Here is a 56,057-nt window from a genome sequence, read left to right as displayed (position 1 = left end):
CTACCTGGGTGGCGCACTCTGGACAACCGAAGAGTCGTACAAAAAAGTGTCGATGAAAGATATCGACAAGCAGCCCTTCAAGGAAACCGTCGAAGGCGGCTGGGTAGCCTGGCTGCAGCACTATTTCGTCACGGCCTGGATTCCCGAAAAAGGCAGCACCAATCAGGTACAGACCCGCAAAGACAGCCAAGGCAATTACATTGTCGGCTATACCGGTCCGGCCGTTCAGGTTGCTCCCGGCACACAAGGCGAAGTCAGTGCGATTCTGTACGCCGGCCCGAAGCTCCAGGGTCACCTGAAAACCCTGTCCCCTGGGCTGGAATTGACCGTCGACTACGGCATTCTATGGTTCCTCGCGCAACCGATCTTCTGGTTACTGGAACATATCCACAGCATCCTGGGTAACTGGGGGTGGTCGATCATTGTGCTGACCATCATCATCAAACTGATCTTCTTCCCACTGTCTGCCGCCAGCTACAAGTCGATGGCGCGCATGCGTGCCGTAGCGCCGAAACTTGCCGCGCTGAAAGAGCAGTTGGGTGACGATAAGCAGAAAATGTCCCAGGGCATGATGGAGCTGTACAAAAAAGAGAAGATCAACCCGCTAGGCGGTTGCCTGCCGATCCTGGTACAGATGCCGGTGTTCCTCGCCCTGTATTGGACCCTGCTGGAAAGCGTGGAAATGCGTCAGGCACCCTGGATGTTCTGGATTACCGACCTGGCGATCAAGGATCCGTTCTTCATCCTGCCGATTATCATGGGCGCCACCATGTTCATCCAGCAGCAGCTCAACCCGACACCGCCGGATCCGATGCAGGCCAAGGTCATGAAGATGATGCCAATCATCTTCACCTTCTTCTTCCTCTGGTTCCCGGCCGGCCTGGTGCTGTACTGGGTAGTCAACAACTGCCTGTCTATCGCTCAGCAGTGGTACATTACCCGCAAGATTGAAGCAGCAACCAAGGCGGCGGCTGCCTGATAAGGCGGAGCTTCCAAGCTCGAGCAAGCCGTTAAAAAGACGCCCCCATCGTGGGGCGTCTTGCTATCCAGCGTTTGGAGTCCAGCATGTCAGCAGTCCGTGAAACCATTGCCGCCGTTGCGACAGCCCAGGGCCGTGGTGGTGTCGGCATCGTGCGGGTCTCGGGACCCTTGGCCGGGCAACTGGCCCTGGCGATTTGCCAACGTGAACTGAAACCTCGTTATGCCCATTACGGCCCTTTTTTTGCCGATGCCGAGCAGGTGCTGGATGAGGGCCTGGCCCTGTACTTCCCCGGGCCCAACTCCTTTACCGGCGAGGATGTACTGGAACTGCAAGGCCACGGCGGCCCGGTGGTGCTCGACTTGCTCCTGCGCCGTTGCCTGCAACTCGGCGCACGCCAGGCCCGTCCCGGCGAGTTCAGCGAGCGTGCATTCCTCAACGACAAACTCGACCTGGCCCAGGCCGAAGCGATTGCCGACCTGATCGAAGCCAGCTCGGCACAGGCTGCACGCAATGCCCTGCGTTCGCTGCAAGGCGAGTTCTCGCGGCGCGTGCATGGCCTGACCGAACGCTTGATCAGCCTGCGGATCTACGTCGAGGCTGCCATCGACTTCCCCGAAGAGGAAATCGACTTTCTTGCCGATGGCCATGTGCTCAACCTGCTCGAGGGCGTACGCACAGACCTCGCCGGCGTGCTGCGCGAAGCCGGCCAAGGTGCACTGCTGCGCGATGGCATGACGGTGGTGATCGCCGGTCGGCCAAATGCTGGGAAATCCAGTTTGCTCAATGCCCTGGCCGGGCGCGAAGCGGCCATCGTCACCGAGATCGCCGGCACCACCCGTGACGTACTGCGCGAACATATCCACATCGACGGCATGCCGCTGCATGTGGTGGATACCGCCGGTTTGCGCGACACCGAGGATCAGGTGGAAAAGATAGGCGTCGAGCGCGCACTGAAAGCTATTGGCGAAGCCGACCGTATTCTCCTGGTGGTCGATGCCACTGCTCCAGAAGCCGACGATCCGTTCTCGCTATGGCCGGAATTTCTCGCTCAACGTCCCGATCAGGGCAAAGTCACCCTGATTCGCAACAAGGCGGACTTGTCGGGCGAAGCCATAGCCCTGGAAGTCGGCAACGATGGCCATGTGACCATCAGCCTCTCGGCCAGGTCCAGCGACGGTCTGGATCTGCTGCGTGAGCACCTGAAAGCCTGCATGGGCTACGAACAGACTGCCGAGAGCAGCTTCAGTGCCCGCAGGCGGCATCTGGAGGCGTTGCACCTGGCCGCCACCCACCTCGACCACGGTCACGCTCAGCTGACCCTGGCAGGCGCCGGAGAGCTGCTCGCCGAAGACCTGCGCCTGGCGCAACAGTCTCTGGGCGAAATCACCGGAGCGTTCAGCTCCGACGACCTGCTCGGACGCATATTCTCCAGCTTCTGTATCGGCAAGTAGATACCGTCTTCCCCCGGTGAGCTGGACGGCGATCCGTTCCAGCTCAGCAGCGCCTAGTTCGAAAGATCCGTAGAACGCCGCACATTCGGGCGGACGTTCCCGGATTACGTTGACTCATATGGGCTATGAACAGCTCCTATGAGTCAGCGGGTAAATCGCTGCAAAAAAATCGATCAGCGCCCTGCTGAGTAACTCCTTCAGCTTCTCCGGCTGATGCAAATCTCTCCTCTGCACCTACCCCATCCTGCGACTTGGACGACCTGTCCTGTCCAACGACTTCACGATTGCATCCTTCAGGCAGTCGTTGCCTTAGCCAAACGCCGTTTTAAATTGAATTATTTGCCCGTCTAAGCCCTGTGGAAAACCGGGCCTAAGCCCGGTCCATAACCCGGTGATAAAACTGAGGATAAATCGCCCTGTGGATAACTACCCATTTCATCCACAGGCTGTCTACGGCTATCGAACAGGCTAACGGCAGGATCATCACAGCTTTTTGAAACGCTGCAAGCCACGTGACTAATGGGCTGTAGCTATCTATCCACAGAAAAGTGCTCCCTACTTTATAAACATAAAAACAAAGATCTATATAAATCTATTCTTTTATTCTTTATTAGCCTGAAGCTCTGAGAAAGCCAGGACAGGCTGGCTATTTTTTGTGCAAAAGACTTCTTTCACACCGGCTAAATCCCTATACTCGCCGGCTTTCCAGCTTTTCAAAGCTTCACAACAGGCACGAGGTGCGTGGTGGATTTCCCTTCCCGTTTTCAGGTGATCGTGATCGGCGGTGGTCATGCCGGCACCGAGGCTGCTTTGGCAGCGGCACGCATGGGGGTAAAAACCCTGCTGCTGACCCATAACGTGGAAACCCTTGGCCAGATGAGCTGCAATCCGGCGATCGGCGGGATCGGCAAAAGCCACCTGGTCAAGGAAATCGACGCCCTGGGTGGCGCCATGGCAACGGCCACCGACAAGGCTGGCATCCAGTTCCGCGTGCTCAACAGCCGCAAGGGTCCTGCCGTTCGCGCCACTCGCGCCCAGGCCGACCGGGTGCTGTACAAGGCGGCGATCCGCGAAACCCTGGAAAACCAGGCCAACCTGTGGATATTTCAGCAAGCTGCGGATGACCTGATCGTCGAGAACGATGAAGTCAAAGGCGTGGTCACCCAGATGGGTCTGCGGATATTCGCCGACTCGGTGGTCTTGACCACCGGCACCTTCCTCGGTGGACTTATCCACATAGGCATGCAGAACTATTCCGGCGGTCGCGCCGGCGATCCACCCTCGATTGCTCTGGCTCAGCGCTTGCGTGAATTGCCGCTGCGAGTCGGTCGGCTGAAGACCGGTACCCCGCCGCGCATCGATGGCCGTTCGGTGGATTTTTCCGTGATGACCGAGCAGCCGGGCGATACGCCGACTCCGCTGATGTCGTTCCTAGGTTCACAAGAGCAACATCCGCGTCAGGTCAGTTGCTGGATCACCCATACCAATGCACGGACCCACGAGATCATTGCCGCCAACCTCGATCGTTCGCCGATGTACTCCGGGGTGATCGAAGGCGTCGGGCCGCGTTACTGCCCATCGATCGAAGACAAGATTCACCGCTTTGCCGACAAGGACAGCCATCAGGTATTTATCGAGCCTGAGGGGCTGACCACCCATGAGCTCTATCCCAACGGCATTTCCACCTCATTGCCGTTCGACGTGCAATTGCAGCTGGTGCGCTCGATCCGCGGCCTGGAAAACGCCCATATCGTGCGTCCGGGCTACGCCATCGAGTACGACTACTTCGATCCGCGAGACTTGAAATACAGCCTGGAAACCAAGGTCATCGCCGGTTTGTTCTTCGCCGGCCAGATCAATGGCACCACCGGTTACGAAGAAGCCGGCGCCCAGGGGCTGCTCGCCGGGGCCAATGCCGCATTGCGTGCGCAGGGCCAAGACAGCTGGTGCCCGCGCCGCGACGAGGCCTACCTCGGCGTATTGGTCGACGACCTGATCACCCTGGGCACCCAGGAGCCATACCGCATGTTCACTTCGCGGGCCGAATACCGGCTGATTCTGCGCGAAGACAACGCCGACCTGCGCCTGACCGAAAAAGGCCGCGAGCTGGGCCTGGTTGACGATCAGCGATGGGCCGCGTTCGAGATCAAGCGTGAAGCCATCACGCAGGAAGAACAGCGCCTGAAAAGTACCTGGGTCAGGCCCGGCACGCCCCAGGGCGATGCGATTGCCGCGCACTTCGGCACGCCGCTGACCCACGAGTACAACCTGCTCAACCTGTTGTCGCGCCCGGAGATCGATTACCTGGGCCTGGTCGAACTGACCGGCGCAGGTGCGCAAGACCCGCAAGTCGCCGAGCAGGTCGAGATCAAGACCAAGTACGCCGGCTACATCGACCGTCAGCAGGATGAAATCGCCCGGCTGCGCGCCAGCGAAGACACCAAATTGCCTGTGGATATCGATTACAACGGGATTTCTGGCCTGTCCAAGGAAATCCAGCACAAGCTCGGCAACACTCGTCCCGAAACCCTCGGCCAGGCTTCGCGGATCCCCGGGGTCACCCCGGCGGCGATTTCCCTGCTGCTGATCCACCTGAAAAAACGCGGAGCTGGTCGCCAGCTGGAGCAAAGCGCCTGATGTCTGTGGTCACCAGCAAGCACGCCGAAGAACTGGCGCAAGGCGCCCTCGAGCTGGGCGTCGAGGTCTCGGCCTTGCAGCAGGAACAGCTGCTGGCCTATCTGGCGCTGCTGATCAAGTGGAACAAGGCCTACAACCTCACCGCGGTGCGCGATCCGGACGAAATGGTCTCGCGCCACTTGCTCGATAGCCTGAGTGTGCAGCCCTATGTCTTTGATGCTGGGGATAACTGGCTGGACGTCGGCAGTGGTGGCGGCATGCCGGGCATACCCCTGGCCATCCTGTTCCCGGAGCGGCAGTTCACTCTGCTCGACTCCAACGGCAAAAAAACCCGCTTTCTGACTCAGGTGAAGCTGGAGCTGAAACTGACCAACCTGGAAGTTATCCACAGCCGGGTCGAGGCCTTCAAGCCACAGCAGGCGTTCAGCGGTATCGTCTCCCGCGCCTTCAGCAGCCTGGAGGATTTTGCCAACTGGACCCGCCATCTCGGCGATGGCCAGAGCCAGTGGCTGGCCATGAAGGGCGTGCATCCGGACGACGAATTGCAAGCTCTGCCGGCCGACTTCCGCCTGGCAGCCACCCATGTGCTCAAGGTTCCCGGTTGCCAAGGTCAGCGTCATCTGCTGATACTGCGCCGCTCGGTCTAGGGGGAACGCAACATGGCTAAAGTATTCGCAATCGCCAACCAGAAAGGCGGCGTGGGCAAGACCACCACCTGCATCAATCTGGCGGCCTCGCTGGTTGCGACCAAGCGCCGCGTACTGCTGATCGATCTTGATCCACAGGGCAACGCGACCATGGGCAGCGGTGTGGATAAGCATGCCCTGGAACATTCGATCTACGACGTGCTGATCGGCGAATGCAACCTGGTCGAGGCCATGCAATATTCCGAGCACGGCGGTTACCAGTTGCTGCCGGCCAACCGTGACCTGACGGCTGCGGAAGTCGGCCTGCTGGAAATGAAAATGAAGGAAAGTCGCCTGCGTAACGCCTTGGCGCCGATCCGCGAGAACTACGACTACATCCTCATCGACTGTCCGCCGGCGCTGTCAATGCTCACGGTCAATGCCCTGGTGGCCGCCGATGGGGTGATCATCCCCATGCAATGCGAGTATTTCGCCCTGGAAGGCTTGAGCGACCTGGTCAACAGCATTCAGCGTATTGCGAAAATGCTCAATCCTTCGCTGAAGATCGAAGGCCTGCTGCGTACCATGTACGATCCGCGCATCAGCCTGACCAACGATGTTTCGGCGCAGCTCAAGCAACATTTCCCCGACACGCTGTACCAAACCGTTATCCCGCGCAACATTCGCCTGGCCGAGGCCCCCAGCTATGGCATGCCGGCGCTGGTATACGACAAGCAATCCCGTGGCGCCATTGCCTACCTGGCCTTGGCTGGCGAGCTGGTTCGTCGTCAACGCGCCAGCGCCCGCTCCGCAACCGCATAAGGAACTCCGCATGGCCACCAAGAAACGAGGGCTGGGACGCGGCTTGGACGCCCTGCTGGGTGGCACCACCGTCACTGCTCTGCAGGAAGAAGCCGCTCAGGCCGATAGCCGCGAGCTGCAATACCTGCCCCTGGATCTGATTCAGCGCGGCAAGTACCAACCGCGTCGCGATATGGACGCCACCGCGCTGGAGGAACTGGCGCAGTCGATCAAGGTTCAGGGTGTCCTGCAACCGATCGTGGTGCGACCGATTGGCGAAGGCCGTTTCGAGATCGTCGCCGGTGAGCGACGCTGGCGTGCCTGCCAGCAAGCTGGCCTGGACAAGATCCCGGCGATGGTGCGTGAACTGCCCGACGAGGCGGCGATTGCCATGGCGCTGATCGAGAACATCCAGCGTGAAGACCTCAACCCGATCGACGAGGCCGTTGCCCTGCAACGACTGCAGCAGGAATTCCAGCTGACTCAGCAACAGGTGGCTGAGGCCGTGGGCAAATCCCGCGTGACCATCACCAACCTGCTGCGCCTGATCGGTCTGCCGGAGGAGATCAAGACCCTGCTGTCCCATGGCGATCTGGAGATGGGGCATGCTCGTGCCCTACTTGGTCTGCCAGCGGAACAACAGGTCGAAGGGGCGCGACACGTTGTCGCACGCGGGTTGACCGTGCGGCAAACCGAAGCCCTGGTACGCCAGTGGTTGAGTGGCAAGGAAAAGCCGGTTGTGGAGGCCAAAGCCGACCCGGACATCAGTCGTCTGGAACAGCGCCTAGCCGAGCGCCTGGGCTCTCCAGTGCAGATCAAGCATGGGCAAAAGGGCAAAGGCCAACTGGTGATTCGCTACAACTCGCTGGATGAACTGCAGGGCGTTCTGGCCCACATCCGCTGAAACAATTGAGCATGTAGCGGGTTCACGGAAATCACTACCTGACAGTTGAACCTGGGGGGCTGCGCCCATATACTTTGCGCGCTTTTGTCGGCACGAAATATGCCAAGTCGTTGATTTGAGGCGGCCGACGCCGTAAGGACTGTGACGATGGATGTTCGCAAGCAAAATCGCCTGCCCTTTCATCGTTTAGCGGTGTTTCCGGTCTTGCTGACCCAGCTGGCTGTACTACTGTTAGCGGCTGCGGTGCTGTACGCCACACGCGGAGCAGTAAGTGGTTATTCGGGGTTGTGTGGCGGGCTGATTGCCTGGTTGCCGAATTTGTACTTTGCCCACAAGGCGTTCCGTTTCAGTGGAGCGCGGGCCGCCCAAGCGATAGTCCGGTCTTTTTATGCCGGTGAAGCGGGCAAACTGATTTTGACGGCAGTGCTGTTTGCACTGACGTTTGCAGGCGTGAAGCCATTGGATGCGCTGGCGGTATTCGGCGTATTCCTGTTGACCCAGTTGGTCAACTGGTTCTCACCCTTGCTAATGAAAATAAGATTTTTAAGACCTTAGGGCTCGAGGGATATATGGCAGCAGCAGAAACCGCTTCGGGTTATATCCAGCATCACTTGACCAACCTGACCTACGGTCAGCACCCGGTCAACGGCTGGAGTTTTGCCCACAACCTCAGGGAAGCCCAAGAAATGGGCTTCTGGGCATTCCATGTCGATACCCTGTTGGTGTCGGTGGTGCTCGGCCTGATTTTCATTCTGTTGTTCCGCGCTGCAGCCAAGCGCGCCACTTCCGGGCAACCGGGTGGGCTGCAGAACTTCGTCGAAGTACTGGTCGAGTTCGTCGATGGCAGTGTCAAAGACACTTTCCATGGTCGCAACGCACTGATCGCGCCGCTGGGTCTGACCATCTTCGTCTGGGTCTTCCTGATGAACTTTATGGATCTGATCCCGGTGGACTGGCTGCCGATGCTGGCTGCGACCATCATGGGTGATCCGCATCTGTTCTTCCGCGTCGTGCCGACCACCGACCCGAACGCCACCCTGGGCCTGGCCCTGTCGGTATTTGCCCTGATTATCTATTACAGCATCAAGGTCAAAGGCATCGGCGGTTTCATCGGTGAGTTGACCCTGCACCCGTTCGGCAGCAAGAACGTCTTGATTCAGGCGCTGTTTGTGCCGGTTAACTTGCTACTCGAGTTGGTGACCCTGATTGCCAAGCCGATTTCCCTGGCTCTGCGTCTGTTCGGTAACCTGTATGCCGGCGAGCTGATCTTCATCCTTATCGCAGTCATGTTCAGCGGCGGTTTGCTGCTGGGCGGTCTCGGTATCGTCTTGCAGTGGGCGTGGGCAGTGTTCCACATCCTGATCATCGTGCTGCAAGCGTTCATCTTCATGATGCTGACCATCGTCTATCTGTCGATGGCGCACGAAGACAACCACTAAGAGCGCAACGCGCATCCTTGATGCCCTTCCCCGACGGGAAACGGCAGATTAGGCTGCGCTCTGCTCAAGGTGGACGCCCGCAAGGGCAAAACAGGCAATGATTTAGCTTTACCGCTTTACCTTAGAAAACCTTAAACCAATACGACATAAAAGTCGGGAGGAAAGATGGAAACTGTAGTTGGTCTGACCGCGATCGCTGTAGCACTGCTGATTGGCCTGGGTGCCCTGGGTACCGCCATTGGTTTCGGCCTGCTGGGCGGCAAGTTCCTGGAAGGCGCTGCGCGTCAGCCGGAAATGGTACCGATGCTGCAAGTTAAAATGTTCATCGTCGCCGGTCTGCTCGACGCCGTGACCATGATCGGTGTTGGTATCGCATTGTTCTTCACCTTCGCGAACCCCTTCGTTGGTCAAATTGCAGGCTAATCACTCGAGTATTCGAGTGGATTGGTTTGATGGACAACGAACGAGCGAGGTGTTGGCGTGAACATTAATGCAACCCTGATTGGCCAGTCCGTTGCCTTCTTCATCTTCGTGCTGTTCTGCATGAAGTTCGTGTGGCCTCCGGTCATTACGGCTTTGCAGGATCGTCAGAAGAAGATTGCAGATGGACTGGACGCTGCCAGCCGTGCGGCTCGTGACCTGGAGTTGGCCCACGATAAAGTGGCCCAACAACTGCGCGAAGCCAAAGGCCAAGCAGCCGAAATCATTGAGCAAGCCAAGAAACGTGGAACCCAGATCGTCGACGAAGCCCGTGACCAGGCCCGTGTCGAAGCTGACCGCGTGAAGGCTCAGGCTCAGGCCGAGATCGAACAGGAACTGAACAGCGTCAAAGACGCCTTGCGTGCCCAAGTGGGTAGCCTGGCCGTCAGCGGTGCCGAGAAGATCCTGGGCATATCTATCGACCAAAACGCGCATGCGGAGCTGGTTTCCAAACTGGCAGCCGAAATTTAAGCGAGGGCGCGATCATGGCAGAACTGACCACGCTGGCCCGACCTTACGCTAAGGCTGCCTTTGAGTATGCCCAGGCCCACCAGCAACTGGCCTCTTGGTCAGCCATGCTCGGCCTGGCTGCTGCGGTGTCGCAAGACGACACCATCCAGCGCATGCTCGGGGCTCCGCGTCTGACGAGTACAGATAAGTCCACCACCTTCAACGAGGTGTGTGGTGACAAGTTCGACGCCCAGGTACGCAATTTCATCCATATCGTCGCCGAAAACGATCGCCTGGCCTTGCTGCCGGAGATCGCCGATCTGTTCGAGCTGTACAAAGCCGAACAGGAAAAATCGGTCGACGTGGATGTCACCAGTGCCTTCGCATTGAGCGATGAACAGCAAGACAAACTCGCCAAGGTTCTCAGTGCACGGCTCAACCGGGAAGTGCGCCTGCATGCTACGGAGGATGCCAGCCTGATCGGTGGTGTCGTAATCCGCGCCGGCGACCTGGTTATCGATGGCTCAGTTCGCGGCAAAATCGCGAAGCTGGCCGAAGCATTGAAATCTTGAGTTTGAAGGGGCAGCAGAGCTATGCAGCAACTCAATCCTTCCGAAATAAGTGAAATCATCAAGGGCCGCATCGACAAGCTCGATGTTGCCTCGCAAGCCCGTAACGAAGGCACAGTCGTCAGCGTATCCGACGGTATCGTGCGTATTCACGGTCTCGCCGACGTTATGTACGGCGAAATGATCGAGTTCCCGGGTGCCGTCTACGGCATGGCGATGAACCTTGAGCGCGACTCTGTCGGCGCCGTGGTTCTCGGTTCCTATCAGTCGTTGGCTGAAGGCATGAGCGCCAAGTGCACCGGCCGCATCCTCGAAGTGCCGGTAGGTCCGGAACTGCTGGGTCGCGTAGTCGATGCTCTGGGTAACCCGGTTGACGGTAAAGGCCCGCTGAACAACGTCGCTACCGACGCGGTTGAGAAGGTTGCGCCGGGCGTGATCTGGCGTAAGTCGGTCGACCAGCCGGTGCAAACCGGTTACAAGGCCGTCGACGCCATGATTCCGGTTGGTCGTGGCCAGCGCGAGCTGATCATCGGTGACCGGCAGATCGGTAAAACCGCTCTGGCGATCGATGCCATCATCAACCAGAAAGACAGCGGCATTAAGTGTGTCTACGTGGCAATTGGTCAGAAGCAATCGACCATCGCCAACGTGGTCCGCAAGCTGGAAGAAAACGGCGCCTTGGCTAACACCATCATCGTCGCTGCCAGTGCTTCCGAATCCGCTGCGCTGCAATTCATTGCACCGTACTCCGGTTGCACCATGGGCGAGTACTTCCGCGACCGTGGCGAAGACGCGCTGATCGTTTATGACGATCTGTCCAAGCAAGCCGTGGCTTACCGCCAGATTTCCCTGCTGCTGCGCCGTCCGCCAGGCCGTGAAGCCTACCCGGGCGACGTGTTCTATCTCCACAGCCGTCTGCTGGAGCGCGCATCGCGTGTTTCCGAAGAGTATGTCGAGAAGTTCACCAATGGCGCCGTGACTGGCAAGACCGGTTCCTTGACCGCTCTGCCGATCATCGAAACCCAGGCTGGCGACGTTTCCGCGTTCGTTCCGACCAACGTGATCTCGATCACCGACGGTCAGATCTTCCTGGAATCGGCCATGTTCAACTCCGGCATTCGCCCGGCAGTGAACGCCGGTGTGTCGGTTTCCCGCGTCGGTGGTGCCGCTCAGACCAAGATCATCAAGAAGCTTTCCGGTGGTATCCGTACCGCTCTGGCTCAGTACCGTGAATTGGCGGCTTTCGCCCAGTTCGCTTCTGACCTGGACGAAGCCACCCGCAAGCAGCTTGAGCATGGTCAGCGTGTTACCGAATTGATGAAGCAGAAGCAATACGCGCCGATGTCCATCGCCGACATGTCGCTGTCCCTGTACTCGGCCGAACGTGGCTACCTGCAGGACATCGAAATCGTCAAAATCGGCAGCTTCGAACAAGCTCTGATTGCTTACTTCAACCGCGATCACGCCGACTTGATGGCGAAGATCAACGTGAAGGGTGACTTCAATGACGAAATCGACGCTGGCCTGAAAGCCGGTATCGAGAAGTTCAAGGCCACCCAAACCTGGTAAGCCGCAGCGGAGGTCCTACGACCTCCGCCTGCTAACCCGATAGGTGTCAAATGGCAGGCGCAAAAGAGATTCGCAGCAAGATTGCGAGCATCAAAAGCACGCAAAAGATCACCAGCGCCATGGAAAAGGTAGCTGTCAGCAAGATGCGCAAGGCTCAAATGCGCATGTCTGCCAGCCGTCCTTACGCGGATCGCATCCGCCAGGTGATTGGTCATCTGGCCAACGCCAACCCGGAATACCGTCACCCGTTCATGATCGAGCGTGAAGTAAAGCGCGTCGGTTATGTGCTGGTGAGCAGTGACCGTGGCTTGTGTGGTGGCCTCAACACCAACCTGTTCAAGGCCCTGGTCAAGGACATGGTGGTAAACCGCGAACAAGGTGTAGAGATCGATCTCTGCGTGATTGGTGGCAAGGGTGCGGCATTCTTCCGCAGCTTTGGTGGCAATGTCGTTGCTGCGATCAGCCACCTGGGCGAAGAACCGTCGATCAACGATTTGATCGGTAGCGTCAAGGTCATGCTCGATGCCTACCTCGATGGGCGCATCGACCGTTTGTCCGTGGTCTCGAACAAGTTCATCAACACCATGACGCAACAGCCGACAGTGGAACAGTTGATTCCCCTGGTCGCTGATTCGGATCAACAGCTCAAGCATCACTGGGACTATCTCTATGAACCCGATGCCAAGGAGCTGCTGGACGGCTTGATGGTGCGCTACGTGGAGTCGCAGGTGTACCAGGCGGTGGTCGAGAACAACGCAGCTGAACAAGCGGCGCGGATGATCGCGATGAAGAGCGCTACCGACAACGCCGGTGACCTGATCAACGATTTGCAGTTGATCTACAACAAGGCGCGTCAGGCGGCGATCACCCAAGAGATCTCGGAAATCGTTGGCGGCGCAGCCGCGGTCTGATACCGGTTCATATATTCAGAGGATCCAGCTATGAGTAGCGGACGTATCGTACAAATCATCGGCGCCGTGATCGACGTGGAATTCCCACGCGATCAGGTCCCGAGCATCTACAACGCGCTGAAAGTACAAGGCGCGGAAACCACTCTGGAAGTTCAGCAACAGCTGGGCGACGGCGTGGTGCGTACCATTGCGATGGGTTCTACCGAAGGCTTGAAGCGCGGTCTGGACGTTATCGACTCTGGTGCTGCCATCTCCGTACCGGTCGGTAAAGCGACCCTGGGCCGGATCATGGACGTACTCGGTAACCCAATCGACGAAGCCGGTCCGATCGGCGAAGAAGAGCGTTGGGGCATTCACCGTCCTGCGCCATCCTTCGCTGAACAAGCGGGCGGCAACGACCTGTTGGAAACCGGCATCAAGGTTATCGACCTGATCTGCCCGTTCGCCAAAGGCGGCAAAGTCGGTCTGTTCGGTGGTGCCGGTGTCGGCAAGACCGTGAACATGATGGAACTGATCCGTAACATCGCCATCGAGCACAGCGGTTACTCCGTGTTTGCCGGTGTGGGCGAGCGTACCCGCGAGGGTAACGACTTCTACCACGAGATGAAGGACTCCAACGTTCTCGACAAGGTAGCCCTGGTTTACGGTCAGATGAACGAGCCACCAGGCAACCGTCTGCGCGTAGCGCTGACCGGCCTGACCATGGCCGAGAAGTTCCGTGACGAAGGTAACGACGTTCTGCTGTTCGTCGACAACATCTATCGTTACACCCTGGCCGGTACCGAAGTATCCGCTCTGCTGGGCCGTATGCCTTCCGCCGTGGGCTATCAGCCGACGCTGGCTGAGGAAATGGGTATCCTGCAAGAGCGCATCACGTCGACCAAGAACGGTTCGATCACCTCGATTCAGGCCGTTTACGTACCTGCGGATGACTTGACTGACCCGAGCCCGGCGACCACCTTCGCCCACTTGGACGCCACCGTCGTACTGTCTCGTGACATCGCCTCCCTGGGTATCTACCCAGCGGTCGACCCGCTTGACTCCACTTCGCGTCAGCTTGACCCGAACGTGATCGGTCAAGAGCACTACGACACCGCACGTGGCGTGCAGTACGTGCTGCAGCGTTACAAGGAACTGAAGGACATCATCGCGATCCTGGGTATGGACGAGCTGTCGGAAACCGACAAGCAGTTGGTATCCCGTGCGCGTAAGATCCAGCGCTTCCTGTCGCAGCCGTTCTTCGTGGCCGAAGTCTTTACTGGTTCGCCTGGCAAGTACGTTTCCCTGAAGGACACCATCGCTGGTTTCAGCGGTATTCTCAAAGGTGATTACGATCACTTGCCGGAGCAGGCGTTCTACATGGTCGGCGGCATCGAAGAAGCCATCGAGAAAGCGAAGAAACTGTAATCACCCGCGCGCCCGGAGACGGGCGCTTTTGTGAGGCTAGATATGGCTATGACAGTCCATTGCGACATCGTCAGCGCAGAAGGCGAGATCTTCTCCGGTCTGGTCGAGATGGTGATTGCGCACGGCAACCTGGGTGATCTGGGTATCGCCTTGGGGCACGCGCCGCTGATCACCGACCTCAAGCCGGGCCCGATTCGTCTGGTCATGCCGGGTGGCGAAGCCGAGGTGTATTACATCTCCGGTGGTTTTCTTGAAGTGCAGCCGAACATGATCAAGGTTTTGGCCGATACCGTGCAGCGTGCTGCCGACCTCGACGAAGCCTCTGCTCAGGAAGCCGTCAAGGCTGCCGAGAAGGCCCTGCATGAACACGGTGCCGAGTTCGACTACGGCTCCGCCGCCGCTCGCCTGGCCGAGGCCGCAGCTCAACTGCGCACCGTCCAGCAGCTGCGCAAGAAGTACGGCGGTAGCTGATACTCGGTTGTTGAAAACGTCAGTTTTCCGCAAGCGATACGTCAGGCTTCATCGCACGTGAGTAAAAGGGTAGCCTTGGCTACCCTTTTTCTTTGTCCGCATTTTTTGGATCAGTGTCTGCCTATGTCTCTCGATATCGTCATCCTCGCCGCCGGCCAGGGCACTCGCATGCGTTCCGCCTTGCCGAAAGTCCTGCATCCGATTGCCGGTCAATCCATGCTCGCGCACGTCATCGACCGCGCCCGTCAGCTTTCGCCTGTTGGCATCCATGTGGTGATCGGGCATGGCGCGGATATGGTGCGTGAGCGACTGGCGGCAGATGACCTGAACTTCGTCCTGCAGAGCGAACAACTGGGCACCGGCCATGCCGTGGCCCAGGCCCTGCCGGCGCTGACGGCCGAGCGTGTGCTGATCCTCTACGGCGATGTACCGCTGATCGAGACCGCCACCCTCGAGCGTTTGCTGAAGCAGGTCGGTGCCGAGCAGCTTGGGCTATTGACGGTCGACCTCATCGACCCGACTGGCTACGGCCGCATCGTGCGTGATGCCGCTGGCGTGGTGAAGGCGATTGTCGAGCACAAGGACGCCACGCCCGAACAACGGCAGATCTGCGAAGGCAACACCGGGATTCTTGCCGTACCCGGCAACCGTCTGGGCGACTGGCTCGGGCGGCTGTCCAACAGCAATGTCCAGGGCGAGTACTACCTTACCGACGTGATCGCCATGGCCGTGGCGGACGGCCTGGTCGTGGCTACCGAGCAGCCCCTGGATGCGATGGAAGTGCAGGGCGCCAACGATCGCATCCAATTGGCCGAGTTGGAACGTCATTACCAGCAGCGTGCTGCACGCAGCCTGATGGTCCAGGGCGTGACCCTGCGCGATCCGGCGCGTTTCGACCTGCGTGGCGAGGTGACGGTGGGCCGCGACGTGCTGATCGATCTCAACGTGATCCTCGAAGGCCGCGTGGTCATCGAAGATGGTGTGCAGATCGGCCCGAACTGTGTGATCAAGGACAGCATCCTGCGTAAGGGTGCGCTGGTCAAAGCCAACAGCCATCTGGACGGCGCCGAACTGGGCGAGGGTGCCGACTGTGGTCCCTTCGCCCGTCTGCGCCCGGGTTCGGTACTGGGTGCTCGCGCCCATGTGGGTAACTTCGTCGAACTGAAGAACGCCGTGCTGGGCGAGGGCGCCAAGGCTGGCCACCTGAGCTATCTGGGCGATGCCGAGATCGGCGCCCGGAGCAATATCGGCGCAGGCACCATCACCTGCAACTACGATGGCGCCAACAAGTTAAAGACGGTGCTGGGTGAGGACGTATTCATCGGTTCCAACAGCGCACTGGTTGCTCCCGTGACCCTGGGCGACGGCACCACCACTGGCGCCGGCTCGGTGATCACCGCCGATGTGCCGGCGGGCACGCTGGCGGTAGGCCGCGCCAAGCAGCGCAATATCGACGGCTGGAAGCGCCCGGTGAAGATCAAGCAGTGAGGCTGGTCGTAGGATGGGTTAGGCGCGTAGCGGCGTAACCCATCGCTTAGGCAGCATGGGTATCGCTGCGCTCAACCCAACCTACGGCCTTCCATCGGTTTTGCTCTTGACTCGAAAGCTTCATTAGGTTTTGATTCGCGTAATTATCTTTCGAATCGAAACTTAGCATGTCGAAACGCAACACACCGCAACGTCGTCATACCATTCTCGCCTTGCTCGCCGAGCAGGGCGAGGTGAGTGTCGACGAGTTGGCCAAGCGTTTCGAAACCTCGGAAGTGACCATTCGCAAAGACCTCAGCGCCCTGGAAAAGAATGGCTTGCTGCTGCGCCGGTATGGCGGTGCAGTGCCCCTGCCGCAGGAGCTGATCGGCGATGCCAGTCAACCAATTTCCACCTACAAGCAGGCCATCGCCCGCGCCGGCGTGGCGCGCATTCGCGAGCATGCGCGGATCATCATCGACAGCGGTACCACCACGGCGGCAATGATTCCGCAGCTCGGCCACAAGCCGGGCCTGGTGGTGATGACCAACTCGCTGAATGTGGCCCGCGCCCTCAGCGAGCTGGAGCACGAGCCGGTGCTGCTGATGACCGGCGGCACCTGGGACCCGCACTCGGAATCCTTCCAGGGCCAGGTCGCCGAGCAGGTGCTGCGCTCCTACGACTTCGACCAGCTGTTCATTGGCGCCGATGGCATCGATCTGGCGCGCGGCACCACTACGTTCAATGAATTACTCGGCCTGAGTCGGGTGATGGCCGAGGTGGCCCGCGAGGTGGTGGTGATGGTCGAGAGTGACAAGATCGGCCGCAAGATTCCCAATCTGGAGCTGCCCTGGGGCAGCATCCATACCCTGATAACCGACGAACGCCTCAGCGCTGAGGCACGCGAACAACTGGCGGCGCGCGGGGTCAACCTGATCTGCACAGCCGTAGAGCATTAAAGGAGAAAGACTATGTGTGGCATCGTGGGCGCCGTCGCCGAACGAAACATCACCGCCGTGCTGGTGGAAGGCCTGAAACGCCTGGAATACCGCGGCTACGACAGCGCCGGTGTGGCGCTGTTGAATGAGCAAGGCCAGCTTGAGCGCCGCCGTCGGGTGGGCAAGGTCAGCGAACTGCAAGCCGCGTTAGTTGCAGAACCCCTGGCCGGCCGTCTGGGCATCGCCCATACCCGCTGGGCCACCCACGGCGCGCCGAGCGAACGTAATGCCCACCCGCATTTCTCCGGCACTGATCTGGCGGTGGTGCACAACGGCATCATCGAAAACCACGAACAACTGCGCGCGCAGCTCAAGGGCCTGGGCTACGTGTTCAGCTCGGATACCGACACCGAAGTCATCGTCCACCTGCTCGAACACAAACTGCAGAGTTTGGGTGACCTGACCGCCGCGCTCAAGGCCGCGGTCAAGGAACTGCACGGCGCTTACGGCCTGGCGGTCATCAGCGCACAACAGCCGGATCGCCTGCTCGCCGCCCGCAGCGGTAGCCCGCTGGTGATCGGCCTGGGCCTGGGTGAGAACTTCCTCGCCTCGGATCAACTGGCCCTGCGTCAGGTGACCGACCGCTTCATGTACCTGGAAGAAGGCGATATCGCCGAAATCCAGCGCGATGGCCTGCAGATCTGGGATGTTGACGGCAACCCGGTGCAACGCGAGAGCGTGCAGTACCACGAAGGCGCCGAAGCCGCCGACAAGGGTGAGTTCCGCCATTTCATGCTCAAGGAAATCCATGAGCAACCCAAGGTCGTGCAACGCACCCTGGAAGGTCGCCTCGGCACTAACCAGGTGCTGGTCCAGGCGTTCGGTCCGCAAGCCGCTGAGCTGTTTGCGCGAGTGAAGAACGTGCAGATCGTCGCCTGCGGCACCAGCTATCACGCCGGCATGGTCGCCCGTTACTGGCTGGAAGAACTGGCCGGGATTCCCTGCCAGATCGAAGTGGCCAGCGAATTCCGCTACCGCAAGGTGGTGGTACAGGCCGATACCCTGTTCATCAGCATTTCCCAGTCCGGCGAAACCGCCGACACCCTGGCGGCGCTGCGCAACGCCAAGGCGCTGAGCCCCGAGCAGGGCGGTTACCTGGCCAGCCTGGCAATCTGCAACGTCGGCATCAGCTCGCTGGTGCGCGAATCAGACCTGACTCTGTTGACCCAGGCTGGCCCGGAAATCGGTGTGGCCTCGACCAAGGCCTTCACCACCCAGCTGGTCGCCCTGATGCTGCTCACCCTGTCCCTCGGACAGGTCCGCGGCAGCCTGGATAAGCAACTGGAAGCCGAGCTGGTGGACGAATTGCGGCGCCTGCCGGCCCGCCTCGGCGAAGCCCTGGCGATGGACTCGGTGGTGGAGAAGGTTTCCGAACTGTTCGCCGAGAAGCACCACGCGTTGTTCCTCGGCCGTGGCGCGCAGTACCCGGTGGCCATGGAAGGGGCGCTCAAGCTCAAGGAAATCTCCTATATCCACGCCGAAGCCTATCCGGCCGGCGAACTCAAGCACGGGCCCTTGGCGTTGGTGGACAGCGACATGCCGGTGGTCACGGTGGCGCCGAACAACGAGTTGCTGGAGAAGCTCAAATCCAACCTGCAGGAAGTGCGCGCGCGTGGCGGCGAGTTGCTGGTGTTTGCCGATGAGCAGGCTGGCATGCGCAACGGCGAGGGCACCCATGTGGTGAACATGCCGCATATCCACGACGCCCTGGCGCCGATTCTCTACACCATTCCGCTGCAACTGCTGTCCTACTACGTCGCCGTGCTCAAGGGCACCGACGTCGATCAGCCGCGCAACCTGGCCAAGAGCGTGACGGTCGAGTAATGCGCGCATGAGTCCTGCGTTGGCGCTGTTATTCGATGGCTGCCAGGCAGTGCTGCAGGGTGATGAGGCGTTCATCGCCCTGCTGCGCGACCAGGATTTTGTCTGTGGGCCAGGTTACTGGCAGTTCCGGCTGCCGGCTCTGCACGGCTTTGTCCAAGCTCAATTGCCGGCGGCCCAGCAGGCCGATTACCCGCGCTTTCTGCAGCAACTCTATGCCAGCGACCTGAACAGCCGTTTGCGTGAGTTGGGAGCCGAAGTGGCGATTGTGGATAACTACGCCAAGGTCGACTCCAGCCTGTATTGCCTCAGACGTCTTGCCCCCTGAACAGGTGACGATGCTCGGCGTGGTACAGCGCCGAGTCGGCAAAGTCCTGGGCATTGAGCACTCGTCCGACCAGGATCAGCGCGGTGCGGCGAAAGCCCTTGGCGCTGACCAGCGCTTCGATATCGGCGAGGGTGCCGCTGACCCAGTCCTGATCGGGCCAGCTGGCGCGATGGACCACGGCGGTCGGGCAGTCTGCGCCGTAATGCGGCAGCAACTCGGCGACGATTTTCCCCAGATGCACCACGCCCAGGTGAATGGCCATGGTCGCGCCGTGGCGGGCCAGATCATGCAGTTGCTCGCCGGCGGGCATATCCGACTTGCTGGCGTAGCGGGTGAGGATCAGGGTCTGGGAGACGTCGGGCAGGGTCAGTTCGCTTTCCAGTAGGGCCGCACAGGCGGCAGTGGCGGTCACCCCGGGGATGATCTGGAACGGAATAGCCAGCGCACGCAGGTGGCGGATCTGCTCGCCGATGGCGCCGTACAGCGAGGGATCGCCGGAATGCACGCGGGCGACGTCCTGACCTTGCTCGTGGGCCTGGCGAATCAGCCGGATGATTTCATCCAGATGCAGTTCGGCGGTGTTGACCAGCAACTCGGCGCTATGCCCATTGAGTACCGCGGTGGGCACCAGCGAGCCGGCATACAGGATCACCGGGCAGCTGCGCAGCAGGCGCTGGCCCTTGACGGTGATCAGCTCCGGGTCGCCGGGGCCGGCGCCGATAAAGTAGACGGTCATACAGTCTCCACAATGGGGGCGAAGGCGAAGGCGAAGGCGAGGGCGCAGGTGGCACTGGCCGAACGGATCTTGGCGCACAGCAGCTCGGCGCGCGCACCACTCAGGATTTCGGCCTGAGCCAGGGCGCAGGCTTCGGCCACTCCGGCGCTGCCGGTTACCTGCAGGCTCAGCGCGCTGGGTTGGCTCAGGCGGCTCTGGTAAGCGTCCAGTTGGCTGGCCGACAACCACGCCAGCGGCAGATGCAGCTGTTCAGCCAGCTGGCGTAGACCGGGTTCATCGCGCTTGTGCTCGCTGCTGGCCAGGCCACTCAGGTCGCCGGGTTGTAAGCCCTGCAACGCCAGTGCCTGTTCCAGCAGGTGCAGGAGTTGCTCGCGCGAGCAACCGCGCCGACAACCCAGGCCGGCGACGTAGATCAACCGGCGCTTGGCGGTCGTGCCCCCTGCTGGGCTGGCCACGGCAGCGGCTCAGGCGCTCTGCTGGGGGCGCGTGTAGAACCAGGCGGCGGCTAGGCCCAGGGCCGCCCAGAACAGCGCGTTGCTCAGCAGCGAAGCGAGTATGAATTCTTGCTCCAGGGCTGCTGGGGCCAGGCTCGCATGCACCTCAGGTTGCGGCGCGCCGATCAGATGGGGAATAGCCAGTACCAGCAAGCCGGCGATGCGCAGCGCCCAGTGCCGGCTAAATGCCAACAGGCCCAGGCCGACAGCGGTGGCCACAGCCGTGCCGATCCACCAGTACTGGCGCAGCAGCAACTCGGCGGCGGCGCTGCCCGGCAGTTCCGGTGGCAGGCCGGCGGCCGGCGCGAGGGAGAAGGTGGCAAAGCCGCCGAGGCCCCACAGCAGGCCCTGCCAGGTTTGGCCCGGCGCGCGCAGGGTGAACAGACCGGCGAGCACCAGGGCGAAACCGATGGCCACCACCAGGTTGCTCAAACCGGTGGCCAGGGTGCGTTGCCAGCCGTGTTCGGGAGACCAGGCTTCGGCGTTGTGGCTATGGCCGGCGGCAGCCTCGTGGCTATGGGCGGGGGTTGCAGCGGCATGACTATGCTCGTTCAGCACGTCTTGCGCCGGAGCGTTGTTTTCATAGCTTTCCGCCTGGAGAATCAGTGGGGTCACCCAAAAACTCTGCAACAGGGTCAGAAAAATGGCGGCAAGCAGGCCAGCGAAGCCTGCCGTCTGGGCGATACGCTTGAACATGGCAGCGGTCTCAGTGGCAGGGGAAGGCGGCGCTGTGGCGGGTATCGTGGGCAGCGTTGTGCAGCGCCTCGATAGGCGAGAAGCCGGCAACGAAGATCAGCGCGGCGCCGAGCAGGCAGCTACCGACGGCCAGCACAAGGCGTTGCGAAAGAGGGAGGGTGACGGCTACTGAAGAAGCGAGTGCGCTGCTGGACATGGTCTGACCTTCTGCTGTTGGGGAAAGCGATGCAGGAGGAACGCAGCAAGGACCCAGGCCTGAACAGGCTCGGGATTCCGGCGCGTACCCGCCCACCGCGGGTTGCCAAACAAGGTTTCAGGCCGGTCTCCGGGCTTACGCAGACTGTCGACTGGACAGTGGAGGGTCAGCCTTCCCAAGCCGTGCGGCTCAGTGGCTATAACGACCCTGAGAACCTATTCAAAGTCTGCTGCGCGTCGGCCCTGCTGCGTTAAAAACAGGCTCGGAATGCTCATTTACAATTCGTAAACTCCGCTTCCTCGCCTATTTTTGCCTTGCATGGCTCTAGCTCGCGAGACTTTGTACAGATTCTGACATGCGCTTACCGTTGCGGGGGCAGCGCCAGAATTGCCCGTAAGGGCGCACTGGCTTCCCGTTTCACCTCGCGCAGTAATGCGCGAGACACCTGAAACAGCTTTTTAGAACATCACGAAGCGGCCCTGCCCGTCAACTGCGGCGATTGACCTGCCTGCGGGCACTGCGTAGCCTTCACCCCCGTCGAGGTTCTTCGGTTTTGCCACCGAAGCTAAGAGGGAACAGGGTTTATGCCCTGGCTGCCCCCGCAACTGTAAACGACTCGTACCCTTGTGTTGGTCTGTCGCCTGAGCGCGACAGCCCGACAGCCACTGCGTCCGCGCGGGAAGGCGAAGGGAATGGCCGGCGAGTATTCGCCAGCCCGGTCGTGAGCCAGGAGACCTGCCTCGCAACGCTTTTGACAACCGGGCGGGGTGCTCCGGTGGTGCATGGCTGGCGCGTTGTATCGCCACGCCTGTTCCCCCTGCCCGCTGGTCTTTCTTTCGAAGCCACGCAGGGTCGCCCATGAAAACGCTCGCCAAACTTCCCGTCACCATCGTCACCGGCTTTCTCGGCGCCGGTAAGACCACCCTGCTCCGGCATATGCTCAGCCATGCAGAGGGGCGGCGTATCGCGGTGATCGTCAACGAGTTCGGCGAGCTGGGCATCGACGGCGAAATCCTCAAGCAGTGCTCGATCGGTTGCAGCGAAGAAGAAGCCAACGGCCGGGTCTACGAGCTGGCCAATGGCTGCCTGTGCTGCACCGTGCAGGAGGAGTTCTTCCCGGTGATGCGCGAGCTGGTGGCGCGGCGTGGTGACCTCGATCACATCCTCATCGAAACCTCTGGTCTGGCCCTGCCCAAGCCGTTGGTGCAAGCCTTCAACTGGCCGGAAATCCGCAACGCCTGCACCGTCGACGCGGTGATTACCGTGGTCGACAGCCCGGCGGTGGCCGCTGGCACCTTCGCCGCCTTCCCGGAACAGGTCGACCAGCAGCGCCAGCTCGACCCCAACCTCGACCATGAGTCGCCGTTGCACGAACTGTTCGCCGACCAACTGGCCAGCGCCGACCTGGTTATTCTCAACAAGGCCGACCTGCTCGACGCCGCGGCCCTGGCTGCGGTGCGTGCCGAAGTGGCCGAGGAGCTGCCGCCGGCGGTCAAGGTCATCGAAGCCCATGGTGGCGAGCTGCCGCTGGAAGTGCTGCTGGGCCTGAACTGCGAGACCGAGCTGCATATCGACGCACGCAAGACTCACCACGATCTGGAAGGGCATGAAGAGCACGATCACGACGAATTCGATTCGTTCCACGTGGAACTACCGGAGGCCGAGGAAGCGCATCTGCTGCAGACACTGAAAGCTGCGGTCGGCACTCACGGCATCCTGCGCATCAAGGGCTTCGCGGCGATTCCCGGCAAACCCATGCGCCTGCTGCTGCAAGGCGTCGGCCAGCGGTTCGACAAGCATTTCGACCGCGCCTGGCAGGCCGACGAGGCGCGAATCACCCGCTTGATCGTGATCGGCCAGCAGCTTGACCACGCCGTCATCGCAGCCGAGCTGCAAGCGGCGCTGGCCTGAGCAGAGTGTGGGAGGGGCTTTAGCCGCACGGGCCGCGGCTAACGCGGAGTGCCGCCCAGCACCTCCTACAAGAAGAGCGATCATGCATTTATTGCGCACCCAGCCCGGCAGCCAGCTGCCGGCCGACAGCATTGCCGACCTTGGCCAGACCCCGGCCGAGTTGGTGATTCTCTGCACCGGCGATTCGCACCTGTCGTTGCTGGCCGAGGTGGCGCGGCAGCTGCCGGCGGATTACCCGAGCCTGCGCCTGGCCAGTCCGGCGCAGCTGGGCAATCACGCCTCGGTAGATCTCTACGTCGAGCAGGTGTTGCAGCACGCCAAGGTGATCCTGATTTCCGTGCATGGCGGCGTCAGTTACTGGCGCTACGGTATCGAGCGTCTGGTCGAACTGGCCGAGCGCGGCGCCCAGGTGATCATGGTGCCCGGCGACGACAGCCCCGATCCCGAGCTGAGCGGCCTGGGCAACGTGCCGGCGGCCGACAGCGAACGGCTCTGGCAGTACCTGCGTCAGGGCGGCGCGCAGAACGCGCGGCAGCTGTTCAACTGCATCGCCAGCCGCTGGTTGCAGCGCGATTACCCTTGGCAGGCACCGTGCGCCTTGCCGCGTGTCAGCCTGTATCACCCGCAGCACGCCAACGCGACCCTGGCCGATTGGCACGCGCAGTGGCAGGCGGGCGCACCGGTGGCGGCGTTGCTGTTCTACCGCACCCAGGTACAGGCGGCGAATACCGGGTTTATCGAGGTGTTCTGCCAGCGCCTGCAGGCCCAGGGCCTGAATCCGTTACCGGTTGCCGTCGCCAGCCTCAAGGAAGCGGCCTGCCTGGCCCAGGTCGAGGACTGGCTGGATGAGGTCGACGCCAGCGTCATCATCAACACCACCGGCTTCGCCATGAGCAACCCGGAAGCGCCGGAGCTGCGCCCGTTCCGTCGCGATGTGCCGGTTTTGCAGGCGATCTGTGCGCTGGACAATCTCGAGCTCTGGCAAGCCAATGCCCAGGGCCTGGGTTCGCGGGACCTGGCCATGCATATCGTCCTGCCGGAACTCGACGGTCGTCTGATCACCCGGCCGATCAGCTTCAAGGGCCTGGCCTGGCGCAGCGAACGCAGCCAGAGCGATGTGGTGTGCTACCGCGCGCATCTGCCAGGGATGGACTTCGTCAGTGAGCTGGCGCGCAACTGGGTCGAATTGGCGAGAAAGCCCAACGCGCAGAAGCGTATCGCCCTGATCCTGGCCAACTACCCGACCCGCGACGGCCGCATCGGCAATGGCGTCGGCCTGGATACCCCGGCGGCGGCGCTGAATATCCTGCGTGCGCTGGAGCAGCAGGGTTATCCGGTCGCAGCTCTGCCGGACAGCGGCACGGCGCTGATCCACCAGCTGCTCGGCGGGGTGACCAACGATCTCGACAACCTGGATGCACGGCCCTGCGCGCAGAGCCTGGCGCTGGAGGACTATCAGGCGTTCTTCGCCCAGTTGCCCGCCGCCAACCAGCAAGCAGTACTCGAACGCTGGGGCGACCCCGAGCAGGACCCCATGTACCGAGGAGAACGTGGCGGGCGGCTGATGATCGCCGGCTTGCGTTTCGGCCTGACCTTCGTTGGCATCCAGCCAGCGCGTGGCTATCAGGTGGATACCAGCGCGGTCTATCACGACCCTGATCTGGTGCCGCCGCACGGCTACCTGGCGTTCTACTGCTGGCTGCGCACGGTGTTTGCCGCCAACGCGGTGATCCACGTCGGCAAGCACGGCAACCTGGAATGGCTGCCGGGCAAGAGCGTCGGCCTGTCCGAGCAGTGCTGGCCGAGCGCAATTCTTGGCCCGCTGCCGAATATTTACCCGTTTATCGTCAACGATCCGGGCGAGGGTGCGCAGGCCAAACGGCGGACCCAGGCGGTGATCATCGACCACCTGATGCCGCCGCTGACCCGCGCGGAAAGCTACGGCCCGCTGCGCGATATCGAGCGTCTGGCCGATGAGTATTACGAGGCCAGCCAGCTCGACCTGCGCCGCGCCGTCGAGCTGCGCGGCGAGATTCTGCTCAAGGTGCGCGAGGCCAGCCTCGACCGTGAACTCGGCCTGCAACTCAACGAAGACCCCAACAGCTGGTTGCCGCAGCTCGATGCTTACCTGTGCGACCTCAAGGAATCGCAGATCCGCGACGGCCTGCATGTGTTCGGCGAATCGCCGGCTGGGCAGTTGCGCCGCGACACTCTGCTAGCGTTGCTGCGCATTCCCCGAGGCGATGGCCAGGGCGCCAATGCCAGCCTGCTGCGCGCCCTGGCCCATGACCTGGAGTTGGGCTTCGACCCGCTGGATTGCGCCATGGCCGAGGACTGGCAGGGGCCGCGTCCCGAGGTATTACAGGCCTGCGATAACAGCCTGTGGCGCAGTGTCGGCGATAGCCGCGAGCGCTTGGAAATCCTCGCTTTGCAGTTGATCGAGACAGCGGACTTCGAAGCCGTTGGCCCGGCCAGCGCCCTGGTGCTACAGCGTTTGCGCGAACAGGTCGCGCCGCTGCTGGATGCCTGCGGCCCGGCGGAAATCCACGGCCTGCTCGCCGCCCTGGCCGGGCGCTTCGTCCCGGCCGGACCCAGCGGCGCGCCGAGTCGCGGTCGCCTCGATGTGCTGCCCACCGGGCGCAATTTCTACTCGGTGGATGTACGCAACCTGCCGACCCCGACCGCCTGGCGCATCGGCGTGCAAGCGGCGGATCGTCTGCTCGAACGCCACCTGCAGGACCACGGCGACCACCTGCGTCAGCTCGGCCTGTCGGTATGGGGCACCGCGACCATGCGCACCGGCGGTGACGACATGGCCCAGGCCCTGGCGCTGCTCGGCGTGCGCCCGGTGTGGCAGGCCGGCAGCCAGCGCGTCGAACGCTTCGAGGTCTTGCCGCTGGCGCAGCTCGGCCGCCCGCGGGTGGACGTGACCCTGCGCGTGTCCGGTTTCTTCCGCGACGCTTTCAGCAACCTGATTCGCCTGTTCGATGAGGCGGTGCAGGCGCTGGTCGAGCTGGACGAGCCGGAAGAGCTGAACCCGCTGTCGGCGCGGGTCTGGCGTGAATCCCTGGCCCTGCAAGACAGCGGCCTGGACGAACATGAGGCGCGTAAACAGGCCGGCTGGCGGGTGTTCGGCTCCAAGCCGGGGGCCTATGGCGCGGGCGTGCAGAACGCCATCGAAGAGCGCCTGTGGCAGACCCGCGCGGATCTGGCCGAGGTCTACCTGAACTGGGGCGGCTACGCCTACGGCAAGCACAGTGAGGGCACCCCGGCACGGGCGCAGTTCGCCGAACGCCTGCAGCAGTTGCAGGCGGTGCTGCACAACCAGGACAACCGCGAGCACGACATCCTCGATTCCAACGATTACTACCAGTTTCAGGGCGGCATGCTCGCAGCGGTGGAAACCCTGCGCGGGGCCAAGGTGGCCAGCTATCACGGCGACAACAGCCAGCCCGACACGCCGCGCATTCGTACCCTCAAGGAAGAACTGGGCCGTGTGGTGCGCGCCCGTGCGGCCAACCCCAAGTGGATCGCGGGCATGAAGCGCCACGGCTACAAGGGTGCGTTCGAACTGGCGGCGACCGTCGACTACCTGTTCGCCTTCGACGCCACCAGCGAACTGGTCGACGACCACCAGTACGCCCTGCTCACCGATGCCTATCTGCTCGACCAGGACACCCGCGAGTTTATCCAGCAGCACAACCCCGGCGCCTTGCAGGACATCCTCGAACGCCTGCTCGAAGCCCAGCAGCGCGGCCTCTGGGAGAACCCCGGCGACTACCGCGAAGCCCTGGAAAACCTGCTGATCGACAGCGAGGAAGCATGAGCACACGCCTTCCCGTCGATCTCGTAGGGTGGGTTAGCCGCATGCCGCGGTTACCGCACTACCTGGCGCAATCGATGCGGCGTAACCCACCATGGGCGCAACGCGGTCCATCGCCTGGTGGGTTACGCGGCGCACCACCATCGCGCGTGGATTCCCGGCCGCTGTCCCGCGCCGCTAACCCATCCTACGCATCCACTCCCGTAGGGTGGGTTAGCCGCTTGCCGCGGTTGACGGATAACCCAGCGAACCCGGTGCGGCGTAACCCACCATGGGCGCAACGCGGTCCATCGCCTGGCGGGTTACGCGCCGCGCCACCATCGCGCGTGGATTCCCGGCCGTTGTGCCGCGTCGCTAACCCAGCCTACGCATCCACTCCCGAAGGGTGGGTTAGCCGCTTGCCGCGGTTGCCGCACGACCCGGCGCAATCGATGCGGCGTAACCCACCATGGGCGCAACGCATACCATCGCCTGGCGGGTTACGCGCCGCGCCACTGTCGCGTGTGGATTTTCGACCGGCGACCCGCGTCGCTAACCCACCCTACGCACCGCTCTTCGCCCATACGGACGCCTGCCATGATCGATAGCCACTTCCCCCTCGCTGCCGTGGTCGGCGCTGACGACCTCAAGCTGGCGCTGTGCCTGGCGGCCATTGACCCGGCCATCGGTGGCGTGCTGATCGAAGGGCCGCGCGGCATGGCCAAGTCGACCCTGGCGCGCGGCCTGGCCGATCTGTTGGCCAGCGGCACCTTCGTCACCCTGCCGCTGGGCGCGAGTGAGGAGCGCATCGTCGGCACCCTCGATCTGGACGCGGCGCTGAGCGAGGGCCGTGCGCAGTTCTGCCCCGGCCTGCTGGCCAAGGCCAATGGCGGTGTGCTCTACGTCGATGAGGTCAACCTGCTGCCCGATCACCTGGTCGACCTGCTGCTGGATGCTGCCGCCAGCGGGGTCAATCATGTCGAGCGCGATGGCATCTCCCACCGGCATGCCGCGCGCTTTGTGCTGATCGGCACCATGAACGGTGAAGAGGGCGAACTGCGCCCGCAGCTGCTCGATCGTTTCGGCTTCAACCTGGCCCTAGATGCCCAGCCGCAACCGGCCCAGCGCGCCGAGATCGTCCGCCGCCGACTGGCCTTCGATGCCGATCCGCAGGCGTTTCTGCAGCGCTGGCAGGCGCCGCAGGATGAGCTGCGCAACCGTTGCCAGCGCGCCCGTCAGCGCCTGGCGGATATCCCGTTGGACGATGCCGCCCTAGAGCAGATCAGCCAGCACTGTTTCGCCGCCGCCGTCGATGGCTTGCGCGCCGACCTGGTCTGGCTGCGCGCCGCCCGCGCCCATGCCGCCTGGCGTGGCGTCGAGGCGATCGAGCTTGTGGATATCGACGCGGTGGCCGAGTTCGTTCTGCGTCACCGGCGTCGGCATAGTCCGCCGCCCGCCGCGCAAGCGCCGCCACCCCAGCCCCAATCTCAGCCCGACAACAGCGCGCCCGGCGAGCAGCAGCAACCTGCGCAAGGCGAAGGCCAGTGGGGTGAATTACCTGCGCAGGCGCAAAGCCTCGGCGTAAGGCGTGAACCGCCGCGCTGGGCAAAAAAGCCCTAGGCATCCGCCCGCGCACAGCCACAGGCGCGGATGCCCAGGCCGCTCCCGGCGCACTAGGTGGTGGTCGCAGTGGTGCCATTCGCGCTGGCGCGGGTGGCCGGATCGACTGGCCGGCGACTCTGTTCAAGGGCCGTCCGCGCAATCGCCAGGATTTGCTGCAGCGTCCGCGCAGTGCACGGCCCACTGAACTGTGGCTGGTGATCGTCGATGCCTCGGCCTCGACCCGCCGGCACGGCGCGTTGAGCAAGGCCAAGGGCCTGCTCGCCGAGGTGTTCGAGCAGGCCCGCCGCCAGCGCGCGCGCCTGGCTGTGCTACACGCTACCGGCCGGAAGGCGCAGTGGATGTGGCAAGGGCAGCAAGCCACTCAGGCCTTGCAGCAGTGGCTGACCGAGTTGGGCGCAGGTGGCGGCACGCCCTTGCTCGATGCGTTGCGCCATGCCGCCGCCTGGCAGGCGCGGCGTCAGCGTTTGCACCCGGCCGAATCTCAGCGCTTGTTGATCATCACCGATGGCCGCCTGCGCGACTGGCCGGCCTTGGCGCCGAGCGGGTGCCCGGCGCTGTTGGTGGATATCGAAAGCGCGCCGATCCGCCTCGGCCGCGCCCGCCAATTGGCGGATGAGTTGGGCGCGCATTACCGTCATATTGATACGCTGCCGGTTGTGCACGGCAGTCCTGAACACGCTGGAGTCGAAGCCCCATGAAAACCCTTCTGATCATCGGCATCGGTGCCGGCGACCCGGACTATCTGACGGTGCAGGCGATCAACGCGCTGAACCGCACGGACGTGTTCTTCCTGATGGACAAGGGCAGCGCCAAGGACAGCCTGATCGGCCTGCGCAAGACCATCTGCGAGCGCTTTATCCAGGGCCGCGACTACCGCTTCGTCAGCGCCGACTGCCCGGAACGGGTGCGCGACGTGCCCGACTATCGCGGCAGCGTGGTGGATCTGAATCAGGACAAACAGCAGGTGTTCGAGGGCATGATCCGCGAGCAGATGGCCGACGGCGAATGCGGCGCCTTTCTGGTCTGGGGCGACCCGGCGCTGTACGACAGCACCCTGCGCATCGTCGAACAGATCGTGGGCAACAGCAGCGAGCAGATCGAGTACCAAGTGATCCCCGGCATCACCAGCCTGCAAGCCCTGGCGGCCAAGCATAAGGTCTGCTTCAACAGCATCGGCCAGGCCTTCCAGGTCACCCCGGCCCGCCGTCTGGCCGAAGGTGGCTTTCCCGAGGGTGTGGACAGCGTGCTGGTGATGCTCGACGCCCAGGACAGCTACCGGCGCTTCGTCGACCAGGACATGCATATCTACTGGGGAGCCTATATCGGCACCGCCGACGAAGTGCTGATCGCCGGCCCGCTGGCCGAGGTCGCCGACAGCATCCGCAGCCGCCGCGCTGTGCTGCGCGAGCAGCATGGCTGGATTATGGATAGCTATCTGCTGCGCAGGACCGGCTGATAGGTGTCCCCTTCCTAAGTCACAGCCGCTTTGCAGAAGGTTCTGAACACCTGCTGCTGGCCGCTCCATGCTCGCCTCTATATCAAATAGCGAGCACTCGGCAACGGCCGTAACCCGGCCAAAAGTGGACTAGCAACTGCGGCTAAGGCATCAGGACCGATTCAGTGGGCTCGGTAGGCATCAATCATGCTGGCCATGTCGTCGGCAAGTGCTGCAATCTGAGCGTCGGGCACATTGCGCTCGGCAAACGCGCGCAACCCGATGATTTGCGCTTGTAGCAAGCGGGCAAGTCGTGGGCACTCAACATCGGCACGCAATTCCCCCGCTGCCTTGGCCTGCACCAGTACCTCGCAAAGTCCCAACTCGATGGTGGCGAGCATTGTCTTCACCTGAGTCAGTAACGCGGTGTCTTCAGCGTTAACCTCAAGCAAGGTCTTAATCAGCATGCAAGCCTGCGCAGGCGCTTGCGCGTCGACGCTACAGGGCCGGGCGAATGAGCGCAGGTAGCGCTTTAATCCGTCGACAACGCTCGGTGATCCTTCGATTATCTGGCGAAAGCCATCTCCGGCACGGCTGGCGTAAGCCTCCAGCGCCTCGGCAAACAGACCGCTTTTGCTGCCGAAGGTGGCATAGAGGCTGCCGGGGCGCATATCCAGCGCCTTCTCAATATCCTTCATCGATGATGCGTAATAACCTCTCGACCAAAACAGCTCAACGGCTCTATCTAGAGCGACTTGGCGATCAAAACGAGCTGTACGGGGCATCATTGGCTCTCGGATAAAGGGTTAGGTGCAATCGGCTGGATCGAGTTTGAGTGACCGTTCAATTATAGCTTGATTACCTCCCTGACCTCAATTAGGCTGGTCTTCTTATTTGAACGTTCACTCAAAAAGGATTCACCCAATGAGCACTTTTACTCTGCATGACCAGAACAGCGCACCCGAAGCCGCCAAGCCCCTGTTGGAGAAGTCGCAGAAAGCCTTTGGCATGATTCCAGGCTTGCATGCGGTGATGGCCGAAGCCCCCGGTTTGCTCGAGGGCTATCAAGTGCTGCATGGCCTGTTTCTTAACAGCAGCCTCAGCGCCGATGAAAAAACCGTGGTGTGGCAAACCATCAACGTTGAGCATGCCTGCCATTACTGCGTGCCTGCGCATACGGGTATCGCCAAGTCGATGAAGGTCTCGGACGAAGTGAGCAATGCACTGCGCGATGAGACGCCGCTGCCCACCGCGAAACTTGAGGCGTTGCGCGACTTCACACTGGCCATGGTGCGCCAGCGTGGCGAGCTTGAGCCAAAGCAACTGCAAGACTTTTATGCGGCCGGTTACACCCAGCAAAATGTGTTGGAAGTCATCCTGGGCCTTAGCCAAAAGGTCATGAGCAACTACACCAACCATATCGCCCAAACGCCTATCGACGAACCTTTCAAGCAGTTTGCTTGGACTAAGAAGTAATCCCACTAACGGCGAAGCAATACCCGACGCCATCGTCCATGTCGAGGCCACGGCGGCTGTCCGCTTCTGCACGTGGACCTTCTCAGCAGAACCGGTGGTTCTTGGCGTCACCCAGAGGCTGATGTCGAAGTGGACCAGACACCTGGAGCACAGGCTGGTAGATGCACCGCTCCAGTCGAGACCGCCGGGCGTGACGATCATCGTGATACTGCTGGCGTTGCGGAACCTGGTGCTGCAGCGGCACAACAAGCGCGCGCTTGGGCGCACTTCACCGATGAGCGCAAACCGCTTGTCGCAAGGATGACAGGCGCCAGGCTCTCGGCTGCGGGCCGCCTATCACATTCAATCGAGGAGGCAACTATGACCACCCCACCCCAAAAGCTGCGGATCGACATCGTGTCCGATGTGGTCTGCCCCTGGTGCATCATCGGCTACCGCCAGCTGGCAAAGGCGCTGGAGGCGACCGGCACGGCGCACGAGATTCATTGGCATCCGTTCGAGCTGAACCCCGGCATGCCACCCGAGGGCCAGAGCCTGCGCGACCACGTGGCCGAGAAATACGGCACTACCAAGGAGCAATCGGAGGAAAGCCGGGTCAAGATGACCGAGGTTGGCGCAGAAGTCGGGTTCGAGTTCCGCTTCGCCGACGACATGCGCATGCACAACACCTTCAACCTGCATCAGCTTCTGCATTGGGCCGATCGGCAAGGGCGTATGCACGACCTGAAACAGGCCCTCTTTACCGCTCACTTCACCAACCGCCGGAACCTGTCTGACGACAGCGTGCTGGCGGATGTAGCCGCAGAAATCGGGTTGGAACGGACCGAGGCCCTGGCCGTGCTTGAAGATCAGCGTTTTGCCACAGAGGTGCGCACTGCCGAAGAAGCCTGGCTGGGCAAAGGCATTAGCGGTGTGCCGGCGATGATCTTCAACCGTCGCCACCTGGTAACCGGTGCGCAAGGGGTCGAGAACTACATGAGCATCGTGCAACAGTTGGCCGAGGCGAATGACTGAGCGATCAGTCAACGCCTTGTGAGACTGCGCTGAGGCTTGAGGACCACGTCCGCTCTTCGCCGCCCCAGCTGGACACAGGGCAAGAAATGGCCTGGAAAGCTGATCGCTCCCACCCCCAGTGTTTGTCCGAAATCCAGCAGCGCCCGAGCCCGGGTCTGCCCTGAACATTAAAGTAAGAGGTCTGGATCATGTCTGATACGAACAATTACGTGCCACCCAAAGTCTGGACCTTGAACGGCGAAAATGGCGGCAATTGGGCCAAGATTAACCGGCCCATTGCCGGGCCTACACATGAGGTCAGCCTGCCGCACGGGAGGCATCCTCTGCAGCTTTATTCGCTCGGCACGCCCAATGGCCAGAAGGTCACCATCATGCTTGAGGAGCTCTTGGCGCTGGGCGCAGCTGGAGCGGAATATGACGCCCACTTGATCCAGATTGGCGAAGGAAGCCAGTTCTCGTCGGGCTTCGTTGAAGTCAATCCAAACTCGAAAATTCCGGCACTGTTCGATACTGATACCGGTAGTCGTGTGTTTGAAAGCGGTGCGATTCTTCTCTATCTGGCGGAGAAATTCGGACACTACCTGCCCAAGGAAGCCGCGGCGCGCACTGAGGTCATCAACTGGCTGTTCTGGCTGCAGGGCTCGGCCCCCTATCTGGGCGGCGGGTTCGGCCACTTCTATGCCTACGCGCCGGAGAAATTCGAATACCCGATCAACCGCTTCACCATGGAGGTGAAGCGCCAGATGGACGTGCTTGACCGCGAGTTGGCCGAGCACCGCTATCTGGGCGGAAACGAATACTCCATCGCCGACATCGCCACCTGGCCCTGGTACGGCAGCCTGGTGCTGGGCAAGGTCTATGGCGCGGGCGAGTTTCTGCAGGTCGAAAGCTATAAGAACCTGCGGCGCTGGGCCGAAGAGATTCTTGAGCGACCCGCCGTGCAGCGTGGCCGCATGGTAAACCGCACCTGGGGCGAGCCGTCAGAGCAGCTGCACGAACGGCATGAGGCCTCGGACTTCGATCTGAAAACTCAAGACAAACTGGCCCCTGAACGCACCGCTTGAGAGGCTTACGCCGCCCCGTCATCCACGCTCAAAAGACAGCGTCGAAGCCGGGCTCGGACAGTTCTGTGGCAGTGAGCCCGGTAGGCATCCATGATGCTGAGCATATCCTCGACAAGGGATTCACCTTGAGCCTCGGGCACAGGCTGTTGCTGAGCATGATCAACAGATTCACTCATTGTGAGAGCCATCATGCATCGACTTAAAGCCGTGTGTAGTTCGGTTTGAATCGGTCTACTTAGCGTTGGCGTGATTAGGGCGGCATGGCAGGTCACGCAACCGCAGTGAGTGCTGAGTGGGTTGTGGTGCTCATGGCGCGGCTGCCGACCTTATGGTTTTTCGTCTGGGTGTTTAACCACCGTCTCTCCCGCGTCCCCCCTTTCTCTTGGCTACCGGTCAGCGGAGCAGAAATGCGGTTTAACTCGCTGGATAAGCAAATCAGCTCGGGCAGATAGCGGCCATTCAGCGCGGTGCAAAAGCCAAAGGGTATCTACAACCGGTCGCTCCCCTTCAATGACCTTGATGGATTCAGGCCGTGAAAAAGCCAAGCGCGCATAGCGCGGCAATACGGTAAAGCCTAAGCCGCGAGCCACAGGTTCAAGGATCAGACTGATTTGGTTGGTGAAGCCATGGCACGGGAGGCTGCCGACCCCGGGCGCGCCGGGGTAATAGCGACTAAGCAGTCGACCGGCCATGGCCTGGCCATCTGGATGATCAATGAAACCAAGGCGCTCGAGATCAGCCCAGCCCTGAACGCTCTCGCCGGCCGGCACGACTAGTTCCAGTGGTTCCTCGGCGAAGCGACTCACACTCAAACGCGGATCGTCCGGTTTGAGCGTCACCAGTCCAAGTTCAAAGCGGTTGTCCAACACGGCATCGAGCACTTCACGATCCGGCGCGAAACGCTGTCGAATGCTCAGGCCTGGGTGGGCATGCTGCAACTCCAGCAGCAGTGGATAGAGGGCCAAGCCTATGCTGCCGGGGCAGATCAAACCTATCTCACCGTGCTCTGCGTCACGCTCTGACAGACGCCGCTGCAAGCGTTGGTCGGCCGTATTGACCTCCGCGCAGTATTCGAGCAAAGCGCGCCCGGCAGGTGTGAGTTCGAGCTGGCGCGGACGGCGTATCAACAGCGGGCCTAAACGCTCCTCCAGGCGCTGCACATGCTGACTGACAGCCGCTTGGGTCAAGTCCAAGCGCTCGGCGCTACGGGTGAAATTGCCCTGCTCGGCGAGAGTCGCGAAGGTACGCAGCCACTGCGGATTTAGCATAAATATCTCTTATTGAAATCATAACCTGGTGGTTATTTTGATTATGGCTTGGCGCTTCTAGACTGACCACTATCAACTCAACACGAGGTACTGGTCATGTCTTCCGTCTACCCACGCAGCTTTTCCCACATCGGCCTGTCGGTCACCGATCTCGACGCCGCCGTGAAGTTCTACACCGAGGTCATGGGCTGGTACCTGATCATGCCGGCGACCACCATCAGCGAAGACGACTCAGCCATCGGCGTCATGTGCACCGACGTATTCGGCGCAGGCTGGGGCTCGTTTCGCATCGCCCACATGTCCACCGGCGACCGCATTGGCGTGGAAGTCTTTCAATTCCGCAACGCGGTAAAACCGGAAAACAACTTCGAATACTGGAAGACCGGAATATTCCACTTCTGCGTCCAGGACCCGGACGTCGAAGGCCTGGCGGCCAAGATCGTCGCCGCCGGTGGCAAGCAGCGCATGCCGGTACGCGAGTACTTCCCAGGCGAGAAGCCGTTCCGCATGGTCTATATGGAAGACCCCTTCGGCAACATCCTGGAGATTTATAGCCACAGCTACGAGCTTACCTACGCTGCCGGCGCTTACCAGTAAATGGGACCGCTGTAGAGCCTTGAGAGCTCTGCGCCACCTGATCAATAACAATGATTCGAGTAGGACGATGACTGGCTCTGCCGGTCATCGTCCTGTGGAGAGCAGGTAAATAAATCGGTCCGCTTGTTTCCTGCCTAAGTCACGGCCGCTTTGCAGAAGATTCTGAGCGCCTGCTGCTGGCCGCTCCATGCTCGCCGCTATATCAAAAGAGATCACTCGCCAATGACCGTAACCGGCCCAGAGTGTGTAAAAACGCTGGCAACAATCTTGCTATGATTTGACCAGACTTCATCTCAGCAGGAGATGCCAGTGCGGCGATTCATTCAAGGTGAAAATCGGACTCAAGTTACCTTGCTCCCAGAGAGCCTGGATGACTATGTGACGGACACTAACCCGGTGCGGGTAGTTGATGTTTTCGTCGGTGAACTCGACCTAGGCAAGCTGGGTTTTGACGGTGTCGTACCGGCGGAAACAGGTAGACCCGCTTACCATCCTGCTGACCTGCTGAAGATTTATATCTACGGTTATCTCAACCGCATCCAATCCAGTCGGCGCCTTGAACGAGAGGCCCAGCGTAATGTCGAGCTCATGTGGCTGACTGGGCGTTTGATGCCCGACTTCAAGACCATCGCCAATTTTCGCAAAGACAACGGCAAGGCAATTCGCGCTGTCTGCCGCCAATTTGTGGTGCTGTGCCAGCAAGTGGGATTGTTCTCGGAAGCACTCTGCTAGCGCGCTTCGAGGGAACAAGACAGGGGCTAGTCGTCTATACGAATGACCACTCTTGACCGATATCTGCCGGTGACCACCGTCTGCTGTAGGTCGATAGCAGCTGGTCGAGAGTGACCGGAACCGACCCCATGCAGTGGCCAGCCCATCATCTGTGGATCGTCGAAACCGCTGATGGGTATCGCAGGCTCGCCCCATCCTACTTTTCCTCCGGCTGTGGATAACTCCTCGGCGTATACACCCACTCGCCGCCATCGGCGCGGGGGAAGCGGCAGGTTTGGCTGGAGCCGATGATTACCCGGGTGCGCATATCGACCATCTCTGGGGTGAGTTCGCCGGGGGTCAGGTTGCCCAGGGTTTCGCCGGGGCGGCCGATGTCGCGGCCGAGTACCACGACGGTCTGCGGGCTGCGCTGCTGACGGAGGATGTCCAGGGCGCGGCCGAGTTACCAGGGGCGGGCCTTAGTTGAAAGGGGGACAGATGTATTTTCAACCTGCCCCTCCATGAGAGATGCCGGCTATTTCGCCAGCTCGCACTTCTGCAAGTGCGCTTGGGCGGTTGCTTCCGGCATGACGCTCAGCTTGGCACCACCTACGAAGACCCCCATTTTGATGGACTGACGCAAGTAGTGGTTCTGACCGCCGACTGCGAGCAGGTTGATGGCGTTGTCGCTGAACTCGGATTCGGTAGCGATAACGTGATTACCCGGGCTGACGAGACGATAGAAGTAGGTGCGATTGGCTGTCTCGCCAATTACTTCGCCATCGACCTTGAGGGTCTTTTTCAGCCCTTGGCCGGCGAAGCTGTCGCGATAGATATACAGCCCGGCTTGATCAGCAGCTGGTGCGGAGAATGACTTCAGTGCGGCATCGGCTGAAGGTGTATCCATAGGTACGGAAGCGCAACCTGTAAGAACGGCGAGGCCGAGCGCAGTGACGAACAGCTTGAAGCGGTTTTGCATGGGGAAATCCTTTCAGGGTATGTGTTGATAGCCCTCTAGAACGGGGCCTACAGGCATTAGTCGCGCGATTATGGCAGATTGATATCATCTTTTGCGATGGCGGTTGATAACGCCTGGCTGCGGGCCGAGGCCAGCCCATGACTATTGATCGTCAAAACCCACGATGGGTATCGCAGGCTCAACCAGCGTGTCCCGTTCCATCCTACGTTTCCTGCGGCTGTGGATAACTCCTCGGCGTATACACCCACTCGCCGCCATCGGTGCGGGGGAAGCGGCAGGTTTGGCTGGAGCCAATAATTACCAGGGTGCGCATATCCACTTGCTCGGGGGTGAGTTCGCCGAGGGTCAGGCTGCGCAGGGTTTCGCCGGGGCGGCCGATATCGCGGCCGAGTACCACGACGGTCTGCGGGCTGCGCTGCTGACGGAGGATGTCCAGGGCGCGGCCGAGTTGCCAGGGCCGGGCCTTGGAGATGGGATTGTAGAAGGCCATCACCAGGTCGGCGGCGGCGGCATATTCCAGGCGCTTTTCGATAATCGCCCAGGGCTTGAGGTTGTCCGACAGCGACAGCATGCAGAAGTCGTGGCCCAGCGGCGCGCCGGCCTTGGCGGCGGTGGCCAGGGCGGCGGAGACGCCGGGGAACACCTGCAAGTCGACCCGCTGCCATTCGGCGTCGGTCGATGCGTGCAGGGCTTCCAGCACGGCGGCGGCCATGGCGAATACGCCAGGGTCGCCGGACGACACCAGCACCACCCGGCGACCGCTGGCGGCCAGTGCGAAGGCATGCCGGGCGCGCTGCATTTCTTCGCGGTTATCGCTGCAATGGCGCACCTGTTCTGGGCGCAGCGGGCCGGCCATATTGATATAGGTTTCGTAGCCGAGCAGGTCCTGGGCCTCATCCAGCGCCTGGCGGGCGGCCGGCACCATAAATTCGGCGGCACCGGGGCCGAGGCCGATTACCGTCAGGCGGCCACGGGGCCGGCCGAGTTGCGCGGCGTCGATGGGTGCGGCGGCCAGTAGCAGGCGCAGGCTGGCGTGCTGGCTGTGCAGCGGCGGCAGTTGCTCGGCGTCGTCGATAAAACGCAGTGGTAGGTGCAGCTGCGCGGCGGCGGCGTGCAGCCCGGCGTTGGCCATCAGCGCCGGCGCGGCCAGCAGGCAGGCCAGGCTCTGTGAGGCCAGACCGCTGGCGTGCAGCGCCTGTTGCAGTTCGCTGAGTAAATCGGCGCTGGCCTGTTCGATCCACACGGCGACCTGCTGCGGGTGGATCAACAATTCATCGGCGTTAGCCGCGCGGCTGTGCGGGCTGATATGGATCACCCGTGCGGCGTGCTCAGCCACCGGCAGCTTGGCCTGGGTCAGCCAGGGCGCGTCGCCTTCGATGCGCACCGCCTGACCGCCGAGCAGGTCGCTGACAAAGCCTTTGCCCTGCTGCAAATCGGCCAGCACATAGCCGGGCGGCGGGTCGAGCAGGCAGGTGCCGAAACGCAGCTCGCCGCTGGTGGTGATGGCCGCGCTGACTTGCAGCTGAGCGGCAATCTCCCGCGCCAGGCGGTTGACCCCGCCGAGACCACCGAGCAACGGCACCACGGCGCTGCCGTCTTCGGCCACGGCCAGCACTGGCGGTTCGCTGCCTTTCTCGGCCAGCACGCCGGCCAGGCTACGAATCACGATGCCGGCGGCGCACAGGACGATGATCGGCACATTACGGCGGTAGAGCGCACGCAGGTTGTCGCCGAAATCCTCATAGACCCGTTCGACGCCCTCCACCCGGCCGCGCAGGCCGTGGATCTCGGCCTGTGGATAAAGTGCCTGGATGCGCCGCGCGCAGGCCAGGGCGGAGGGGCCGAGGATGATGATGGCGGGAGCGGTGGTCATAAGGTGTTCCGTGGTTGGCGTAGGAGATCCCCGTCGTCCAGACGCCGCGCTGTCGCGCAGCAAACTGGAGGCCATGGTGTCTGTCGGCTTGTGGGTACCTGTAGGAGCGGGCCATGCCCGCGATGGGTTTCGCGGGCATGGCCCGCTCCTACAGGGCTTTGTGTATATTTAATTTATATATAAAACAATGAGTTATTTTTTGTTTGATGAAAGGGGCTTTAGCCGCAAGCTACATAAGACATGTCGCGGCTAAAGCCCCTCCCACAGTGTTCAACCGCGCCACTTCTCGCCGGGAATCACGATCATCGAGAAGTACGGTGACGACATCGGTTCGACCTCGTCCAGCGCCACGATGCGCTGGTTGCCCATGGTGGCGCGTTCGATGTAATGGGCGCGGCCGGCGATGCCCAGCTCCTGCAGCACCCGTCGGACTTTCTCGAAATTGCGCCCCAGCTTCATCACCACTGCGGCTTCGGCGTCCTGCAGGCGGCGCTTGAGTTCCTCTTCCGGGAGTACCCCGGAGAGCACGCTCAGCGATTGGTTGCGGTACACCAGCGGGGTGCCGAGCACCGAGGCGCAGCCGAGCATGGAGCACACGCCGGGCACCACCTCCACCTGGTATTGGCCGGCCAGACGGTCGTGCAGGTACATGTAGGAGCCGTAGAAGAACGGGTCGCCTTCGCAGATCACCGCCACGTCGTGGCCGGCGTCCAGCTGGGCGGCGATCTGCACCGCGCAGGTGTCGTAGAAGTCGCTGATCACATCCTCATAGCTCAGCGGCGCGGCGAGCTTCTCGGTGGTCACCGGGTACACCAATGGCAGGCGCTGCTGCGCATCGGTCAGGTGCTCTTCGATGATGCCGAAGGCGTTGCCGCCCTGGCCCTTGTTGGCTTTGGCCTTGGCCACGAAGTAGCCGACCACCGCCGCGCCTTGCAGCAGGCGCAGGGCCTTGAGGGTGATCAGCTCCGGGTCGCCGGGGCCGACACCGAGACCGATCAGGCGTCCTTTGCCGGGGCGGGCCATGCCGGGTTGCTCTATAGCACTCATCACTCCACCTCCGTGGCCAGGGCGTTGACCGCCGCCACCGCCATCGCGCTGCCGCCGCGGCGACCACGCACGATTACGTAGGGCACGCCGCGGCTGTCGGCTGCGAGGGCGTCCTTGGACTCCGCCGCGCCGATAAAGCCCACCGGCATGCCGATGATCAGCGCCGGCTTGGGCGCGCCGGCGTCGAGCATTTCCAGCAGATAAAACAGCGCGGTGGGGGCGTTGCCGATCACCACCACGCTGCCTTCCAGGTGCGCGCGCCAGTGCTCCAGGGCCGCCGCCGAGCGGGTGTTGCCCAGCTCGTGGGCCAGATCAATCACGCCCTCGTTGTGCAGGGTGCAAATCACCGGGTTGTTGGCGGCCAGGCGCGGGCGGGTGATGCCTTCGGCGACCATCCGCGCATCGCAGAGGATCGCCGCGCCCTTGGCCAGGGCGGCGCGGCCGGCCGCTCCGGCACCGGCGGAAAAGCGCAGGTCCTGCACCACATCGACCATGCCGCAGGCGTGAATCAGCCGTACCGCTAGTTTTTCCAGATCGGCAGGGATAGCGCTGAGGTCGGCCTCGGCGCGGATGGTGGCGAACGATTGGCGGTAGATTTCCTGGCCATCGCGGATGTACTCAAGCATTGCGGTTTCCTGTTGCGCAGTGGGCGGCGAACCAGTCGCCGGCCTCGTCGATAGTCATGGCAGCGGCTAGCAGTTGACCGAAACCGGCCACCTCAGGCGTGCGTTGATAGAGCTGGTAGTGGCTGGCGCTGCTGGCCAACAAGGTAAAAGGTGCGGTGTGCGCGGCGGCGCAGGAGCGCGGGCAGGCGCTCAGATGCACCTGCGGCCGTGCGCTGCTGGCGCGCAGGCGCTCGGCCAGGCGCAGGGCATCGGCCTTGCTGTCGCTCAGGCCTTTGCCGCAGGCGGCGGAGCCGGTGCAGGCGATCAGGCTGGTTAAGGGCTCATGCGCATCGCTCAGCAGGCCGAGATCGCCCAGCGCCTGCAGCACGGCGTCTGCCGCCGTCGCGGGGATATTCGGCAGCAGCAGGCCCTGCCAGGGCGTCAGGCGCAGGCTGGCGTCGCCCTGCTGTTCGGCCAAATCGGCCAGGGCGCGCAGTTGCGCAGCGTCGATCCGGCCCAGTCGCGCGGCGGTGGCGACCATGCACCGGCCCGCTTGCCGCTGTGGATACGTGCCGATGGGCGCGTGCGGGCTGACCGGCGGACGCTGCCACGCTACGGGTGCGGCTTGCAGGGTGAAGGGCAGGCGCGCTTGCAGTTGTTGCAGGAGTTGGCTGGCTGGAATCACGCTCAGCAGCTGGCGCATGCGGCTGTGGTCTGTGCCGGCTAGTTCGAGAAACAGCTTTAGTAGTTGTTCGATCAGCACGGGCGCCTGTTCGACGTTGACCACGCCTAGTGGCGCCTCACCGGGGCAACCGGCCAGACCGAAAGCCAGCCGGACCGGCTGTCCGGGCAGGGCGCTGAGCCAGATATCGTGGGGGTGTTCGAGCATCGTCAGGGCTTCGCCGCCGTCCAACTGGAGGGCGAACTTGGCCGATAGCGCGTGCAGCACCGGGCTGTCCTGCAGCAGCGCGAGCAGTTGTGCGGCCAGCGGCCGGGTATCGAGCAGGGCCTCTGGGTCGAGGCCGGCGGCGGGGCTGAGCAGCAGGTTGCGCACATCGTCGCTGGCGACATGCCGTGGGCCGAGGCCGGCGGCCAGCAGGCGCTCGATCAGCGGCTTCTCGGCTTCGCGGCGCACGCCGCGAATCTGCAGGTTGCTGCGGTTGGTCAGTTCCAATACGCCGCTGGCGCAGTGGCTGGCCGCCTCGGCAATGGCACGGGCCTGGGCGCTACTCAATACGCCGCCGGCCAGCTTGACCCGGCAGATGCCGCCGTCCAGGGCATGGACGATACGCAACAGGCCGGGGCACGCCGATCCCGGTTTTTCGGGGCGTGGTACGGACGGATCGACGGTGGTGGAAAAGTCGCGCAAAGGTTCACCAGCAACAACGAACCTGCCTACGATCTGCTGCGCGTCGGCCCTGCTGCGTTAAAAACAGGCTCGGAATGCTCATGTACAGCTCGTACACTCCGCTTCCTCGCCTGTTTTTGCCTTGCAGGGCTCTAGCTCGCGAGATCGTAAACAGCTTCTACGACGCGGCGACCGAACCAGCAGAGTCCGCCCAAGTGGGAGGGGAACTCAATGGCATCGGTACACCCCGCCCGATGTTGGCACTCGCGACTAGCGTCGTAGGCAGGTCTCCTGGCTGACAGGTCATCATCTGGCGCGGCCTTCCCGGTTACCCAGTGGCGCTGTTGCGGCAGACTCGCTGTTTACAGTTGCGGGGGCAGCTCGGTCACGATCAGCAGATCGCTCCGGATTCCCTCTTAGGCCCATTTTAGAGCCTGTCCAGGGGCGTGCGAGCTAGAGCCAGGCAAGGCGGAAATGGCTGAGAATGCGGAGTTTACGAGTAGTAAATGAGCAGTTCGAAGCCATTTCCAACGCAGCATGGCCGACGCGCAGCAGACCCTGTTCAGGCTCTTGGGCACCGACGAAGGCTGTATTATGCCCGCTTTGTTTGACGCGCAGACACCCTTGCTCGTCGGGCGGGCGTAGAGGAGTAGGTATGACGGCCTGGTTAACCCTGGTGGGGATCGGTGAAGACGGCTATGCCGGCCTGGGCGAGGCGGCCCGCGAGGCGCTGGGCGATGCGCGTTGTATCGTCGCTGGCGCGCGGCAGCTGGCCCTGCTGCCGGCGGATCTGTCGGCCGCGCATGAGTTGTGGCCCAGCCCCTTCAGCCTGGAGCCGCTGCTGGCCCGGCGTGGTACGCCTGTTTGCGTGCTGGCCAGCGGCGATCCGCTGTTCTATGGCGTCGGCGCCAGCCTGGCGCGGCAGCTGCCGGCCGAAGAGCTGCGGGTGTTCTCGGCGCCGTCCTCGGTATCCCTGGCCGCTGCCCGGCTCGGTTGGCCGTTGCAGGAGGTGACGGTGCTGTCGCTGGTGGCGCGCCCGTTGGCGGCGTTGCAGGCGCGGATTTTCCCCGGCGCGCGCCTGTTGTTGCTGAGCAATGATGGCGACAGCCCGGCGGCGGTGGCCGAGCTGCTGCGCCAGCGTGGCTTCGGCCCCAGCCGCCTGACCGTGCTGGAGCATCTGGGCGGCACCAATGAGCGGCGCGTCGATGCTCTGGCCAGCGACTGGCAGCTGCCGCGCGCCGCCGATCTCAATCTGCTGGCGGTCGAATGTATCGCCGCCGCCGATGCGCGCCTGCTGCCGCTGACACCGGGCCTGCGTGATGAGCTGTATCAGCACGACGGCCAACTGACCAAGCGCGATGTGCGCGCCATCACCCTGGCGCGCTTGGCCCCGCAGCCGGGCGAGCTGCTCTGGGATGTCGGCGCAGGCTGCGGTTCCATCGGTATCGAGTGGATGCGCGCCCATCCCGCTTGCCGGGCCATCGCCATCGAGGCCGACGCAGGCCGCCAGGGGCATATCCAGCACAACCGCGACGCCCTCGGGGTGCCGGGCCTGCAGCTGGTCGCCGGTCACGCGCCCGCCGCACTGGCCGGCCTGGCCGCGCCGGATGCAATCTTTATCGGCGGCGGGGTGACCGTGCCCGGTGTGCTGGAGCAGTGCTGGGCCAGCCTCAAGCCGGGCGGCCGGCTGCTGGCCAACGCCGTCACCCTGCAAAGCGAAGCGGCGCTGGTCGCCTGGCGCGAACGGGTCGGCGGTGAGTTGACCCGCATCGCCGTGGCCCAGGCGCAACCGCTGGGCGCTTTCGACACCTGGCGCAGCGCCTTGTCGATCACCCTGCTGCAGGTGCGTAAGCCGTGAGCGCGCGCATCCTCCTGCTCGGCGGCACCACTGAGGCGTTGTTGCTGGCTCGGCGCCTGGGCCCCGAGAGCATCTACAGCCTGGCCGGCCTCGGCCGGGTTCCCGCTGATCTGCCCTGCCAGGTGCGCGTGGGTGGTTTTGGCGGCGCCGAAGGCTTGGCGGGATTTATCCGTGAGCAGGGCATCGAACTGCTGCTCGATCTGACTCATCCCTACGCCGCGCAGATTAGCGCCAATGCCGCCCGCGCCGCTGCGCTGAGCGGGGTGGCCTGCTGGGCGCTGCGCCGGCCGGGTTGGCAGGCCGTTACAGGGGATGACTGGCGCGAGGTGGATGACTGGGCCGGGTTGGTTGCAGCCCTGAACGGCTTCCGGCGCCCGCTGTTTACCCTGGGGCGCGAGCCGCTGGAACACCTGCACGAGATTCCCCCTCACCAGCATTGGACGGTGCGTTGCCTGCAAGGTCAGGAGGCCGTGCCGCGTGCGGAAATCATCGGCGCGCGTGGGCCGTTTGAGCTGAATGAGGAGCGTGCGTTGTTCGCCCGTCTGCGCAGCGATGTGCTGATCAGCAAGAACAGCGGCAGCCAGGCCACCGAGCCGAAATTGCAGGTCGCCCGCGAGCTGGGCCTGCCGGTGCTGCTGCTGCGCCGACCGAGCTTGCCAGCGGTGGAGCGCGAGTTCGTCAGCCTCGACGACCTCTGCGAGGCCTTGCCGCTGTAGACCTGTAGGGTGGGTTAGCGACGCGGGACGCCGACCACACACGACAGTGGCGCGGCGCGTAACCCAGCAGGCGATGGACCGCGTTGCGCCGCTGGTGGGTTGCGCCGCGTCGCGAATGGATGTGTTGTTCGGCAACCGCGGCATGCGGCTAACCCACCCTACGTAAACGGATCGCCTGTTAGACTGCCGGCCCGCTCTGGAGGCCGCCATGACCACGCCCGTTTCGCCCTACGCCTGCATTCTCTTCGTCGGCCCCGACCTCGCCGACGGCTCGTTTGCCGAGCTGTTCCGCCAGCGCCTGGCGGCCTTGCGCGGCGCGGCGGCGCTGGCCGATATCGTCGACACTAGCAGCGGTTACGCCGAGCTCTGGCAGCGGGTCAGTGAAGGTCAACGGCCGTTGCTGGTGATCGACCTGGAACCGCAGAGCAGCAGCCCGCACCTCGACTGGTTGCGCAGCGAACTGGGCCAACTGGCCGAGGCCGAGCAGCTGTTTGTCGCCAGCGCCATCGGCCAGAGCGAAGGCTTACCGGTGGAAGTCGCCTGCGCCCTGATCGAACGCCCCGAATTGCACCTGCCCTGCGTGGGAGTCGCCGCCATACCGGGGCACCACGCCTGGTCGCAGATCCCGCCGCATCAGCAGCGCCTGCTGCTGTGCAACGGCCCACGCTGCACCCGTCGTGGCGCCCTGGCGCTGTGGAAAAGCCTGCGCGCGCGGCTCAAGGCCGCCGGCAAGCTGGAGTGCGCGGGAGGCGTGCATATCACCCGTACCCAGTGCCAGTTCCCCTGCGACCAGGGGCCGACCCTGAGTGTTTATCCCTCCGGTGACTGGTACCGGGTGCGCAACGAGGCGGAGGTGATTCGCCTGGTGGACGAGCATTTCGTCGGCGGCCGCCAAGTGGCCGAGCTGTTGATGCCGCGGGGCTGACCGACGCCTCGGCATCAGCGGTCATGCATATGCTCGATCAATGCGCGCTGTCGGCTGACTTGGCTGCTGACCTGGTCGGCGAGCTCGAGGGTGTCGCGCTGCAGTTGCCGGCTGTGGCTGGCCAGCCCTTGCAGGGCGTGGATCTTCTGGTTGATCTCCTCGGCGGCCTGACTCTGCTGGTTGCCGGCCTCGGCGATCTGGCTGCTGATGCCGGCGATCTCACCGATGCGCAGGGTGATGTGCGCCAGGGCCTGGGCGGTGGCGTCGACCTGTTCGACGCTGGCCCGTGACTGTTGCAGGCCTTGCTGCATGGTCTTGACCACTTGCGCCGTACCCTGGCGCAGGGCTTCGATCATGCCCTGAATTTCGTCGGTGGAGGCCTGGGTACGCTTGGCCAGGGAGCGTACCTCGTCGGCCACCACGGCGAAGCCGCGGCCATTGTCGCCGGCCCGCGCCGCCTCGATGGCCGCATTCAAGGCCAGCAGGTTGGTCTGTTCAGCGATGCTGCGGATCACGTCGAGAATGCCGCCGATGGCTTGGCTGTGCTGGCTCAAGGCGGTGACCGCCGCGGCCGACTGGTCGAGGGTGGCGGCCAGCGCGGCGATGCTCTGGTGCGCGTTGCCCACCTGGCGCTGGCCGTCGTCGCTCAAGGCTTGCGCTTGGTGAGTCTGTTCGGCGGCATTGCGCGTGTTGCCCGCCACCTCCTGAATGGTCGCGCTGAGTTGTTCGACTGCGGCGCTGATGCCGTCCAGGGCCTGTTGCTGCTGCTCGGCCGCCTGATTGCTGGTGCCGAGCAGTTGCCTGGTGTGGTCGGCATGGGCGCTGACCCGGCTGCTGCTGTCGCCGATGCGCGCCACCATGGACGCCAGACGCGCCTCCTGTAGGCGATTGCTCAACTGCAACTGGCCGACTTCGTCGATCCGGCCGGTGTAGATCAGCTGCTTGATCGGGTGCTCAACGATGCGCCGACTGTGCGCCACCAGCGCGGCAAAAGGCTTGGCATGCAGGCTCAACAGCAGCCAGCAGAGACTGACGCACGCGAACAATACGGCGCCGCCCAGTTGCGGGCTCTGGCTCAGCGCGAGCAGGCCGAGCGGGCTGAAGGCCAGTAGCGCCAGCAGGGTCTGGGCGCGGTTGCGAGTCAGCCATTGCCAGCGCAATGCCGCCGGGTGCTTGCCCTGGCTGCGTGTACGGTAGATGGCGGTGGCGCGCTGAATCGCCTCGGCCTGGGGCAGGCGATAGATGGCCTGGTATTCGCGTACCTTGCCGTTTTCCAGGACCGGGCTGATGAAGGCGTCGACCCAGAACGGCTGGCCATCGGCCCGGCGGTTTTTCAGCATGCCCATCCAGGACTGGCCGCGGCCGAGGGTTGCCCAGAGATCCTTGATCGGTCCCTGCGGCATGTCCGGGTGGCGCAGGCTGGAGGCGGGGCGGCCGATCAGGGCGCTTTCGCTGAGGCCAGCCAGACGGCACAGGGCCGGGCTGGCGTAGAGGATGTTGGCCTGGCTGTCGGTCAGCAACAGGAGTTGCTCGTTGGTCTGGCCCTTGTCTGGCACGCGCTGTGACATGGCATCCGATCCGTACTGAAGGTTTGGGCAGGCGGCGGATGCACGGGCCACGGTTGCCCGTGCTGGGCGTGTGCCGCCTGAGTTGAATTCGGGGCTGATGAGCGAACCGCCCGGCAGCATGCCGGGCGGTATCGGGGGACGGCCTGTCAGTTACCGGTAGCGCGCATGTGCTGCACGCTGAACATTTCCGGCTTGCTCATTTGCGGGTCGACCTGGCCCTTGAACTGGCCGGTGGTGCAGTGCATGGCTTGCACGTCGATCATGCTGAAGCTGTCGTCGATCGACACACCGCTGTCCTTGTTTTTCGCCAGGTGGTGATCCGGGTGGGCTTGGCCGATGGTGAAGGTCTTCCACAGACTGCCCTTGCGGTCATAGGAAATCGTGCGCGGCACGGTGAAGGTCTGCGCGTCCACATAGTGCACCCGCTTGGACAGCGGGTGGCTGCCTTCCACCGGTGCCGATTCCACCTCGTAGACCTTACGCAGTTGCCAGGTGATATTGGGGAAACAACCGCCCTGGCCGGCGAAGGCCACGACCTGGTAGCCGTCGCTGTCCTGATGGGTTTCGCTGTCCAAGGTCAGGTCGTTGTGGTTGTAGAAGGGCATCAACAGAAACTTGGTGCCCTTGTAGGTCCAGTTCATGTCGGAGATGCGCCCGTTGTAGCCCTCGAAATCCTCGATCATCAGGTCCGAGCCGAGGAAGGCATCGGTCACCTGGCCGGTGGCCAGGCGCCGTACGCGGCGCTGGAAACCGAGGTAGAGCCAGGAGTTGTCGCGCTTGAGGTCGTCCTGGGAGCGGTGGATCAGCAGCTGGGTGTTACGCACATCATAGGGTTCGAGCACCTTGACGTAGATGCCGCGAAACAGCTCCGAGGGATTTGGCGTGATCGACGGCATGGGTTCCTGGTTGACCCGGCCGGTGAAGTTGAGGAAGTGAAAGTCGAACTTGATGGTGCGCTCGACCTTGGCTGAGTCCATGTCGCGGTACTTCCAGTAGAACGGCGAGATGGCCGCGCTGTCGCCCCAGTTGTAGCCGTACTTGTAGTTCCAGGCCAGCTTCTCGCCGGCGCGCGGGTCATTGGCATCGGGCTCCTGGGGGAAGGGTCGACCGGCGATCCAGCCGTCGATCTCGCCGGTTTTGGCGCCGAGCTTGACCTTGTTCTGACCCTGACGGGTGGCCTCGACATAGTTAGGGTGCAGGTCGAAGGAGGTGGTTTCACCGACCTGCATGTCCAGCCAGCCCTTCTCGATGAAGCCGTAGAAGGCCGGATCGATGATGTCCTTGAACTGGGCGACGTTGGCTTTGTTGATAGTCAGGCCGGCGCTGAGTCCGGCAAAGGCCGGTTTTTCGGCCTTATAGGGGTAGAAAGAGCGGTCTATCACGGCCGAGTTGGCCTGGGCGAAACCTGCGCTCATTGCCAGGGCAAGGGCGGCGAAACGGAAGCGGAATTGCTTGTTCATGGGTCTTCCTCGTGATGATCAGAAGCTGTAGCGCAGGGTCAGTTGCAGTTCGTCTTCTTTTTGCGCCATGCCGATCGGGCCTGCGCGGAAACGACCAAGGGGTTCATAGCCGGTCAGGCCGAGGCTCATGCCTTCTGGTTGGCCGCTGCTGGTGAAGGGGTCCCAGGGGTTACAGGTACGGCAATCGTCGTACTCGCGGGCGCCGCGACCGACCTTGATGTTGGCGCCAGCGGTGATCTTCAGGTTGTCGCTGAACAGGTACTCAATGCTCGGGGCGATGGCGGTGGCCCGGGCCTTGAAGTCATGCGCGGCGAGCAGTTGCGGGCTGAGACGGTCGTTCATCCACCAGCCCTTGACCAGCAGGGTGCCGATCCAGTTCTGTTCCCAGTCCGGCATGCCGACCTTGCCCAGCACACGTTTCTCTTCCTGGTGTTCGTGGATGTGTTGGCCGAACAATTGGGCGGAGAACAGGAAGGCGCGACCGGGGTTGAGTGCGGGAATGAAGATGTTCTTGTCCGCACCGATCACGTAGCGAGTCACGTCCGATTCGGAGAACAGCCGCGACTGCAGGGTGTTGGCGAACTCCTCGCCTTCGGTGTGCGCGACCTCGACGCGAAATACCGTGTCGATCGCCTGCGAGTAGTAGTCCATCGAGCCGCCGAGCAAGTTGACCCGCGGGAAGTGGATATCAAACGCGATCAGGCTCGGCGATACCCCGGTCTCGCCGGTGAAGCCGTTCTGCGCCGCAATGCCACCGCGAAGCGAAGGCAGCTGGGAGCGGTAAGTGAGGGCGTTGAGGCTGAAGCCAAAGTCGCCATAAACGCCTTCCAGCTTGATCCCGAACTGGGTGTTGGACAGGCTCCAGGCCGGCATGTGCGCCTTGCGAATACCGATCTGGCCGGGGCCGAAGTCGGTGGCGGTGTCGCCGAAGGCGAAGTTGGAAACGGTGCCGCCGTTTTCCCACAGGTTGTTCATGCCACGGAAGAAGCAGGCCGCATCGAGGATCGAGTTGGGGCCGCCGCATTGTCCGAGGTTGTGCGGGCGAAACTTGTCGACGTTCCACACGAACGACAGATTGAGGTCGTCGAACAGCTCGCCAGCGCCCATGCGCCAGTCGGCTTTGGCGATCCACATGGGGATGCGGATGTCTTCCAGTTCGTCATAGATGTTGTTGCGCGAATAGTCGACCGGGTTGATCACGTCGAGCACGCGGAACAGGTCGGTGCGGCCCCAGATCACCTGCTGCTTGCCCAGACGCCAGCTGAGGATGTCGCCGTTGGGCAGCTGATTGTCGAAGTCGACATACAGCTCGCGGATGAAATCCAGGCGATCGTTGAACTCGGGGAAGCGCAGGTCGTTGCTGCTGGAGTCGAGGTAGCCGTCGATGCAGCCGCGGCTGTCCTTGTCACAGGGGCGCACCGGCACGCCAAAGCCCACGCCGCCACGGGTTTTATGCAGGTTCTCGCCGAGGACGATCATGCCCTCGTTGGGATTGTTGGCCACGTTGAAGGTGTTTGGTAGCTTCAAGCCGCCGCCATGCGGCACCGAACCGGCGGGGTTGATCGCGCCCGTGTCCTCCAGCTGGATGGCGCCCCCAGCGCCGCTGCCGTATTCGCTGCTGTTGAGGTCGTAGACGCCATCGTAGGTGCCGCGGAAGGTGGCGTGGAAGGCGGTGTTCTTGAAGTTCAGCTGGCCCAGGTCGCCGAACGTGCGGTCGGCGTTGAGCTGCAGCGTGTTGCGAAACTTCGACAAACCGACGCTATCGCGGGCGAAGGTGGCGTTCTCGACATAACCGGTGACCTGCGTCTCCTCGTCGGCCACGGCGCTGGCCAATGGCGTCAGGCTGCAGCCTGCGCCCGCCAGCGTGGCCAGGGTCCAGTGTGTCAGGCTTTTTCTTATTCTTGTCTGCATGGCAGAACCTCTTGCGGTGGGTTGTTGGTGCGTGCCGGCTCAGGCCGGTTGGCGCGCCTCGGGCAGCAGTCCGCTGCTCGACTGCGTAGCATTCGGCAGTGGATCGGTGGCAACTGGGGGGCTCGGCTCGGTGTCCTGGTCGGCGTGGATCACACCGTCTGCATCGGCATAGGCATCGGTGATGAAGCGCGGCTTGAACACCAGCACCCAGGCCGGAGCCAGCAACATGGCGGCGATACCGTTGATCACGATCATCACGCACAGCAACTTGGCGGCGTCGGCCTGGAAGCGCAGGTCGGAGAGCAGCACCCACATGACGATGCCGGCCATCAGGGTCAGCGCGGTGAAGCTGATCGCCATGCCGGTGGTGGCGATGGCGCGGTGCACCGCCGCGGACAGGTTGCCGCTCTTGACCATCTCCTCGCGGATGCGGTCCATCATGTAGATCGAGTAGTCGATGCCGACACCGATGCCCACGGCGATCACCGGCACCGTATTGATGTCGATACTCATCCCGGCCAGGCCCATGTAGGCGTAGGTCAACACGGTGGCGAAGAGCATCGCCATCAGCATCATCAGGCCGGCATGCCAGCTGGTGTAGAACAGCATGACGAAGATGAAGATCAGCAGGAATACCAGTGGCAGCACCAGCAGGTTGGTCTCGAACGCCGATTCGTTCATCGCCGCGGCGACCCCGAGGGTGCCGCCGGCCAGGCGGATGGTCAGGCCCGGTACATCCTCGCCGTGCTCGGCGATCCACTGTTTGGCCATGAACATGGCGCGGCGGATGGTCTCGCCTTGGCGATCCTTGTAATAGAACACCAGGTTGGCGATGCGGTCGTCGGTGTCGTTGAACTCGTCCAGGGCGCCGGGGATCGGGCTGGAGGCCATGTAGGTGAACATCAGCCCGCCGACGTAATCGGCGTCATGGGGGATCTGGAACCAGCGCGGGTCGTCGTTGTGCATCAGCCGATTGACCTGCTTGACCAGGTCCGGCAAACCCTTGCTGCCACCCACCGCTGGGTCGCTGAGCATGTGCGCCTGCAGCGATTGCAGGGCGTGCAGCACTTCGGGCCGCTTGATCCCGCCGTTCTCGGCGTGCTCGGCAATGATGTACAGCTCCTCGGAACCGGGGAAGCGGTCGTTGATCTGCTTGGACGACAGGTTGTAGTCGTGCTCGGGATAGAGGATTGGCGAGCCGGGTTCGGAGTCGCCGATACGCACCTGCGATGAGGCCCACAGCCCGGCGAGAATCGCCAGCGCGGCCAGCCCCAGCAGCTTGCGCGCGGCACCGGGGCGCGACACGGTGGCGGCGCAGGTGGCGCCGATGTGGCGCAGGAAGGTTTCCTTGATCTCGGGATTCTTCGGCTGCGGCAGGATCGACAGCAGCAGCGGCACGCCGATCAGCACCGAGAAGATCACCGTGGTCGCCCACAGCGAGGCGTAGATGCCCAGCTTGGTGTTCAGCGCGATCGAGCCGATGGCGATCAGCGCCAGGCCGATGGCGTCCGAGGCGATGCCCAGGGTGCCGGGGCGGAACAGGCTATCGAAAGTGGCGCGCGCGGCCAGTTGACCGTTGCCGCGCTCGCGCACTTCGGCGTAGTAGCGCTCCACCAACTGCACGCCGTGGCTCATGGCCCGTGCGGCGATCAGGAAGGGAATCACCAGGCCCAGCGGATCGAGGTTGTAGCCCAGCAGGCTGATGATGCCCAGGCCCCAGATGGTCGAAATCAGCACCCCGCCGAGCGGGATCAGCACGCCGTAGGCCTTGCGGAAATGGAACACCAGCAGGGCCAGCATGGCCAATACGGTGAACACGAAGATCTGCAGGATCTGCTCCATGTAGGTGTAGGCCCAGCCGACCAGCACCGGCTGGCCGGTGGCGTACAGCCTGACGCCGTCGCGTACTTCCGCCTGGCGCAGGGCCTGCAGCTGGGCGAAGGTCTGTTCGTAGTCGAGCTGGCCCTCGATCAGCTGTGCCTTGACCAGCGCCACCTTGAGGTCCGGCGATACCAGCGGCCCGTAGACCCGCGGGTTGGCCACCACGTCGGCCCTCATCGCGGCCAGTTGTGGCGCGTCGAGCTGGCCGAATTCGGGCTGGTAGTAGGGCTCGGAGTTGATGCTGCCGACTTCGGTCAGCCAGATCTTGCGCGAGTTGCGGTGGGTCAGGCTGCTGACCAGGTTGTGGTTGACTCCCGGCAGGTTATCCACCGCCTGGGTGACGCGGTCGAGGGTGGCCAGGTTGGCGTTGCTGAACAGGTCACCGTCGGTGAACTCGACGCCGATCACCAGTACGTTGGCGCCGCCGAAGGTGTCCTTGATGCTGTTGTGCAACTGGATATAGGGGTGTTGCTGCGGCAGCAGGTCGGCGAAATCGGTATAGACCTTGAGCGCCGGGATCTGCAGGGCTAAGAACAGGGTCAGCGCGCCGATCAGCGCCAGCACCCGGCGCGGGTGACGAAACAGCCAGAGTTTGGCCAGGTAGAAAAAATGGGTGAACCGATGCATGGACATGGTCAAAGCCTCACTGAGCCTGGGCGGCCAGGGCCGGACGGGTATCGAGATTGAGCAACAGGCCGCGGCCGCCAGCCACGGTCAGGCGATGGTCGTCGCTGCTGCTGGCGGCGCGCAGGTAAGCCGGCGCGTTCGGCGTCGGCAATGCCTGCCAGCGCTCACCGCTCAGGCGCAGCACGCTGCTGTGGTCGCCGATGGCGAACAGGCCGTCGCGGTTGGCGCTGAAGTTGAAGATCGGCGCGGCGGAGGGGGTGTCCTGGCGCTGCCAGCTTTGCCCGCCGTCGACGGTGTGGTAGATGAAGCCGTTGAGGCCGCCCACCCATCCCTCATCGAGGCTGACGAAGCGACTGGCGTGCGGGTAGAACTCGTCCGGCAGATTGCCGCTGGCCTGCCAGCTCTGGCCGGCGTCCGTGCTGTTGAAGACCAGGCCGAACTCACCAGTGACTACCGCCTGCTCGGCATCGAGAAACTGCAGAGTGGTGAGCATGGCGTCTTCGTCCAGGCTGGTTGTGTCCCAGCTGGCGCCCTGATCCTGGCTACCGAGCAGAGTGGTCAGACCACCTGCCGTCCACCAGGCACCGCCGGGTGCGCAGGTTGCGGTGAGCATCTGCTCCTCGGTCGGTAGCGCATGGGCATTCCAATTCAGCCCCTGATCGGCGCTGTGCCATAGCTGGTTGTCGAAGCTCAGGGCGATGAAGCTGCCGTCCGGGCAGGCATCCACATCGATCAGCCCGGGTTGCCCCGGTAACTGCTGGCGCTGCCAGTTCAGGCCCAGGTCCTGGCTGACCAAGACCACGCCATCGTTGCCGACCAGCACGCTGACGGCTGAGTTGCTGGCCAACGCCTGGTACTGATCGGTGCGCAGGCTGGCGTGACTGGTTTGCTCGGTGACTGCCACTAGGTTCAGTTCGGCCTCGCAACCGGCCAGCAGCATGGGCAGCAGAATCAGGGCGAGCGTGGAGCGAGGTAGGCGTGAGGTGGCAATAGCGCAGGGCAGGCCGTTACGCGGCTTTAGAGTGAAGCTCATTACGGATCACCACTTGGATTGTTGTTGTCTTGCAGCGGTTGGTAACCCTAGAGCAACGCCTGTGCCAGTCTCCTTTAATATTTTGTAAGTTATTGAAATATATCTATTTATACGATTACAAAGAACTTTTAAGCAAGCCATTCGCGCCGTGGAGGGAGAGCTGCCGTTGAGCAAATAATCAAATCGTCCGGGTCTTTCTCCATTTGGTGAAACCGTCTCGAGGCACCTGCCTGTCTGCCATTGGCCGAGCCAGAAGGTGCCCGTTCGTTGGGCGTTTTTTGAGTATTTGCACGGTGGCGCCTCGGCATCGGGCAGGGCCTGCCAGCCGCAGCCTGTCTAGCTCGGCGACATGCAGCCGCTGGCGCGGTTGATGCATCAAGCCTGGCAACGCAGCTGAAGCCCTTGGCCAGCCAAGGGCTTCGCAGGTTGGAGCCGGCCATGAGCAGTACCCTCCCGTTTTTCCAGGCAAGCGCAATGCGCGGGGCACGACAGGTGCTCTGGGATATCGACGCAGACGTCGAGCCGCCGCTGGGTGCACACCTGGTCACGCCGCGCCATGGCTATTGCCATCACGGCATCTATGTCGGCAGCGGACGCGTGGTGCATTACGCCGGGTTGTGCGAGTCGCTGCAGGCCGGGCCGGTGGAAGAGGTGCCGCTCGAGCGGTTCGCGGCGAACCGGCCGGTGTGGATCGAGTACCGGCCCTTGCCCGGCTTCGCGGCCGGGCAGGTGGTGGCCAGGGCCCGCTCGCGGCTTGGCGAGAGCCGCTATCGGCTGCTGACCAACAACTGCGAGCACTTCTGCACCTGGTGTCGCTATGGCTGCCCGCGCAGCGACCAGGTGCGCGGTCTGCTGGCGCGTCCCTTGGTGGCGCTGGGCTTGGTCTGGCGCCTGTTGCCCAGGCTACTGGTGCGGGCTAACCCGCAGCTGCTACGAGCCTGTCAGGCCTCGATACCGACCTTCTTCAATCGGTAGGCCAGGGCCGGGCGGCTCAAGCCGAGGATGCGCGCCGCGCCGGAGACGTTGTTGCCTGCCCGCTGCATGGCTTCGCGCATCAACTGCTCTTCGATGGCGTCCAGGCTCAGGCCTGAACCCAAGACCTGTTCGATCCAGTTCTGTTCGGCGGCCGGCTGTAGCAAGGTGCCTTCGTTGGAGAGCCGGCTTTCCAGCAACTCTTCCAGCTGTAACTGTGGGAACAGGGCCTCGAGGCTGATGCTCTCGTTGCTCTCGGTGAGAATGATGCCGCGCTCGATGACGTTCTCCAACTCGCGGATATTGCCTGGCCAGGGGTAGTGCATGCAGGCCTCCATGGCCAGGTCGGAAAGGCCCAGGGTCTTCTTGTTGTATTCGCTGTGTAAGCGCTGGAGAAAGTGCTCCGCCAGCAGCGGAATATCCTCCAGGCGCTCGCGCAGGGGCGGGATACTCACCGGAAATACGTTGAGCCGGTAGAACAGGTCGGCGCGGAACTTGCCCGTTTTGACCGCCTCGCTGAGGCTTTCGTTGGTGGCGGCGATCACTCGCACGTCGACCTTGCGCGTGCGGTTGTCGCCGACCCGCTCCAGCTCGCCTTCCTGCAACACGCGCAGCAGGGTGGCCTGGGCACGCGGGCTCAGTTCGATCACTTCGTCGAGAAAGATGGTGCCCTGGTTGGCCCGCTCGAAACGGCCCATGCGCGACTGCAGCGCGCCGGTGAAGGCGCCCTTCTCCACGCCGAACAACTCGGCCTCGATCAGATCCGGTGGAATGGCGGCGCAGTTGACCGCGACGAACGGCTGCTCGGCGCGGGCGCTGCGCAGGTGCACGCTGCGCGCAATCACCTCCTTGCCGACGCCGCTTTCGCCGAGCAACAGCACCGAGACCTTGCCCTGGGCGGCCTTGTCGATCATCTGACA

49 protein-coding genes, 3 pseudogenes and 3 riboswitches (2 of these 55 only partly in view) are annotated in these 56,057 nt (G+C 62.7%); of the genes and pseudogenes, 33 read left to right on the top strand and 19 right to left on the bottom strand.

Annotation, left to right across the window (positions count from 1 at the left end):
• The 19 genes from yidC to VCJ09_RS24580 form a co-directional block, all read left to right on the top strand.
• Window positions 1-979: the 3' portion of a membrane protein insertase YidC gene (gene yidC / locus VCJ09_RS24670; RefSeq protein ID WP_324732598.1), read on the top strand. The gene continues 770 nt to the left of window position 1, outside the view; only the last 979 of its 1,749 coding nucleotides appear in the window; its start codon lies beyond the left edge, outside the window; its stop codon occupies window positions 977-979.
• Between the two features lie 86 nt (window positions 980-1,065).
• Window positions 1,066-2,433 carry a tRNA uridine-5-carboxymethylaminomethyl(34) synthesis GTPase MnmE gene (gene mnmE / locus VCJ09_RS24665; protein ID WP_324732597.1) on the top strand — a complete coding sequence of 456 codons (1,368 nt, stop codon included), beginning with the start codon at window positions 1,066-1,068 and terminating at the stop codon, window positions 2,431-2,433.
• Window positions 2,434-3,177: 744 nt separating this feature from the next.
• On the top strand, window positions 3,178-5,070 hold the full coding sequence (mnmG, locus tag VCJ09_RS24660) for a tRNA uridine-5-carboxymethylaminomethyl(34) synthesis enzyme MnmG (RefSeq protein WP_324732596.1): 1,893 nt from the start codon (window positions 3,178-3,180) through the stop codon (window positions 5,068-5,070).
• The gene (gene rsmG, locus VCJ09_RS24655; protein WP_324732595.1) at window positions 5,070-5,717 is read left to right on the top strand and encodes a 16S rRNA (guanine(527)-N(7))-methyltransferase RsmG; all 648 of its coding nucleotides are present in this window, start codon (window positions 5,070-5,072) and stop codon (window positions 5,715-5,717) included. The genes mnmG and rsmG overlap by 1 nt, the downstream gene beginning before the upstream one ends.
• Before the next feature lie 12 nt (window positions 5,718-5,729).
• Window positions 5,730-6,518, top strand: a complete 789-nt coding sequence (locus VCJ09_RS24650) for a ParA family protein (protein WP_324732594.1) — start codon at window positions 5,730-5,732, stop codon at window positions 6,516-6,518.
• A gap of 10 nt (window positions 6,519-6,528) precedes the next feature.
• Window positions 6,529-7,401 carry a ParB/RepB/Spo0J family partition protein gene (locus tag VCJ09_RS24645; RefSeq protein ID WP_079204093.1) on the top strand — a complete coding sequence of 291 codons (873 nt, stop codon included), beginning with the start codon at window positions 6,529-6,531 and terminating at the stop codon, window positions 7,399-7,401.
• Between the two features lie 147 nt (window positions 7,402-7,548).
• Window positions 7,549-7,956, top strand: coding sequence for a F0F1 ATP synthase subunit I (locus tag VCJ09_RS24640; RefSeq protein ID WP_324732593.1), 408 nt, complete (start codon window positions 7,549-7,551; stop codon window positions 7,954-7,956).
• Between the two features lie 14 nt (window positions 7,957-7,970).
• Window positions 7,971-8,840 carry a F0F1 ATP synthase subunit A gene (gene atpB / locus VCJ09_RS24635; protein ID WP_079204091.1) on the top strand — a complete coding sequence of 290 codons (870 nt, stop codon included), beginning with the start codon at window positions 7,971-7,973 and terminating at the stop codon, window positions 8,838-8,840.
• Between the two features lie 165 nt (window positions 8,841-9,005).
• Window positions 9,006-9,263, top strand: a complete 258-nt coding sequence (gene atpE / locus VCJ09_RS24630) for a F0F1 ATP synthase subunit C (RefSeq protein ID WP_003097235.1) — start codon at window positions 9,006-9,008, stop codon at window positions 9,261-9,263.
• Between the two features lie 57 nt (window positions 9,264-9,320).
• Window positions 9,321-9,791: a F0F1 ATP synthase subunit B gene (locus VCJ09_RS24625; protein ID WP_324732592.1), complete on the top strand. Its 471-nt coding sequence runs from the start codon at window positions 9,321-9,323 to the stop codon at window positions 9,789-9,791.
• Window positions 9,792-9,805: 14 nt separating this feature from the next.
• Window positions 9,806-10,342 carry a F0F1 ATP synthase subunit delta gene (locus VCJ09_RS24620; protein ID WP_238040884.1) on the top strand — a complete coding sequence of 179 codons (537 nt, stop codon included), beginning with the start codon at window positions 9,806-9,808 and terminating at the stop codon, window positions 10,340-10,342.
• 21 nt (window positions 10,343-10,363) lie between these two features.
• The gene (gene atpA / locus VCJ09_RS24615; protein WP_324732591.1) at window positions 10,364-11,908 is read left to right on the top strand and encodes a F0F1 ATP synthase subunit alpha; all 1,545 of its coding nucleotides are present in this window, start codon (window positions 10,364-10,366) and stop codon (window positions 11,906-11,908) included.
• 50 nt (window positions 11,909-11,958) lie between these two features.
• Window positions 11,959-12,819, top strand: coding sequence for a F0F1 ATP synthase subunit gamma (atpG, locus tag VCJ09_RS24610; RefSeq protein WP_324732590.1), 861 nt, complete (start codon window positions 11,959-11,961; stop codon window positions 12,817-12,819).
• Between the two features lie 30 nt (window positions 12,820-12,849).
• Window positions 12,850-14,226, top strand: coding sequence for a F0F1 ATP synthase subunit beta (atpD, locus tag VCJ09_RS24605; RefSeq protein WP_238040881.1), 1,377 nt, complete (start codon window positions 12,850-12,852; stop codon window positions 14,224-14,226).
• A gap of 42 nt (window positions 14,227-14,268) precedes the next feature.
• A complete protein-coding gene (locus tag VCJ09_RS24600; RefSeq protein ID WP_324732589.1) occupies window positions 14,269-14,697 on the top strand; it encodes a F0F1 ATP synthase subunit epsilon in 429 nt (142 codons plus the stop codon).
• Window positions 14,698-14,820: 123 nt separating this feature from the next.
• Entirely contained in the window at window positions 14,821-16,185 is a 1,365-nt protein-coding gene (gene glmU / locus VCJ09_RS24595) for a bifunctional UDP-N-acetylglucosamine diphosphorylase/glucosamine-1-phosphate N-acetyltransferase GlmU (RefSeq protein ID WP_324732588.1), read from the top strand.
• A gap of 167 nt (window positions 16,186-16,352) precedes the next feature.
• Window positions 16,353-17,123, top strand: coding sequence for a DeoR/GlpR family DNA-binding transcription regulator (locus tag VCJ09_RS24590; protein ID WP_324732587.1), 771 nt, complete (start codon window positions 16,353-16,355; stop codon window positions 17,121-17,123).
• A gap of 12 nt (window positions 17,124-17,135) precedes the next feature.
• Window positions 17,136-18,986: a glutamine--fructose-6-phosphate transaminase (isomerizing) gene (gene glmS / locus VCJ09_RS24585; protein ID WP_324732586.1), complete on the top strand. Its 1,851-nt coding sequence runs from the start codon at window positions 17,136-17,138 to the stop codon at window positions 18,984-18,986.
• Between the two features lie 7 nt (window positions 18,987-18,993).
• Window positions 18,994-19,311 (top strand): hypothetical protein, encoded by a 318-nt coding sequence (locus tag VCJ09_RS24580; protein WP_324732585.1) that lies wholly within the window; start codon window positions 18,994-18,996, stop codon window positions 19,309-19,311.
• On the opposite strand, the gene cobM is transcribed toward VCJ09_RS24580, so the two are convergent.
• The 4 genes from cobM to VCJ09_RS24560 are packed head-to-tail and all read right to left on the bottom strand — an operon-like array spanning window position 19,292 to window position 21,433.
• On the bottom strand, window positions 19,292-20,047 hold the full coding sequence (gene cobM, locus VCJ09_RS24575; RefSeq protein ID WP_324732584.1) for a precorrin-4 C(11)-methyltransferase: 756 nt from the start codon (window positions 20,045-20,047) through the stop codon (window positions 19,292-19,294). The genes VCJ09_RS24580 and cobM overlap by 20 nt on opposite strands.
• On the bottom strand, window positions 20,044-20,502 hold the full coding sequence (locus VCJ09_RS24570; RefSeq protein WP_407692999.1) for a cobalamin biosynthesis protein: 459 nt from the start codon (window positions 20,500-20,502) through the stop codon (window positions 20,044-20,046). Before VCJ09_RS24570 ends, cobM begins: the two co-directional genes overlap by 4 nt.
• Window positions 20,503-20,511: 9 nt before the next feature.
• Window positions 20,512-21,237: a CbtA family protein gene (locus VCJ09_RS24565; protein WP_324732583.1), complete on the bottom strand. Its 726-nt coding sequence runs from the start codon at window positions 21,235-21,237 to the stop codon at window positions 20,512-20,514.
• Window positions 21,238-21,247: 10 nt separating this feature from the next.
• Window positions 21,248-21,433 carry a CbtB domain-containing protein gene (locus VCJ09_RS24560; protein WP_079204078.1) on the bottom strand — a complete coding sequence of 62 codons (186 nt, stop codon included), beginning with the start codon at window positions 21,431-21,433 and terminating at the stop codon, window positions 21,248-21,250.
• A gap of 103 nt (window positions 21,434-21,536) precedes the next feature.
• Window positions 21,537-21,897, bottom strand: a riboswitch (cobalamin riboswitch).
• A 59-nt stretch (window positions 21,898-21,956) separates the two neighbouring features.
• Window positions 21,957-22,190: riboswitch (cobalamin riboswitch) on the top strand.
• 101 nt (window positions 22,191-22,291) lie between these two features.
• On the opposite strand from VCJ09_RS24560, the gene cobW reads away from it, so the two are divergent.
• From cobW to cobF, 5 genes are all read left to right on the top strand, one after another.
• The gene (cobW, locus tag VCJ09_RS24555; RefSeq protein WP_324732582.1) at window positions 22,292-23,344 is read left to right on the top strand and encodes a cobalamin biosynthesis protein CobW; all 1,053 of its coding nucleotides are present in this window, start codon (window positions 22,292-22,294) and stop codon (window positions 23,342-23,344) included.
• Between the two features lie 82 nt (window positions 23,345-23,426).
• Window positions 23,427-27,170 (top strand): cobaltochelatase subunit CobN, encoded by a 3,744-nt coding sequence (gene cobN, locus VCJ09_RS24550; RefSeq protein ID WP_324732581.1) that lies wholly within the window; start codon window positions 23,427-23,429, stop codon window positions 27,168-27,170.
• A 573-nt stretch (window positions 27,171-27,743) separates the two neighbouring features.
• On the top strand, window positions 27,744-28,766 hold the full coding sequence (locus tag VCJ09_RS24545) for an ATP-binding protein (protein ID WP_324732580.1): 1,023 nt from the start codon (window positions 27,744-27,746) through the stop codon (window positions 28,764-28,766).
• Window positions 28,767-28,768: 2 nt separating this feature from the next.
• Window positions 28,769-29,467, top strand: a complete 699-nt coding sequence (locus VCJ09_RS24540) for a vWA domain-containing protein (protein WP_324734731.1) — start codon at window positions 28,769-28,771, stop codon at window positions 29,465-29,467.
• Window positions 29,464-30,225, top strand: a complete 762-nt coding sequence (gene cobF / locus VCJ09_RS24535) for a precorrin-6A synthase (deacetylating) (protein ID WP_324732579.1) — start codon at window positions 29,464-29,466, stop codon at window positions 30,223-30,225. Before VCJ09_RS24540 ends, cobF begins: the two co-directional genes overlap by 4 nt.
• 161 nt (window positions 30,226-30,386) lie before the next feature.
• Here the strand turns inward: cobF and VCJ09_RS24530 are convergent, their stop codons facing one another.
• Complete coding sequence (locus VCJ09_RS24530) at window positions 30,387-30,989, bottom strand: TetR/AcrR family transcriptional regulator (protein ID WP_324732578.1); 603 nt, start codon at window positions 30,987-30,989, stop codon at window positions 30,387-30,389.
• A 139-nt stretch (window positions 30,990-31,128) separates the two neighbouring features.
• Here VCJ09_RS24530 and VCJ09_RS24525 point away from each other — a divergent pair, with 139 nt between their 5' ends.
• The 3 genes from VCJ09_RS24525 to yghU all read left to right on the top strand — a co-directional run bounded on the left by VCJ09_RS24525 (window position 31,129) and on the right by yghU (window position 33,758).
• Window positions 31,129-31,680, top strand: a complete 552-nt coding sequence (locus tag VCJ09_RS24525) for a carboxymuconolactone decarboxylase family protein (RefSeq protein WP_324732577.1) — start codon at window positions 31,129-31,131, stop codon at window positions 31,678-31,680.
• A gap of 360 nt (window positions 31,681-32,040) precedes the next feature.
• Window positions 32,041-32,694, top strand: coding sequence for a DsbA family oxidoreductase (locus VCJ09_RS24520; protein ID WP_324732576.1), 654 nt, complete (start codon window positions 32,041-32,043; stop codon window positions 32,692-32,694).
• Between the two features lie 188 nt (window positions 32,695-32,882).
• Entirely contained in the window at window positions 32,883-33,758 is an 876-nt protein-coding gene (gene yghU / locus VCJ09_RS24515) for a glutathione-dependent disulfide-bond oxidoreductase (RefSeq protein WP_324732575.1), read from the top strand.
• Between the two features lie 386 nt (window positions 33,759-34,144).
• Here yghU and VCJ09_RS24510 read toward each other — a convergent pair whose 3' ends face one another.
• Window positions 34,145-35,026, bottom strand: coding sequence for a LysR family transcriptional regulator (locus VCJ09_RS24510; protein ID WP_324732574.1), 882 nt, complete (start codon window positions 35,024-35,026; stop codon window positions 34,145-34,147).
• A gap of 96 nt (window positions 35,027-35,122) precedes the next feature.
• On the opposite strand from VCJ09_RS24510, the gene VCJ09_RS24505 reads away from it, so the two are divergent.
• Both VCJ09_RS24505 and VCJ09_RS24500 read left to right on the top strand, forming a co-directional pair.
• Window positions 35,123-35,623 carry a lactoylglutathione lyase family protein gene (locus VCJ09_RS24505; protein ID WP_238042533.1) on the top strand — a complete coding sequence of 167 codons (501 nt, stop codon included), beginning with the start codon at window positions 35,123-35,125 and terminating at the stop codon, window positions 35,621-35,623.
• A gap of 309 nt (window positions 35,624-35,932) precedes the next feature.
• Window positions 35,933-36,349, top strand: a pseudogene (locus VCJ09_RS24500) (transposase); the annotation flags it as partial.
• Window positions 36,350-36,551: 202 nt separating this feature from the next.
• Here VCJ09_RS24500 and VCJ09_RS24495 read toward each other — a convergent pair.
• The 6 genes and pseudogenes from VCJ09_RS24495 to cobG form a co-directional block, all read right to left on the bottom strand.
• Window positions 36,552-36,818: pseudogene (locus tag VCJ09_RS24495) on the bottom strand (precorrin-3B C(17)-methyltransferase); the annotation flags it as partial.
• A gap of 51 nt (window positions 36,819-36,869) precedes the next feature.
• Window positions 36,870-37,313 (bottom strand): DUF2846 domain-containing protein, encoded by a 444-nt coding sequence (locus VCJ09_RS24490; RefSeq protein ID WP_324732573.1) that lies wholly within the window; start codon window positions 37,311-37,313, stop codon window positions 36,870-36,872.
• Between the two features lie 202 nt (window positions 37,314-37,515).
• Entirely contained in the window at window positions 37,516-39,186 is a 1,671-nt protein-coding gene (cobJ, locus tag VCJ09_RS24485) for a precorrin-3B C(17)-methyltransferase (protein WP_324732572.1), read from the bottom strand.
• Window positions 39,187-39,456: 270 nt separating this feature from the next.
• Window positions 39,457-40,209: a precorrin-2 C(20)-methyltransferase gene (locus VCJ09_RS24480; protein WP_324734730.1), complete on the bottom strand. Its 753-nt coding sequence runs from the start codon at window positions 40,207-40,209 to the stop codon at window positions 39,457-39,459.
• Window positions 40,210-40,232: 23 nt separating this feature from the next.
• Window positions 40,233-40,859, bottom strand: coding sequence for a precorrin-8X methylmutase (locus VCJ09_RS24475; protein WP_324732571.1), 627 nt, complete (start codon window positions 40,857-40,859; stop codon window positions 40,233-40,235).
• Window positions 40,852-42,207: a precorrin-3B synthase gene (gene cobG / locus VCJ09_RS24470; protein WP_324732570.1), complete on the bottom strand. Its 1,356-nt coding sequence runs from the start codon at window positions 42,205-42,207 to the stop codon at window positions 40,852-40,854. Before cobG ends, VCJ09_RS24475 begins: the two co-directional genes overlap by 8 nt.
• 243 nt (window positions 42,208-42,450) lie before the next feature.
• Window positions 42,451-42,650: riboswitch (cobalamin riboswitch) on the bottom strand.
• 191 nt (window positions 42,651-42,841) lie between these two features.
• Between cobG and cbiE the strand changes: the two genes are divergently transcribed.
• The 3 genes from cbiE to VCJ09_RS24455 all read left to right on the top strand — a co-directional run bounded on the left by cbiE (window position 42,842) and on the right by VCJ09_RS24455 (window position 45,685).
• On the top strand, window positions 42,842-44,044 hold the full coding sequence (gene cbiE / locus VCJ09_RS24465; protein ID WP_324732569.1) for a precorrin-6y C5,15-methyltransferase (decarboxylating) subunit CbiE: 1,203 nt from the start codon (window positions 42,842-42,844) through the stop codon (window positions 44,042-44,044).
• Window positions 44,041-44,760 carry a cobalt-precorrin-6A reductase gene (locus VCJ09_RS24460; protein WP_324732568.1) on the top strand — a complete coding sequence of 240 codons (720 nt, stop codon included), beginning with the start codon at window positions 44,041-44,043 and terminating at the stop codon, window positions 44,758-44,760. The genes cbiE and VCJ09_RS24460 overlap by 4 nt, the downstream gene beginning before the upstream one ends.
• Window positions 44,761-44,968: 208 nt before the next feature.
• Window positions 44,969-45,685 (top strand): (2Fe-2S) ferredoxin domain-containing protein, encoded by a 717-nt coding sequence (locus VCJ09_RS24455; RefSeq protein WP_324732567.1) that lies wholly within the window; start codon window positions 44,969-44,971, stop codon window positions 45,683-45,685.
• 14 nt (window positions 45,686-45,699) lie between these two features.
• On the opposite strand, the gene VCJ09_RS24450 is transcribed toward VCJ09_RS24455, so the two are convergent.
• The 6 genes and pseudogenes from VCJ09_RS24450 to VCJ09_RS24430 all read right to left on the bottom strand — a co-directional run bounded on the left by VCJ09_RS24450 (window position 45,700) and on the right by VCJ09_RS24430 (window position 54,165).
• A complete protein-coding gene (locus VCJ09_RS24450; protein ID WP_456107309.1) occupies window positions 45,700-46,845 on the bottom strand; it encodes a methyl-accepting chemotaxis protein in 1,146 nt (381 codons plus the stop codon).
• 90 nt (window positions 46,846-46,935) lie between these two features.
• Window positions 46,936-47,253 (bottom strand): annotated as a pseudogene (locus VCJ09_RS24985) (PAS domain-containing protein); the annotation flags it as partial.
• A gap of 146 nt (window positions 47,254-47,399) precedes the next feature.
• Entirely contained in the window at window positions 47,400-48,713 is a 1,314-nt protein-coding gene (locus tag VCJ09_RS24445; protein ID WP_324732565.1) for a DUF1329 domain-containing protein, read from the bottom strand.
• Between the two features lie 18 nt (window positions 48,714-48,731).
• Window positions 48,732-50,624, bottom strand: a complete 1,893-nt coding sequence (locus VCJ09_RS24440) for a DUF1302 family protein (RefSeq protein ID WP_324732564.1) — start codon at window positions 50,622-50,624, stop codon at window positions 48,732-48,734.
• Between the two features lie 39 nt (window positions 50,625-50,663).
• Window positions 50,664-53,138 (bottom strand): efflux RND transporter permease subunit, encoded by a 2,475-nt coding sequence (locus VCJ09_RS24435; protein WP_324732563.1) that lies wholly within the window; start codon window positions 53,136-53,138, stop codon window positions 50,664-50,666.
• Between the two features lie 10 nt (window positions 53,139-53,148).
• Window positions 53,149-54,165 carry a YCF48-related protein gene (locus VCJ09_RS24430; protein WP_324732562.1) on the bottom strand — a complete coding sequence of 339 codons (1,017 nt, stop codon included), beginning with the start codon at window positions 54,163-54,165 and terminating at the stop codon, window positions 53,149-53,151.
• Between the two features lie 438 nt (window positions 54,166-54,603).
• Here VCJ09_RS24430 and VCJ09_RS24425 point away from each other — a divergent pair, with 438 nt between their 5' ends.
• Entirely contained in the window at window positions 54,604-55,140 is a 537-nt protein-coding gene (locus VCJ09_RS24425; RefSeq protein ID WP_324732561.1) for a lecithin retinol acyltransferase family protein, read from the top strand.
• Here the strand turns inward: VCJ09_RS24425 and VCJ09_RS24420 are convergent.
• On the bottom strand, window positions 55,107-56,057 hold the 3' portion of the coding sequence (locus VCJ09_RS24420) for a sigma-54-dependent Fis family transcriptional regulator (protein ID WP_324732560.1). Its footprint extends 735 nt past the window's final position; the window shows 951 of its 1,686 coding nt (coding positions 736-1,686); the start codon falls outside the window, past its right edge — the gene reads right to left on this strand; the stop codon is at window positions 55,107-55,109. The two genes, VCJ09_RS24425 and VCJ09_RS24420, sit on opposite strands and share 34 nt — an antisense overlap.

Source organism: Pseudomonas paeninsulae (assembly GCF_035621475.1).
In the GTDB taxonomy this organism is placed as follows: Bacteria; Pseudomonadota; Gammaproteobacteria; order Pseudomonadales; family Pseudomonadaceae; genus Aquipseudomonas; species Aquipseudomonas paeninsulae.
This window is presented reverse-complemented; position numbering and strand designations above follow the sequence as displayed.

What these genes read in the sequence shown, in the direction of transcription:
- mnmE (WP_324732597.1), top strand. Translation starts at nt 1,066, where the DNA reads ATGTCAGCAGTCCGTGAAACCATTGCCGCCGTTGCGACAGCCCAGGGC.
- rsmG (WP_324732595.1), top strand. Translation starts at nt 5,070, where the DNA reads ATGTCTGTGGTCACCAGCAAGCACGCCGAAGAACTGGCGCAAGGCGCC.
- VCJ09_RS24650 (WP_324732594.1), top strand. Translation starts at nt 5,730, where the DNA reads ATGGCTAAAGTATTCGCAATCGCCAACCAGAAAGGCGGCGTGGGCAAG.
- VCJ09_RS24645 (WP_079204093.1), top strand. Translation starts at nt 6,529, where the DNA reads ATGGCCACCAAGAAACGAGGGCTGGGACGCGGCTTGGACGCCCTGCTG.
- VCJ09_RS24640 (WP_324732593.1), top strand. Translation starts at nt 7,549, where the DNA reads ATGGATGTTCGCAAGCAAAATCGCCTGCCCTTTCATCGTTTAGCGGTG.
- atpB (WP_079204091.1), top strand. Translation starts at nt 7,971, where the DNA reads ATGGCAGCAGCAGAAACCGCTTCGGGTTATATCCAGCATCACTTGACC.
- atpE (WP_003097235.1), top strand. Translation starts at nt 9,006, where the DNA reads ATGGAAACTGTAGTTGGTCTGACCGCGATCGCTGTAGCACTGCTGATT.
- VCJ09_RS24620 (WP_238040884.1), top strand. Translation starts at nt 9,806, where the DNA reads ATGGCAGAACTGACCACGCTGGCCCGACCTTACGCTAAGGCTGCCTTT.
- atpA (WP_324732591.1), top strand. Translation starts at nt 10,364, where the DNA reads ATGCAGCAACTCAATCCTTCCGAAATAAGTGAAATCATCAAGGGCCGC.
- atpG (WP_324732590.1), top strand. Translation starts at nt 11,959, where the DNA reads ATGGCAGGCGCAAAAGAGATTCGCAGCAAGATTGCGAGCATCAAAAGC.
- atpD (WP_238040881.1), top strand. Translation starts at nt 12,850, where the DNA reads ATGAGTAGCGGACGTATCGTACAAATCATCGGCGCCGTGATCGACGTG.
- VCJ09_RS24600 (WP_324732589.1), top strand. Translation starts at nt 14,269, where the DNA reads ATGGCTATGACAGTCCATTGCGACATCGTCAGCGCAGAAGGCGAGATC.
- glmU (WP_324732588.1), top strand. Translation starts at nt 14,821, where the DNA reads ATGTCTCTCGATATCGTCATCCTCGCCGCCGGCCAGGGCACTCGCATG.
- VCJ09_RS24590 (WP_324732587.1), top strand. Translation starts at nt 16,353, where the DNA reads ATGTCGAAACGCAACACACCGCAACGTCGTCATACCATTCTCGCCTTG.
- glmS (WP_324732586.1), top strand. Translation starts at nt 17,136, where the DNA reads ATGTGTGGCATCGTGGGCGCCGTCGCCGAACGAAACATCACCGCCGTG.
- VCJ09_RS24580 (WP_324732585.1), top strand. Translation starts at nt 18,994, where the DNA reads ATGAGTCCTGCGTTGGCGCTGTTATTCGATGGCTGCCAGGCAGTGCTG.
- cobM (WP_324732584.1), bottom strand. Translation starts at nt 20,047, where the DNA reads ATGACCGTCTACTTTATCGGCGCCGGCCCCGGCGACCCGGAGCTGATC.
- VCJ09_RS24565 (WP_324732583.1), bottom strand. Translation starts at nt 21,237, where the DNA reads ATGTTCAAGCGTATCGCCCAGACGGCAGGCTTCGCTGGCCTGCTTGCC.
- VCJ09_RS24560 (WP_079204078.1), bottom strand. Translation starts at nt 21,433, where the DNA reads ATGTCCAGCAGCGCACTCGCTTCTTCAGTAGCCGTCACCCTCCCTCTT.
- cobW (WP_324732582.1), top strand. Translation starts at nt 22,292, where the DNA reads ATGAAAACGCTCGCCAAACTTCCCGTCACCATCGTCACCGGCTTTCTC.
- cobN (WP_324732581.1), top strand. Translation starts at nt 23,427, where the DNA reads ATGCATTTATTGCGCACCCAGCCCGGCAGCCAGCTGCCGGCCGACAGC.
- VCJ09_RS24545 (WP_324732580.1), top strand. Translation starts at nt 27,744, where the DNA reads ATGATCGATAGCCACTTCCCCCTCGCTGCCGTGGTCGGCGCTGACGAC.
- cobF (WP_324732579.1), top strand. Translation starts at nt 29,464, where the DNA reads ATGAAAACCCTTCTGATCATCGGCATCGGTGCCGGCGACCCGGACTAT.
- VCJ09_RS24530 (WP_324732578.1), bottom strand. Translation starts at nt 30,989, where the DNA reads ATGCCCCGTACAGCTCGTTTTGATCGCCAAGTCGCTCTAGATAGAGCC.
- VCJ09_RS24525 (WP_324732577.1), top strand. Translation starts at nt 31,129, where the DNA reads ATGAGCACTTTTACTCTGCATGACCAGAACAGCGCACCCGAAGCCGCC.
- VCJ09_RS24520 (WP_324732576.1), top strand. Translation starts at nt 32,041, where the DNA reads ATGACCACCCCACCCCAAAAGCTGCGGATCGACATCGTGTCCGATGTG.
- yghU (WP_324732575.1), top strand. Translation starts at nt 32,883, where the DNA reads ATGTCTGATACGAACAATTACGTGCCACCCAAAGTCTGGACCTTGAAC.
- VCJ09_RS24510 (WP_324732574.1), bottom strand. Translation starts at nt 35,026, where the DNA reads ATGCTAAATCCGCAGTGGCTGCGTACCTTCGCGACTCTCGCCGAGCAG.
- VCJ09_RS24505 (WP_238042533.1), top strand. Translation starts at nt 35,123, where the DNA reads ATGTCTTCCGTCTACCCACGCAGCTTTTCCCACATCGGCCTGTCGGTC.
- VCJ09_RS24490 (WP_324732573.1), bottom strand. Translation starts at nt 37,313, where the DNA reads ATGCAAAACCGCTTCAAGCTGTTCGTCACTGCGCTCGGCCTCGCCGTT.
- cobJ (WP_324732572.1), bottom strand. Translation starts at nt 39,186, where the DNA reads ATGACCACCGCTCCCGCCATCATCATCCTCGGCCCCTCCGCCCTGGCC.
- VCJ09_RS24480 (WP_324734730.1), bottom strand. Translation starts at nt 40,209, where the DNA reads ATGGCCCGCCCCGGCAAAGGACGCCTGATCGGTCTCGGTGTCGGCCCC.
- VCJ09_RS24475 (WP_324732571.1), bottom strand. Translation starts at nt 40,859, where the DNA reads ATGCTTGAGTACATCCGCGATGGCCAGGAAATCTACCGCCAATCGTTC.
- cbiE (WP_324732569.1), top strand. Translation starts at nt 42,842, where the DNA reads ATGACGGCCTGGTTAACCCTGGTGGGGATCGGTGAAGACGGCTATGCC.
- VCJ09_RS24455 (WP_324732567.1), top strand. Translation starts at nt 44,969, where the DNA reads ATGACCACGCCCGTTTCGCCCTACGCCTGCATTCTCTTCGTCGGCCCC.
- VCJ09_RS24445 (WP_324732565.1), bottom strand. Translation starts at nt 48,713, where the DNA reads ATGAACAAGCAATTCCGCTTCCGTTTCGCCGCCCTTGCCCTGGCAATG.
- VCJ09_RS24440 (WP_324732564.1), bottom strand. Translation starts at nt 50,624, where the DNA reads ATGCAGACAAGAATAAGAAAAAGCCTGACACACTGGACCCTGGCCACG.
- VCJ09_RS24435 (WP_324732563.1), bottom strand. Translation starts at nt 53,138, where the DNA reads ATGTCCATGCATCGGTTCACCCATTTTTTCTACCTGGCCAAACTCTGG.
- VCJ09_RS24430 (WP_324732562.1), bottom strand. Translation starts at nt 54,165, where the DNA reads ATGAGCTTCACTCTAAAGCCGCGTAACGGCCTGCCCTGCGCTATTGCC.
- VCJ09_RS24425 (WP_324732561.1), top strand. Translation starts at nt 54,604, where the DNA reads ATGAGCAGTACCCTCCCGTTTTTCCAGGCAAGCGCAATGCGCGGGGCA.